This is a genomic window from Moritella dasanensis ArB 0140, from assembly GCF_000276805.1.
In the GTDB taxonomy this organism is placed as follows: domain Bacteria; phylum Pseudomonadota; class Gammaproteobacteria; order Enterobacterales; family Moritellaceae; genus Moritella; species Moritella dasanensis.
Window position 1 is genome coordinate 1 of sequence record NZ_AKXQ01000026.1, and the last position, 57671, is coordinate 57671.

Consider the following 57671-nt stretch of genomic DNA (forward strand, 5'->3'; position numbering starts at 1 on the left):
GACTGCTCCATCCCGCGACAATTCTATAATCAAAAGTAATTAACTAAACGACTTACGTTGTTTCCGTTAACCCCTCTCAATGGCGGCTATAATACTTTTTTCAGAAAACTCTGCAAGTAAAATCTGCTCAGAATCACAATTCAGTGATAAAACCCTGAATTACGTTCAGTTTAACACCAACTAGATGGCAAAAAGTACAAGCTAAACGATAATTAAAACTTATCAACTCCGACACATTATTTTAGTGCTGCCAGTTCTTGCTTCGCAAGCTTAGCGACCGTGTCATTTGGATAATCTTTTATCACTAATTTGAAGTAACGTTTCGCTTCACTATTCGAACCTGCTAGTTTTGCAAGTTGACCCAGCTTCTGTAATGAATCTGCGCGTTTATTTGATTCTGGATACTGAGCAACAATCTTCTCGAATTCAACTTTGGCTTCTTCATTCTTGTTATCTTTACGTAATAGCAGGCCTAACCAATAATGCGCATTCGCTGCTAGCTCAGACTCTGGATACGTTGAGATAAAACTTTGTAGTGCAGGAATCGCTTCATCATATTTACGCTCATTTTTGATTAACTTTATAGCGTAATTATAAGAATCTTTACCGGTTAAATTTACTGGCTGGTTTGCGGTATTTAGAATGCTTTTATCTGTGACCACTGGCGAGACTGGTTTCGCGACCAGCGTAGTACGTATACGCTCAATATCATTAAGGATATCGCGTTGACGTTGGGTTACTTTAGTTTGTTCTAGATTACTTTCTTCAATCGATCCCTGCAAATTCATTAATTCAATCGATAATTGATCAAGTCTTTGCTGAGTTTCTAATTGCGCTCTTGTTCGAGCTTGGAGGATATTCTCTATGCGTGTAAGGCGTTGCTCAATCGAACGCGTTGGCTTGTTTGTTATCACCTGTTTGGCACTTGCTGTTGCATCAAGTACCGTCGCGGGTGCAGCCTGGCCTAAGCCACTATAAAGAACGGCCATAATCATGGCCGTTTTAGTATTAATTCTAATCAAGGTGACTAATCCTTAGTAAACTAGCACTGCACGTCGATTTTGAGAGAATGCAGCAGCAGTATGAGAAGTATTTACGGGTTTCTCTTCACCATAACTAACTGTTGAGATTTGGCTTGAAGAAACACCTAGGTTGTTTAGGTATTTAACCACAGCATCAGCACGACGATCGCCTAGTGCAATGTTATAACCTGGTGTACCACGTTCATCAGCATGACCTTCAATTAATACTTTAACTGCAGGGTTATCAATTAAGAAATTAGCGTGATCTTGTAATAGTTCGCCGTATTCAGCTGTAACAGCTTGTTGATCAAAACCAAAGTAAACAACGTGACGTTTACGTAATTCGTCAATCACTTGTTTTTTAACTTCTTCAGTTGTTAGATTTTCAACAGCATCAATACTTACATCAGTGTCGCTACCAACAACAACATTTGAACCAGATTCAGCATCTGCGTTAGCTGCATCATTAGTTGCTTGTTGTGTTGCACTTTCTACTGCATCGTTTGTCGTTGTATCAGTTGTTGAGCTACATGCAGCCAATGTCAGCATTGGTAACGCGATCACTAAACTTTTTAAGATTTTATTTAGTTGCATTTCATTTTCCTATCAATAATTAATTCTTTTTAGATGTCAAGAAAGGTGACCAAGCTGGTGCTTTTACTTCTCCATCACTTGCTGGTAATACGGCCTTAAAACGTCCATCCATTGAGACTAGCGATAGTACCTGTTTTCCTTTAACAACCGTGCTGTAGATCACCATACTGCCGTTTGGTGCAATGCTTGGTGACTTATCAAGACGGCCGTTAGTCAGTTTTTGCACATATCCATCTGACAAATCCTGCTTCGTTACACTATACTTACCTTTTTGCAAACTGACCATAACTAAATTCTGGCCATCAGGACTAATTGAAGGGTTTAAGTTTGCGTTACCTTCAAAGGTAAGTCGTTTAATTTTCTTACTTTCTAAATTAATTTGATAAATTTGCGGACGACCACCACGTTCAGACGTAAAGACGATCGACTTGCCATCAGGTGCCCACGTTGCTTCTGTATCGATACCGCGATTTTTAGTCAACCTATCTAGCTTTTTAGTCTTCAAATCGTAAACATAAACGTCGGCTTGGCCTGATTTAGACAATATCATCGACAGCTTTGTGCCATCAGGTGAAAATACCGGTAAAATATTACTGCCTTTATACGGTTCTATCAGCTCGCGTTTTTGTGTTACCAGATCATAAATCCAGATCTCATGCTTTTTATCTTCCATACTCATGTAAGCCAACTTTTTACCTGTTGGATCCCATGACGGTGACATCACCGGCTCTGTCGAACGGAATAATACGTGCTGATTCATACCATCATAATCAGAGATTAATAATTTAAATGGATATTTGTCGTCATAATTAATAGCAACATAAGCAATACGCGTTAGAAATGCACCGCGAGTACCCGTCAGTTCTTCAAAAATATAGTCACTCAAACGATGTGAGATATGACGCGGACGGCGCGTTGAGAAGTTACCTTTCAAATTCAGCTTAATGTGATCGTTATTTTTAACGAGTTGTTCATCAATTTTTTGCGGTGTTTGGTTTTTAAAACCAGACAATACATTAACTAGCTGAAAATGGATCTGCAAGCGACCATCAGCTAAAGGTTTGACTGTTCCGATCACAATTGCTTCAACGCCGGTTTCTTTCCATGCCGCATAATCAACCGCATTTTCTGTTGCTGGTGTTTGTGGCATTAAACTCCGTTCTAATGGTGAGAAACGACCACTGTTACGTAAATCATCAGCAATAATACTGGCAAAATCGGTCATACCCTTTGGTTTTGGCTGTGTGCCTAACCATTTGAACGGTACCACAGCAACAGGTCTAGCACTGTTTGTCCCTTCGGTAATGACAATTTCTAACGCCGCATGCGCGATTTGTATCTGCATGAAGCACAAAATGAAGAAAGATAAAAATCGTTTAGTTATATGCATATTAAATCTCTGGTCTAAAAATTAAATTAATATTTTTAAGCTTGTTAGCCACTTCAGGATCAGCTGATATAGGTAAAGACCCAGCCTTATTCACGGCGTTCACACCCGCGCGACAAACAATTCTATCGCCTTTACCACTGGTTACACTTAATACCAAGCCTGAATCGGCCAAACGAATATTAAGTGCACATGACTTACCTTTCATGGCATCACTGGTTAACATATTGCGTTGAATCGAACTTTGAATTCGTATCGTATATTTATCAACTTCACTGAGTACTTCTTGCTGACGTACTGCGTCAAGCTGTTGGATCTCACTATCAAGCTCGGATGCAAATTCCGCTTCAATCTGTTCTTGCATCAAGCGTTCTTGCTTGTCGCGTTCAATTTTAGCTAAACGCTGGCGCTCTTTTTCGGCCGCTTTACGTTTTTGATCAGCAACACGCTGTTTTTCAGCTTCTTGGCGTTTACGTTCTTGCTCGGCTTTCTGTTTTGCGTCTTCTGCTTTTTTACGTTTATTTTCGGCAGCAACAGCGGCTTGACGTTTTTGTTCTTTTTCCTGTGCTGCGAGACGTTTACTCTCAGCGGCGACAGCCGCAGCTTCAGATTTCTTACGTTGCTCTTCCGCTTTTTTGGTTTTCGCTTCGGCATTTTTACGTTCTTCGACTTTCTTCAAGCGTTGCTGCTCCGCTTTAACCGCGGCCGCTTCAGCATTTTTACGTTCAACTTCTTTCTCAGCGCGTTTAGATTCCGCTCGTTTTGCTGCTTGTTCTGCTTTTTTCTGTTTATCGTTGGCTTTTACGATGGCCGCTTCTTTCTGCTGACGCTCTTTATTAAGCTTGTTGATACGATCTTCAGCCGCCTGTATACGTTGCTGCTCTTTTCTGCGTTTGTCTTGTTCTGTCCGTTTGATGCGTTCAGCATGCTGCTTTACAGCCTGCTCATTCACAACGACAGCTTGAATCGCCTGCACTTTTGGTTTTGGCAGCGGTTTCAATGGTGTGGATGTTGCACTCAAACCAAGTAATACAAGTAGTACAACATGTAATCCGACCGAAACAATAACAGCAACGGAGTACTTAGACTGATTATCCTTCATCTTTATTTATACCCTACTCTTGCTCTATTCTACTGCTCAACGGGGTCTGTCATTAGACCCACAGAAGGTGCGCCAGCCTGCTGTAGAACGACCATTAAACGGATCACCTGCTCATAAGCTACTGAACCATCACCTTTTACTACAACAGGTGTATCAGGCTGTAATTTCAAGTGAGCAGCAACCAACACGGCTAAATCATCTGGCGACATCGGTGATTTGTCACCATCGCCAACATCGAGATAATACAAACCATCTTTATCAACAGAAGCAACTATTGGTGGTTTACTGTCTTCTGATAATGCTTCGGATTGTGCTTGTGGCAGATCAACAAGTACACCTTGAGTGACTAACGGTGCCGTCACCATAAAGATGATCAGTAATACCAACATCACATCGATATAAGGCACTACATTAATCTCTGCAACAGGTCGTCTGCGCTTGCGTTGATAAGGCTGCATCGCTTAGTCCTGTGTTTGTTTCGCCAAGCTTTGGCGATGTAAAATACTTGAGAACTCTTCCATAAAATTGGCGTAATTATTCTCAACTCTCATAACTTGATTAGAAAATCGGTTATAAGCAACAACAGCTGGAATAGCAGCAAAAAGGCCCATCGCAGTTGCAATAAGTGCTTCTGCAATACCAGGTGCCACCATCGCTAATGTAGCTTGCTGTACAGCGCCCAAGGCAATGAATGAGCTCATGATGCCCCATACTGTACCAAACAGACCGATATAAGGACTGATTGAACCAATTGTTGCTAGGCTATTCAAATTAACTTCAAGGTCATCAACTTCACGTGATAAAGCCACGCGCATCGCACGATAGCTGCCATCCATAACCGCATCGGTATTTTCTTGATTGGTATTATGAATACGCACATATTCTTTAAAACCAGCATGGAAAATTAGCTCCATACCTTTAATATTATTCTTTCGCGCATCGCTTTCTTTATATAATTTTGATAAATCGATACCAGACCAAAATCTATCTTCGAATCGTTTTGATGCTTCGTTTGCTTGCGTCAATGCTTTAGAACGATGGAAGATCATCGCCCATGATGCAACTGACATTGAAAGCAGTATTAACATTACTGTTTTTACCAGTAAACTTGCTTCCCAAAAAAGACCAAAAAATGAAATATCAGCAGCTTCCACTGGTTAGTTTCCTTATAATTTCTGTAGGCATCGCACAAGGTTTCTTATGAGACAATTGAATGCATGCCACTTTAACTGTTAATTCTGACAATAACTTACCATTTTCATGATAAATACTCTGAGAGAAGACCATTGATGCGCGTTTTAGTTCCTTGATATATGACTTTATAATTAATAAATCATCAAGGAACGCGGGATAGCGGTAATCTATGTCTATTTTTCGCACCACAAATGCAAGGTCTTGTTGTATTAACAGCGCTTGTGAAAAGCATTTATCACGTAACATTTCCGTTCTTGCGCGCTCGGCATAGTTCAAATAATTACTGTGATAAACCACGCCACCAGCATCGGTATCCTCAAAGTAAACCCGAGCCTTAAACTCGCTAAGAGCCATTTCGCTTTTTACTATTTCGTTCTGCATTATTTAAAGCCTGCATCTCTATCGTCATAACTCGAACTTATAACGCGCCAATTGAAACATTTCGCGTTATAAGATGATTAATATACCTGACAAAAATTAGATATGAAATTGATTTAATATGAAGATTATGTTTCTGCTACTATCTTTCTGCCATTATTTTTCCGGATAGTCGAAACCTAAATGCAGATAAGCACGCTGTGTCGCTATCCGACCACGAGGCGTTCGCTGTAAGAACCCTTGCTGAATAAGGTAAGGTTCGAGTACGTCTTCAATGGTTTCACGCTCTTCACCTATCGCGGCGGCAACATTATCTAATCCAACAGGACCACCAGAAAAAGTATCTACAATGGCAATCAGTAACTTGCGATCCATGTAATCAAATCCACATGTATCAACGTCCAACATACTTAACGCGGCTGACGAGATCTCGGCGTCAATGTCACCATCATGTTTGACTTCAGCATAATCCCGCACACGACGCAATAAACGGTTGGCAATACGGGGTGTACCACGTGAACGTCTTGCTATTTCTAACGCGCCAGCACTGTCCATATTCAACTCTAAACACTTTGCCGAACGTAATACGATATCTTGTAAATCTTCAACTTTATAAAATTCAAGACGCTGGACAATACCAAAACGGTCACGTAAGGGTGATGTTAATGACCCTGCTCGTGTCGTCGCGCCGATAAGCGTGAACGGCGGTAAATCAAGCTTGATAGAACGGGCTGAAGGTCCTTCACCAATCATAAGATCTAATTGATAATCTTCCATTGCCGGATATAGAATTTCTTCAATTGACGGGTTTAAGCGATGAATTTCATCAATAAACAATACGTCATGCGGCTCTAAGTTTGTCAGTAACGCAGCAAGATCGCCTGCTTTTTCGAGCACCGGTCCAGAGGTGGTTTTAATACTCACCCCCATTTCGTTAGCGACAATATTTGCTAACGTGGTTTTACCTAATCCGGGTGGTCCAAAAATTAATAAATGATCCAGAGCATCATTACGACGCTTACTGGCTTCAATAAAAATTTCCATTTGACCACGTACGTGATCCTGACCTTGGTAATCTGACAACATTTTCGGTCGAATGGCACGGTCTACCACTTCTTCTTCACGGACGGTACCGCTAGAAATTAATCGATCAGCTTCAATCACTAAAGTAACTTCCTAAATTAATTCTGTAAGGTGGCACGTAATGACAGACGAATGATATCTTCACAACTCATACTTGGCTGTGCAACTTTTTTGATCATCTTCTCGACTTGTGCAGGTTTATACCCTAAACCAACCAAGGCCGCTTCCGCTTCTTCAATCGCATTTGATGCCGTATTACCATAACCTTGTAATTGGGCTTTATCTGCTTCAGGGGTAAACAAATCTTGCGTCACCCAGTTTTTAAGGCGATCGCGCATTTCAACTAATAAACGCTCGGCGGTCTTTTTACCCACGCCTGGTAATTTAATTAAGCTGTTAATATCATCATGTTCAACACAGTGTGCAAATTGGTTAGCGGTCATACCCGACAAGATAGCCAACGCCAGTTTAGGACCCACACCGTTCACTTTAATCAATTCACGGAACATTAAACGTTCCATCTTGTTATTGAAGCCGTAAAGTAATTGGGCATCTTCTCGAACGACAAAATGCGTGTAAACGATCACTTCGTTATCAACATCACCAAGCTCATAAAAACAGCTCATTGGCAGTTGAACTTCATAACCAACACCATTTACTTCAAGTAAAATTTCGGGTGGTTGTTTTTCTAATAAAGTGCCACGTAAACGTCCAATCACAATTATTTTCCAACATGTTTAAATACGAATATAATGTTCAGTAGCATAATAAAATACTGGTTAAATATCCAGACTATTTTATTTTCACGTTAATATACCTGAACAATGAAGACTGCATAGTACGGATAAAGGTACGGATAAGAGTACGGTTAAGCGTGCTGTTAATTGAAGCGTCCACGCGCTGTGCCTTTAACTTTACCCGCCATATTAATCAAGGTGCGTAAACTCTGGGCATGACATAAGGCCACGGCGAGTCCATCGGCAGCATCCGCTTGCGGCGTGCCAGGCAGTTTAAGTAAATTCACCACCATTTGTTGGACTTGTTCTTTATCTGCGCCACCGTTACCGACCACAGCTTGCTTGATCTGACGTGCGGTATATTCACCGACGTCCAGGTCGTTCGATACTGCTGCAACAATAGCAGCACCACGAGCTTGACCCAATTTCAATGCTGACGCCGCATTTTTCCCCATGAATACATCTTCAATGGCAAATTTATCCGGCTGGAATTGAATAATGATTTCGCTCACACCGGCATGAATTTGTTTTAAGCGTTCCGGTAAGTTATCACCTGATGTACGGATGCAGCCACTGCCCAAATATTGGAACTTTCCGTGTATGTGTTGGATCACGCCATAGCCGGTAATACGCGAACCGGGATCGATGCCAAGAATAATGCTCATAGTTAATTATCTTCAAATGTCATGTTTATAATTACAGTATACCTGCTCCACAGCTTGAAACCTAAAGGCAGTGACACATCAATCTTGGCAACAAAATAATGGGTATAAATCAAACAGTAAAAATGGCCGAGCATTACCTACATATTTCGTCATCTTGTAAAGAAGTGTATTTCAAATCATTTCGCCATATTGATACATTGTGAATCAGGGCGAGCTTGTTATAATGCGGTTTTTACGATGAACCTAGTGGGGCTAAAATGAAAAGAGTCGTGTTATATACGCAGAAGAAGTGTCCAAATTGCGATTCGGCAAAGCGCTACTTAGATGAAAAAAAAATTCCTTATCGTTTATGCAGCGTAAATGATCCACGTGGCAGTAAAGAATTAGCCGCTATTGGTGGCCGTGGTGTACCAACGCTTAAGATTGGAGACCAAATTTTACGTGGTTTCTCAATTAAAACATTCGAAAATATGTATCGCGATTAATACCGCGCACAGACCTGACTGTTACTACGTTCGTGGTTTTTACACTTACCGTTAATGGCAGTATTTAATCACAACTTATGAATATGGATATAGATCATGAAGAATCGTATTGCTCAGCTCGGACTTATCATCAGTTTATTGTTTTCGACTTTGGTAAACAGCGCTGAAATAGACAGTATCGAGCTTAAAGTCACCATGAAACAGATGAGATTGGCGTATACTCAAGCAATGAAAACAACATCAGTCGATGAGTTTGCTGCCCATATTGATGAAATGAGCAAACGACTTGCTGTCGCGCAAAGCTATAACTTTTCACCCGATCGTGCAGAGATGTCAAATCAAGGTTTGGATAAAGTCGAATCTATCCTGAACAGCATTCAACAAACCGATATTACAGAAGAGAACTTGACTGTTGCCAAAAGCAAATTGGAAGATGTTGATAGCTTAAGAAAAGAATATCACAAGAAAAGTAAGCCAAGTATTTGGTCGCTTATTTTCGGTTAACACCCCATTGTGTTGGTCATATTATCTAAATTAAATGTAGGAACTGATTAAATGTCAAAGACACTCGATAGCAACCAAATCGCGACAATTCAAGCTTATGATGCAGAAAAACGCCTTAGCTATTTATTAAAAGAAGTCACTACCGAACGTCAGATCTGGATCCTAACGGATGAGCATGGCTGCGTAATGCTTAACAATGAAGACGAAGATTGTGTACCTGTATGGCCTAACGCTGAATTTGCACAATCTTGGGCAACTGGCGAATGGGAACATTGTAAAACAGAATCGATCTCGTTAGCGAAATGGCAAAGCCGTTGGACATCAGGCCTAATGGATGATGATTTAGCATTAGTTATTTTTCCTAACCTTCAAGACGAAGGTCTTATCATGTTCCCTGACGAATTTGATATGGCGCTGCAGAAACAAACGAAGAAAAACCGCTAATAGCTAAATAATCATAGTTAACACATAGGCCTGCCTGTATTAGATGATACAGCAGGCTTTTTTATTTCTGACATTTACCATCCCTAACATCTGCTTCGAACGTCTGCATCGCAAGCCCCTCCTCATTCATCAATAACCCCGTATTACCAACAAGCAATGCGACTTACAAAGCAGTGCGGTCTACAAAGTAGTACTAATATCACTAAGTTAGGAAATGTTATTTTATTTACCCGTATTCTCATGTATGGTTTCCCTTTCCTGTGTAATTGGCCTAACGATATGATTTCAAACAAGCTAAAATTATTTATTCTCTACATATGTTTCTCGTTATTAAGCGGTTGCTCAGTTGTTCGCTGGAAAATAGACAGTGATGAAGACAGCCTTAAAGCAGTGGGTTTTACACAAGCTGAAATTAGCCTAGAAGAAGGCGGCAGCCTGAGCTACTGGCGTGGAGGTAAAGGCCAGCCGCTATTATTGATTCATGGATTCGGTGGTAATGCCGTCACCACTTGGAAAGATGAAATGCAGGCTTTAAGCGCAGACTACGATGTCATAGCCCCTGATCTGGCCTGGTTTGGTGATTCTTTCAGTGCTGGCGAAGCTAACTTAACCACAGAGACAGAGGCTATATGGCAGCTCGTAAACCAACTTAAACTTGATAATATCAACATAGCCAGTATTTCTTATGGCGGTTTTATCACGTTAAATATGATGAACAACAGCCCAGATCAAACTCGCCAGATTAATAAAGCGATTATTATCGCCAGCCCAGGGCCCTACTTTAACGATGAGGATCTTGACGCGTTAACGACCCGCTTTGCAGTCGACAACCCAGAAGACTTCTTTATACCAAAAAACAGCAAGGAGTTACGCCGTTTATTTGATGGCATTTTCGTCGCCCCTAAAATGATGCCAGACTTTGTAGCTGATCAAATTTATCAAACTTACTTTGCTGCTTGGCATAAACAAAGAGTAGAAATGATCCAGTCACTACCAGCAGATCGCGATGTGTTACTCGATGCGCCACAGTCATCGATACCAACGCTATTAATCTGGGGAGAGAAAGATCAGATATTTCCTCTTGAACACGGTATTTATCTCAGTAAAAAAATCCAAGCACCGCTTGTTGTTATACCCGACACTGGCCACGGGGTTACCAACGAACAACCGGAAGTGGTTGTACATTTAATCAAAAACTTTATCGACAACGAAAAAAAATAGTACTGCTTAAAGATAGTACTGTTTATAGCGGTATAACTGTTATTATGCCGCTATGGAACATTGAGAGCATTGAATTAGTTATGAGTAAAAAACATTACGTAGTATGGAAAGGCGTGAAGACTGGGATATTTGATAACTGGTCTGAAACGAAAGCGCAAATTGATGGCCGCAGTGATGCCCAATATATGGGCTTTGCATCAAAAGACGAAGCAGACCAAGCATTCGCTTCAACTTATACTCGTGCATTAATGAAACGCTCATTTGCAAAAGATGACGCGACAGGCTCAGGTGTTAAACCAAAAGCAACACGTCCCGTTGGCGCATCAAAGTCAATTTTATCTGCTGCACCACAAATTGCTGATCTCAATATTTACTGTGATGGTGCTTGCTCTCCAAACCCGGGTAAATCAGGAACCGGAGTGGCTGTTTATGACAAAGATAAACTAGCGCAATTATGGTATGGCTTATACGAAGAGAATGGCACCAACAACACAGCAGAGTTAAATGGTCTATTAGTCTCTTTTCGCATTGCCGCATCGCACATAGAGCAAGGCAAAACCGTGCAAGTGCTTTCTGACTCAAAATATTCAATTGATTGCATCACGAAGTGGGCAAAAGGCTGGAAAAATAAAGGTTGGAAACGCGGTAAAAATGAAGAAATTAAAAACCTTGCCATTATCCAGCAATGTTTCGGTTTATACGAAGAGTTAAAATCGAATCTGATCATTTCTCATGTCAAAGGACATGCGAACATTGAAGGTAATGAATTGTCCGATCGCATGGCAGTATTAGCACGCATGCAACAAGAACCGAAACTGGTGCAATATACTCACAGTATTAATATTGCAGACATCCTAGCGATGCCATCGGGTTAATGAGCCCCCTGAGTAAGCCAGTATTGACAGTATTGACAGTATTGACAGTATTGACAGTATCACAATAAACAAAACAAGCTGGCTTGGGTATTATTCACAGTGAATAAACCGTATGACAGCTTGCTTTTGTCTTTATAAATACCACACCAACAATACACGTAATAATTAAATAATTGGTGAGCAGCCTTTCAGCATCAGGGCAACATTCGAACTTGCTTTAGCTTGTGCATAATATGCATCAGTCGTAGTAAGACCTGTTTCAGTCATGGCACCCACATCCGCAGAAATAAGTGGTGCGATAACCGTTAATGCCGATGCTGATTGTCGATCTGCTTCATACGCCGAAAATGCTTTACTGATCTCTGGGCATGTAAAAGCATCCGCACCTTGTTGCGCCATATCATAAGCTTGAGAAGACGTTTCACAGCCAGCAAGCGAGCCAGCAAATAATACTACTGCTATTATTTTATACATTCATATTTCCTTATTTTATATCTACGCACTGCCAATACACAGCGCTTCAATCAACCCTGTTTCATCCAGTATAGCCTATAAAATCAAGATAATGCGCGACAAAGCACACAGCGTCTAGCTACACCATATTTACATTTATCATATCCACGTTAAGATAAACAGCAAACACCTCTCAATGCATGGATAGATATGTCAAAATATTGTTTTAAAAGGTTAATTCCGTTTCTTCTTGGTAATGTCCTCATACCGGTTTCAGCAGCAACAGTATCTGAAATATCGGTCTCTGACTGTAGATCGATGGTCACAGCTGGTGTCATGTCAGCAGCAGCGCCAGTGCAATGTACTCGCTTAAAACAAGTGCAATTTGACTATATCGATTTTCAAGGCCAGCAACACAACAATGGATCAATTGTCGTCATGGACGCGGTAGCACCGTATATTGCCACTATTTTTGACCAGTTATATGCGTTGAAATTCCCAATTAATAAAGCCCAGCCGATACGTAATTACCAAGGTGATGACGACTTATCGATGGCAGACAATAATACCTCGGCATTCAATTATCGCCCCATTGCAGGTAAGCGTTCACTATCGATTCATGCTTATGGTTTAGCGATTGATATCAACCCTAAACAGAATCCGTTCGTTGAATTTGGCGAGCAAGGCAGTGCGAAGTTTAAGCCTGTTGATGGGGCTAAATATACTAACAGAATGCAATTTAGATATGGCAAAGACGAGCGTCAGGGGTTTGCTGAAGATGTAATAACGACGTTTGCTGATAACGGCTTTTTATACTGGGGTGGCTTTTGGAATACCCCGATTGATTACCAACACTTTCAAGTCAGCCGCAATATGGCTAATTTAATGTCGGCAATGCCTGCTGATAACGCAACTCAGTTCTTCGACAATTATGTGCAGTGGTATCAATCATGCAAAGCCAGTTATCCGACAGCTTATGCAAAGCATAACGTCAGTGATTATGTCCACTATTTAGAACACCAACTTAACAGTAAATCATTAAGTAAAACATTTAACCAATCACCGAATAAAGTAATAGCGGCGATACAACAACCGCTAAAAATTTCAACTCTGTGTGTAAAAAGCTAGATTAAATAAAGTAGAGCTAAGACCGTTATTATTCGTCACCCAATGATTTATAAGGCCAGTAATAATGGCCGGCACGGATAATAACCGTCGAAATAGCCAGTACTAACGCGGCAATTGACAGCCATACCACATCCAGACTCTGTAATTCTTTCATACCAAGCGTGACATAACGAGCAATCGCCATCATCGCGATATAAATAGGATAGCGAACTGGGATCTTACCATTTACGACAAATTGCTGGATCATCGCCAGTACTTCAAGATAGATAAACATTAACAAGATATCAGTTAGCTTTACCGTACGTAATTCATAGACATGGTAAAAATCATTTGCCATGGCAAATATGGTCGCCAGTGTAATAGCAACCAATAGGACAGCTTCAATATAACTGAATAGCTTTAAGAAAATATGACTAAATTTCTTTGGTAAATGAGATGGCATAATCGCTCCGAAAGATAAATGTAATGCTTATTTTAAATAATAAGTTCTTCTGACAATATACAATAGTTTGTAAATAATTGTATATTTCAATGTTGGCTACGTAGCTTAGTTAACGCTTATCTTTTCGCCATATAAATAGATGATAAATTTAACAACGGCCATTTATAATACAATAAATATAACAACCTAAACACTAAGTAAAATATCTGATATTATATTGCCAATAAATAACATTTAATATCAATGCATTAATAGTTTTATTTCTAATTTAGCCTGATAGGTCAAAAGATAATCATCATCAACATATGTCATGTTTCACATCTGTTAAATTACCATTACTATATTTTTTATTAATCACTTCATTCTATAATATTAAAAATATATGACGAGTTGTCGCCAAGGGAGTTATAGGTGCGGAAAGTTCAAAAAATAACAATAGGGATTATTATTGTTACCTTAGTTATATTAGTGTGGTATCACTTCCGTGCTAATACTAAAACCTGTACTGTTACACCTGATAACTTTCGTTTTTTGAATATTGATGATAGCAGTAAAGGCGGTTTAAGTAGCTCAGCTATCAATTTTAAAGATGGTAAAGCTTACCTCACTTGCGAAGTAGTTAAAGACTCTGATTATCCATGGCCCTACTGTGAAGTAGAGATCAACCTTTCAGATAGCCTTTTTCAAGGTATCGATTTCTCGGTATATAATAAAATCAGTCTTGATATCGATTATACCACCACACATGCGAATAAACGGCTACGTGTCTATATCCGTAACAGTCACCCTGCCTATACCCGTGGAGATGAACGAACTTCATTAAAATTTAATGGTATTGAGTATACGCCTGGCTTTGGAGAGGGAGCAAAAGCTATTTTGCTTGATACTTTCCAGGTATTGACTTGGTGGATCGCGGATAACAATATTGACCTCGAACATGCCTCTGCTGATTTCTCAAACGTGCCTATTATTGAAATTGCCACAGCATCTGGAGTCACTGAAGGAAGCTTTGAAATCATCATTAATAGCATTGAATTTCAAGGAGTATGGATTGAAGAGTCCACCTTACTCAAGGGGCTTTTGTATACCTGGTTATTTTTAATAATTGGTTTTATATTATATGAACAAAGTAAGTTGTACCGAAGACTGAAAAAAAGCCATCAAAGAGCAGGACGACTGTTTAAATTAAACCAGAACTTAACCGAAACCAACGTTAAATTTTCCGAATTAGCCAATAGAGATCCTCTCACCGGTGCGCTAAATCGCAATGCGGTACAGGGTTGGTTAAAAGACATGGCGCAACAAGTGCGTTGGGGTAAACAAGATTTTTCAGCACTGTTCATTGATATTGATTATTTCAAACATGTGAATGATGAGTATGGTCATCAGGTCGGAGACGATATTTTACGTGAATTTGTGTTAGTGATATCCACCCACATTCGCAGTAATGATCATTTAGTTCGCTGGGGCGGTGAAGAGTTTATCGTATTCTTTCCTGACACTAACAGCCAACAAGCAAGTAACAAAGCTGAATCACTTCGACACATTATCGAGTCGCATCAATGGTGCCATCACAAATCGCTAACGTGCAGTATTGGCGTTGCTCAAATGGGCCAAGAGCGGATAACAGAAATGATTGCACGCGCAGATGAAGCGCTTTACAAAGCGAAAGGCAGCGGCCGCAACAAAGTTGTTTGTAGTCTGCCTCCTTTGAAATAAAGTGCAATAAAGCGCAATAAAGCGCAATAAAGCGCAATAAAGCGCAATAAAAAAACCACTTTATGGATGATAAAAAGGACTTCGTTATTTGATAAAACACACCTACGTTAGTTTTTTGAATGATGAAGCCTATTTAGCTTAAATTATTTAATTTCAAAAATTTAATGTTATATGTTTAATATTAATAGTTTAGGCGCAGACTTCAGAATAGCTTTTGAGCTCCGATGTTCCCTTTAGTATCCAGCCTTCAATGTTTGTCGCTTTGATCATTAAATAATCCAAAGACGGCGCAAACCAAAGAGTAAGATTACTATCTTTTGTCTCGACGACTTTAATCACTTCTATCTCACCAAAATAGCGGGTAGAGAGTATTTCCTTACCTACAACCTGATATTCAAATAACTCCATTTCATCTGTTGCTTGTCGCAAAGTATAGAAATGCGTTTGACCTTGTCTTACATTCGCTTGAAGTTGCATAGTGATAGCATCCATATCTTGTAATGGATATTTATTACTGTGATATTGTGTTATTTCACCATTAAGCATGACGTTGCTATCTAACCCATTATCACTAATACTTACCCGCATTTCCCTATTTTTAAATCCTGTCATTACTTGATAAAAATCAGAGGTTAAATAACGTTTTTGTTGTGATTCATAGCGAGAATTTGAAGTTTGATAGAAGGTGGTACCAATGCCAAGAATACTCATATTACTGCGCGTTAGAAAGGACAACTCGGCACCTTGTTGTGTGATCTGGCGCTGCAACTCTCCGGTGTTAAAACCGTTGATGTAGAGGTCGTAAATAATTTGTTGTTCACAAACAGCGGTATCCTCAGCTCGAACAAAAAAACTGATTAGCCCACAACTGAAAATGAACAAGGCTACTTTTAACATACTGGTCTAAAACACTTCATTAATGTTTAAATAAAATTCAGCGCCATCATCACCAAAGCCAATATCCGCGCGTAAATTAACTCTATCTTTAATATTAAATCGAAAACCAGTACCGCAGCTAACGAGCGTATCATCAAATAATCCAGAGATGTCATTAGCAACAGAACCCGCGCCAGTCCAAAAGACCATACCAACACGCCAATAAAGCGGGATCCGATATTCGACTTGGCTAAATACCATATTGTTATCTACGTATTGACCTTCGATATAACCCCTTAGTTTTTCATCTCCGCCAAGATTAGCCAGTTGTACGAAAGGTGTATCATCACTATTGAACTCGCCTTTCACTTGCCAAGCGAGTGTGCCAGTTATACTTTGGAATTGGTGGTATTGGCTATAATATACTTGATATTGTTCATACGTTTCAGATCGAGAATTACTGTACATCTGGTTAAATTGAAATCCTAGATTTATACCTTTAAACGCATTATCAACGTTATCTCTGGAATCGTAATCAATTTTAATCGAGCCGCCCATACTGTTGTCTTTTACCAATTTGTCAGTATTGTTAGTCGTATTTGTATCTATGTCGCTAGGGCTAATATAGGCACCTTTGACACCAAATCCGAGGTAAATATTACTCGCTACTTTACGCAACCATATCGCATCCGCAGAAAACTCTTCTGAGTTATAGTTTGTGACATCCTGAGACTGACCAGATAAACCGTAAAAATAGCTCGCATCATTGGCAATATTGGCATGAATGAATAATCTGTTTTTATCTGATTCAAAGAAGTTTTTATTTTTTAGACTCACGCCATAAGAATTATTTTCTGAATAATAACTATTGAGAGAAATAGATGAAGGTTGGCTTAGCTTAATGTCAGATAAATTATATAACCCCACATACAAGGCACCGATACCAAGGCCTTTTTCGGGAGTATAATAAGCTGTAGGGATAATGCTTGAATTTAACCCTTGTTCTTTTTCATATGTTTGGCTAGCGCCTAATGAACTTAAAATATTATCCAGTGACTGAGTCATGATATTTTCAGGCCAATCAAATAGCGGTTGGTTAGCTAAATTAGGTTCTGTCGCGACGGCTGAGAAACTGGTTAGCGCAGTCATGAATAATATACGTTTATAATTTAACAAAGAGATAGCCGCCAAAAGTAATAGTGCCATGTGGCGTTTATTCGCTACATGCAGATTGATATGGCCTTATGTTATCACTGTCTATTAAAGTGATAAAGCCTCATCAAAGTGAGGCTTTATCTTTATAACAATTATAATGCTTTGATTTATAATTAGTTACCTACAAACGATAACGTATAATACAGATAATCGAACGTGTTACGCTGTTACTGATTTTTCTTCTGATTGTTTAAGCACTGCATAACTTACACCCGTCACTAACGTACCTGCCGCAATCGCCACTAGATACATAAATACCGGAGTGATGGCATTGGGAATAAGCAGTACAAACAAACCACCATGTGGCGCCATTAGTTCTGCACCAAACAACATAGATAACGCACCTGTTAATGCGCCACCAGCGATACAGCTAGGGATAACACGCATTGGATCGCGGGCTGCAAACGGAATTGCACCTTCAGAAATAAAGCATAAACCTAACACAAATGATGCTTTACCCGCTTCTTGTTCACTGCCGTTAAACTTACGTTTCGCAAGGAACGTCGCTAAACCCATACCTAATGCAGGGACCATACCGGCAGCCATAACAGCAGCCATTGGCGCATACGTTTGTGATGCTAATAAACCAACCCCAAAAGTATAAGCTGTTTTGTTCACTGGACCACCAAGATCGAAACACATCATACTACCAAGGATAATACCCAATAATACCGCGTTAGCCGATCCCATGTTATTCAAGAACTCCGTTAATGCGTTCATTGCTGCAGAAACCGGACCACCCACCACATAGATCATCACCAAACCCGTGATCAACGAAGCCAAAAGCGGAATAATTAAGATTGGTTTTAGCGCTTCCATTGACTGTGGCAGCTGTACTTTTTCGGCAATTAACTTAGCCGTGTAACCCGCAAGGAAACCAGCAACGATACCACCCAAGAAACCTGCACCGGTCGAGCTGGCTAACATACCACCAATCAAACCAGGCGCTAAACCTGGACGGTCAGCAATCGAGAACGCAATAAAACCCGCAAGTACTGGGATCATTAACGCAAATGCTGAACCACCACCAATCGTCATTAATGCAGCGGCTAATGTGCCCTCTTCTTTAAACGCTTCAATACCAAATACAAAAGACAATGCAATGGCTAAACCACCCGCAACAACTAATGGCAGCATGTGTGACACACCAGTCATCAAATGCTTATAAGCACCCGTTTTTTCTGAACTGGCATCACCGCTTGCTGCGGTTTTACCGTGACGATAAACCTGCGCATCGTTAAAGGCATTGTCCATTGTTTGTTTTGTTTTCTTCAGCGCTAAACCAGTACTGGTCTTATACACTTTCTTACCATCAAAACGGGCTAAATCGATATCAATATCAGCGGCAATAATCACCACATCAGCAGCTGCAATTTCAGCACTGCTCAGTTGGTTTTTGGCGCCAACAGAACCACGAGTTTCAACCTTAATAGTATGCCCTAAGCGTTGACCTTCTTGCTCTAACGCTTCAGCCGCCATAAAGGTATGGGCAACGCCCGTTGGACAAGCCGTGATAGCAACAATCGTTTTTCGACGAGATTCAGCATTACTATTTGCAACAGCTGATGCATTACTGTTAGTTTCATTGCTATCTGTTTCATGACTAATAACAAGCTCAGTCGCGTTTTCAATCGCTTGTTCTAAATAAGCTTTGGCTTCCGTAAATACTGCATCGACTGCTGAGCGATAGACTTTTTTACCGATAAAACGGCTGTCATTCACATTGGCATTAGCGGCAATAACAATACATTCCGCTGCGGCGATCTGCTGCTCAGTTAATGACGTCATTGGCGCTACAGATGAATGACATTCAATATCTGCTTGCCACTTTAACTCTGTCACTGCTTTTTCTAATAAACCCGCAGCAATAAGGCTGCTTGCGATGCCACTTGGACATGCCGTTACAATTGCAATTTTCATGATGAATATCCTTTATTCGCAAATAGTGATGCGTTCACTCAGGGTGATCACTTCATTTATATCGTTAACGCCAACACCCACTTGTGTCACAGCTAATGCTGATAACGCCGTGGCAAAACTTAATGTTTGGTTTTTATCCCAGTTGTTTAACTGTCCCCAGCACATACCGGCCACTAAGGTATCACCCGCGCCAACAGTACTCACTACGTCCATAGTGGGTGGTTTAGCCTGTAACCAGCCTTCGTGGTTTAGCCACATAACACCGTCAGGACCCAGCGATACCACAACATTAGTGATACCGGTACCAAATAGCTGCTCGGCAATTTCAACTACAGTTTTGTCCGCCATCGAGGCACCGTCAGCATCTTTCGCATCTTCGGCCCAGTGCGCCAACTCTTCATCATTCGGTTTAATGAGCCAAGGCTGAACCACAATACCGGCACTCAGCGCGGCATTACTGCTATCAAAAAATACTTTTTTACCCGCTTGCTGTAACTGGGCGATCCAATTAGCACATTGCTCGGGTGTCACACCAATCGGTAAACTGCCCGCGATCACAAATACATCGTGATCAAGCGATAAGTTAGCCAACATTGTTTCAAACTCAACAATTGCAGCGGCGCTGACGCTCACACCAGGGAAGTTAATATCACTAACTTGGCTGCTTGATTCGACTAACTTAACGTTAATGCGTGTAGCGCCTTGCACACGAATGAATTTATCGGTGATGTTACTACGTTCAAATAACTGGCAAAATGGCGCGGCGTTCTCAATACCTAAGAAACCGGTAGCAGTCACCTCAGCGCCAAGTTCCGCCAATACTTTCGCGACATTAACACCTTTACCTGCAGGTTCTAATGCGCAATGCTGTACTTGGTTTACTGTGCCTTTCGTCAACATCCGTAAATGCCCAGTTAAATCTAATGCTGGGTTTAACGTCACCGTGACAACTTTTAATTTGGTTAATTGTATGGTCATTATTTACCTTCACCTAATCCAGCTTTAATACCTTCACCTATGGCTTTCAGTGCTAATTCCGCATCACTACCATTTGCTGTAAATGTTAATACCTCATCACAACGCACGCCCAACGACATTAGTTTCATCAAGCTTTTCGCATTAGTTGATTTACCCGCCGCATTGGTCACTTGAATATCAGCCTGATACTGCTTGGCAATATTAACCAAAATCGCACTTGGTCTAGCATGTAAACCGTGACTATTATGAATGGTAAATGTTGCCGTCACGCCACTTGGTTTAACTTCTGTTAATAAACGGATGATAGTCTCGGCATCCGCATTAAATAACTGATTCACTTGTTGGTTATAAATTAAATCGACCACACATTGCATATTATCTAGATGTAGATTGTTAGCACTTGCTAACATGATAATACCTTCAACAGCTGAGCTATTTTGCTGTAAGGTCTTTGCAGGAGTCACAAATGATATCGCAGTAGCGGTGACTGATTTGGTTGTTTTCGCTAACCATAATCCTTGACCAAGATGGTAGGCTGGTGTGGTAATGGCATCCGCAACACCAGTATTATCAATACAATGATGATGTTTAAGTAACCCAGCTGCGACAGCGATCAGTTGTGATAAATCTTGCGCAGGAAAAGCCAATTGTATTAAGTCTGTGGTTAATAACGTGGCAGATTGCTGCTTACCTTCAAGGCTACTTCCCTCAAGAGCGCTACCTTCAGCACTTTTACCTTCGAGCACAGCAATAATCGCTTCCGCGCTATCGCAATCTTGTAATTGTTGCTCGATACCATCGGCGCTTAACACATGCGTAAGCTGTTTTAGAATTGCCAAATGTTCATCAGACTTCGCCGCAATAGCAATGGCGAGGTAAACTACTTGTCCCTCGCCCCAATCAACACCTTGTGGGTAATGGTGTAACTGCACACCGGTTTTATTGACTAAGTCACGTGTATCAACGGTACCGTGTGGAATCGCAATACCATTACCTAAATACGTAGAGTGCTGCGCTTCACGCGCCAACATGCCGTCGACATAACTTGCCTCAACGTATGTTTTATTTGCCAAGCTTTGCGCAAGGGCTTTAATGGCGTGCTGTTTGTTCGACGCCGATTGCTTTAATTGAATGTCATTAGTAGACAGTGACAACATAACTTACTCCATACTTCGGTAACTACATAAGCGACTTAGACTACATAGGTAAATAGGTAATACCGTAGCTAATAACGTATTTAACTCTTTGCGGATGAAAGCTGAATCGTTTCAGCAAAAAGCTAATTAAAAAGGCTGCAGTAATGACAAAATGATTATAAATGGCATTGCTGAAACCTTTCAGCTAGTATAGTGAAGTGTTTTTAAGCTGATTACAATTTTCAATAACAGATCATTTAAGAAACTTTGAGCAAGCGCACAGATTAGGAATGAAATAGCCATGACATTAGATGAAATAGCCAAACTATCCGGAGTATCACGTACGACAGCCAGTTATGTGATCAACGGTAAAGCCAGTAAGTACCGCATTAGCGAAAAGACCCAGCAGAAAGTAATGGCTGTAGTCAATGAGCATAATTATCGCCCTGATCATGCTGCGCAATCGTTACGCGGCGGCAGTAATCGCTCGCTTGGTTTAATCATTCCTGATTTAGAGAATAGCAGTTATGCCAAATTAGCCAAGTTACTCGAACGTGATGCCCGTAAAGCCGGTTACCAGTTAATCATTTCGTGCTCTGATGATGATCCCGATACCGAAATGAAAGTGGCAGAAACATTACTCAGCCGCCGTATCGACGCGTTGTTAGTCGCCAGCGCCTTACCTGCGGAACACAGCTATTACCGAAAAGTACAAGCTAATGGTGTGCCCGTTATTGGACTGGATCGGGCAATGGATGATGAAGTTTTCGCCTGCGTGATAAGTGAAGATCTAGAGGGAGCTTACGAGCTAACTCAGGCATTATTAGCCGACGATATTCAGTCCATTGGTTTAGTTGGCGCCGTACCTGAACTGGGCATATCCAAAGAACGTGAACAAGGTTTCTTGTCCGCCATCAGCCAACATGGTCATGGCGTTGAACCGTTAACCGCTTATGGTGATCATTTTAGTCAACAGCAAGGCCAAGCCCAAGTTCAGCAATGGATTGATAACGATACCTTTCCTGACGCTATCTTAGCAACCTCTTATACCTTATTTGAAGGTGTTCTGGATTGCTTGATACTCAACCCAAGTTTAATGGCAACGACCAAACTGGCTACCTTTGGTGATAACCGTTTATTGGATTTCTTACCCAGTAAGATCCAATCATTACCGCAGCAATTTGAATTAATTGCCGAACACGCGTTAAAGATGGCGCTTAATGCGGTAAATGGGCATAACCAACCAGGCGTTGAAGTGGTCTCTCGCAAGATTATCCGCCGCTAATCTCGTTGTATTGGTAGATCAAAACAACTGCTTTTATAAAAAACGAAGATCCTACCGATACGGTGCAAATAACGGTAATAGCCAGTCAATGAAACTCTGTACTTTCAACGGCAGTGGACTGGCTGTCGGCGTCAATAAATAATAACTATACGGACTAACAAAACCGGCTGAAAATGGAATGACTAAACTGCCATCGGCTAATTGTTGACTGACAAAAAATCGTGGAATAAGTGCCACACCCATACTACTCACCGCCGCTTGACTCAGCATATAGAAATGCTCCATACCAAACTTGTTATCTGTGGTGATAGTAATGCCGATATCATCAGCCCAAAAACGCCATAACCCAGGTCGAGAGGTATGCTCTAACAAGGTCATCTTGTTTATATCTTGCAGAGAGGTCATTTTCTTCGCCAGTTGTGGTGAACACACCAGACAAAGATCTTCATCCATCAGTTTAAGCACATTACAACCTTGCGGCTTTTTAGTCGCACTGCGTATCGCAATATCATATTGATGCTGGCTAAAATCAATCGCAAAATCACCAATAGACAGATCGACAAACAAATTAGGATTACTGAGCTTAAAGCTTTCTAGACTGGGGATTAACCAGTTAATGGTTAAACTCGGTAACACATTAATGGCGATACGTTGCGCCAATTGTGGTTGAGAGATAAGCTCTTGCGTGGCACTGTTAATCGTTTGCAGTGCGCTCTGTACCTTAGCTAAATAAGGCTTTGCCTCTTCAGTAAGCACTAACTTGCGGTGTTGACGAATAAATAAATTAACCCCTAGATATTGCTCTAATATCTTCACCTGTTTACTCACCGCACCATGGGTAACAAACAATTCTTTCGCTGCTAGCGTAAAACTCACATTTCTCGCTGCTGATTCAAAAGCACGCATGGCATTTAATGGAGGTAAATTAGGATACATAGTCATACTCATTTAAAATAGTGGGGATACAATGCGTGAGTTTTACTCACACTATAAAGAAGATAACTCCTTTGCACTGTACCTGCAAATAAGATTATATTGGCGACTCAAATTACGCAGGAGCACAGCATCATGGTTTTGGATATGTCGTTACAGTTATCAACAGAAATTGTTGGAATGTTATTTTTAGTCGCCGTCGTCGCCGGTTTTATTGACGCTATCGCTGGCGGTGGCGGTTTACTGACTATTCCAGCATTATTATGGGTTGGCTTGCCTCCTGCAACCGCACTTGCCACCAACAAACTGCAAGCCTGTGGCGGTAGCTTCTTTGCCAGCTTTTATTTTATTCGTAAAGGCATGGTTGATGTAAAAAAAATGAAATTCGCGATTGGTTGTACTTTTGTGGGTTCAGCCTTAGGCAGTATTGCCATTCAATCCATTGACCCAAGTATTTTGGAAGTGATCTTACCTTTTCTCATTCTTGCTATCGGTGGTTACTTTTTATTATCCAAACAAATTTCCGATGAAGACAAACATCAACTACTAACCCCTACCCTGTTTGCTATTACGGCGGCATTCGGTATTGGTTTATATGATGGTTTCTTTGGTCCTGGCACCGGCAGTTTCTTTGCGCTGGCGTTTGTATCATTGGCCGGTTTTGGTTTAGCAAAAGCAACAGCACACGCGAAAGTGTTAAATTTCACCACCAATATCGCGTCACTGTTATTCTTTGCATTAGGCGGGAAAGTATTGTGGGCGCTCGGCGGTATTATGTTGGTAGGCCAAGCGTTAGGGGCAACACTTGGCTCACGTTTGGTATTATCAAAAGGCGTTAAAATCATTAAACCATTAATGATCACCATGTCTATCGCCATGAGCTTAAAACTTCTTTTTGCTTAATACCGAAAGTACTATTTTCTTAACACCCAAAGTACGATGCGGTTAACAGCAAAAATGATGCAACACTGATTAGCCTATTTAAGTTGTCACTTGCCACTGATGCTGTTCAGCAGCAGCTTGCAAGTGTGTATCAAAGCTTGCTAATAAGGATGCAGAACAACTTGATAACTCGACATATGACTTGCCCTGTTCGGGAAACGTATGTACTGCAGCATGGCTTTCAGCTAACAACCACAGTGCGGTATAGCCCTGTGGTTGAAAATAATGTTCAACAAAATTTAATACGGTAAAACCGGCACGATTCAGGTCTACTGAAATGACCGCTTTAAGTACTTCGCTATCACAGCTACTTAACCACCAGCGTTGATTATATATTTTTGCTTCCATCGTTATTTTCACTTACTCAAATTACACTAAAACAACATAGTCACAGGGTATTCATTATGATCCTCTGCAACTAATTTTTATACAGTTCTGACTCCGTTTCCCACGCCGCACGGTTATAATCGTACAATATTCCAGAGCCTAATCGGTTAATCTCAATCGACTCCATTTTGTCATAAAAATTGCCCGGAAAAACAAACGACGCTAACAGGAATTGCTTATTTAGCCACTTAGATGGTACAGGCAAGGTATCGACATCACTAATACGCTGACTTGCCGATTTACCGCGCGTTGTCGCTATCGTCCAACCCCATTGACCAAATGATGGGATATTACGTTGGTACTGTTCTACATGTAAAAATCCCGCTTCTTTGACTGTTTTACCGATACTCAAAAAGGCATTTCGAGCATGATAAGGGGATGTAGATTGTATTGCTAATGCACCGTCTGGTGCTAATAATTGACGCACCTGATTATAAAAATAATCGCTATAAAGTTTATTCAGATCGGGATGATTAGGATCCGGAAGATCAATAATAATTGAGTCAAATCTGGCACCTTCATCCAGCAGTTTTTCCACTTGCAAAAATGCATCCGTCGCAAACAAGGTTAAGCGTGGATCTTGTAACGACGCCTCATTTAACCGTAACATACGCTGTTTAATTGCTTCTGGCGCAGCATAATCAACAGTATTGGCACCAAACAGCGCTAATAATTCAGCATCTAAATCTACCAACGTCACCGCTTCAACAGGCCAACGCAAGACATTACGCAGCGCCAAGCCATCACCACCGCCAATAATCAGCACCTTATCATGGCGATTAGACGCCATCATTGCTGGATACACTAATAAATCATGGTACAGCTGCTCATCCACACTCGAGAACTGCAAATGGCCATTAATAAACAAGTCAGTCACTGGCTCTGCGTGGTTTTTCAAATAACGTTCCGTCACCACCACATGCTGATACTTAGTCGATTGTGAATAAATCACTTTATCTTTATACAACACGCTGCTTAACTCGGCTAACCAACCAGTACCCAAGGTCAGAATAATGCCAAATAAAGCAACTAATAATAAGTGACAGACAAACAACAATTTAGCCCAACGGATCTTGTCTTGATAACGCCATAAAAACGCCAAACCAGCGATGATATTAAATAATGCCGTCCATGCCGCCGCTTCCATAATCGGTAAAGACAACATGATCAATACCCAAATAGCCGCGCCAATACCTGCGCCAATATAATCGGCACCGTAAATTGTACCAGCGTTGTTCTCTAAAAATCGGCCGTAAACTTGTTGACGCACTCGGGCAATCAACGGTATCTCCATACCAATAAAAATACCGAGAATTAAACCAAACACATAAGGCATGAATTTCGCTATTTTTTCTAGTTGTTGTGGCAGGTAACCATCCAGCACTACATTACTGGGTAAGTTAAACGTCGCCGATAATAACTGTGGCAAGCTATAACTCAAGGCGATCATCGCTGAAATAACTAAAATACAACTCATGCCGATTAAGGCAATTAGGGCTTCTAACCAAGCAAAGGCAGTAAAGGCATCTTTAAACCAACGCGCCATAAATGCGCCAATCCCCATTGCCACGATCATAGTACCTATCATCGCATAAATCGCGCTTTCAACTGACCCTAATACCCTGCCCGCATAATGCGAAAGCAAGTATTCATATATCAAACCACAGCCAGCAAGGATGATCATGACTGAAATTAACAGCGCATCATGAAACCATAACGAACGTTTACGGTTCTGGGCTTGTTTTGCTTTATTATCACTATTTACCACTGAGTGTTCCACACGAAGCCTTACTGTATTGGATAGAATGTATTGAAGATAGAATATACTGAAATTAAAAAGCTCAAACCCAATAAATCATCAGCGTCATTATCACTGCTAATCTATATCGAGTCTGAGCTATCAGTATTATTGATGATAGTTATATTACGCTGCTTACATAACGCGTTAACTACCGAGTAACGTCGCCATGGTTAAACCAATTGAAAACGATACCGTTGCCGAGATAACCGCAACACCGATGTTCTTTTGACGAATGACTTCATCAGCAATATCGATACCAGATAAGATCACTTTAATGGTAATCAACTGTAAAACAGCAAAAATAGCCACACTAACAATCGCTGAGAATGCCCAATATGTCAGGCTAAGACCGATATTATCGGCAGCATAGGGTGCAAGACCGGTTGCCGCAGTGATAGCCAAACCAGAACCGATTAAGAAACCCGCATAACGAATACCTACCGCCAAGTTATCATCTAAGATCAACTGCTGTAGACAATCGCCTGTACGCTTAAATAAACTCACTCGATACTTACTCACCAGTAACATAATAATATTAGCAACAACAAACGCGGCTATCACTACAGGTAAACCATGCCAACCTTCTGTTAACACCCATATCAACGCAGAACGCACCACAATAGCAACCGTAACGATATGGCCAAACTCAACAAATGCGGCGGTCACGTTGCCCTTTACGATCTCGTCGTGCAGGCTGACTTTTTGCAATGTCACTTTATCTTGGAAGAAATGACCGATTTTAATTAACGCAATCGCTAACAAGCCATAACCTAGCATTTGTGTGGCTTCTTCAAATAATGAATCCGCAAAATCACCACTGGTGACACCCGTTAATACAATTGCAAGGCCAGCTAACCCGGCTGCAAAGCTTATACCAAAGGCAAAATTATCACGTTTGGCAATCTCATCATTGGCATGTAAATTTGATACCCAACCTTTGATCATTTTTAAACTCACAAATAACGCAATAATGACAATAAAGTCAATAATCAGTGCTTGTGTCGTCCACATCGTCAATCCATCAAACTCGTACATACTCAATCTCCATAACTTGTTCTATCTGTTTGCTCAAAGCTATTCGAACCATTTTCAATGGCTTTCTATTAACTCACATCGGTCTATTTACCGCGACGTACACCACGTGATGTACGGCCGCCACTATTACGAAATGACCCGGAGCTGTTTGTTGCCTTAGTACCTGTCGCTTTATTACTGCTAGTAAACGATTTATTCGATTTAGAATAGCTACTCACCGTTTTAGTCGGCGTATAACTCGAACGGCTTAGACCAGCAGAGCCGGAACGTGTTTTCGCATAAGGCGAGCTAAATGACTGCCCTTTACGCTGAAATGATTTACGGGTTTTAGTTTCAACCGCCGCTTGCTTTACACTTTGCTTAGGGCTGGTATAACGTGAACGACCATAGTCATTGTAGTAACTATAACGACGATTTTGGCTCCAATTTGAATAGCCAACACGACCAGTCAAATCACCCAACATACGGTACATGCCGTACCACTGCCAGAAACTCGTGCCATTACTGCCACTTTGCCAGCCGCCGTAATTCGGATTACCAACCATCTGGCTACCGGCACCGTAATCAGCACCAGCGCCAGCACTTTGTTCAGCGTATTGACTAATGGCGCCAACACGCGCTAATTGGCCATCAGACATATCCGCTAACACGTTAATAGGATCGGTTAATGCATCATTAAACAAACTCGCTTTACTGGCATCTTGAATACGTGCAAGTTCATCCAGCAAGCCACCAGCATTATCTAATGTTACCGTCTCTGCTTTAACATCATTTAATCGCATTGCGAGATTTTGATATAAAGGTCCCTTGCGCGTTGCATCTTCTGCAATCAAGTTGGCGATACGGGTCAGTTCTGGTTTTTGTTGTTTTAAAACTTGCGCATACTCAGTCAACAATCTTGCATTGCGCACCGAGCCCGTTTCAATGCTAGACCCCAATCTGTTAAGACCGCTTTCTGCACTGGCAACTTGTTGGTTAATTGTCGTTTGCGTTTGTTCTAGTTTTGATTCACAGCCAGCTAATAGCTGTAAAATAAATAACAGACTTATTAACTTCCATGGTTTAATCATTGACATAAATGGACACCTATCTTACCTGTCGACTCTACTATAATTACGCCATTATTTGGCTTGTTAATTCCTTGCTACTGTACGTTCTAAGCATCAGAAAATCAATTACTTAAAACGTGCTAAATCACCTATTTTGTAAGCGATTATAATCTAATAAACCCGCGCGAATAGGCTGTAGCTGCTGATTCAACGCTTGGATCGTATCACTGTGTGGCCAAAATAGAGGATCAGAGCGTCTAACACCATAATAATCTAACCAAGCAGTATAGTCTTCGCCTGTTTTCATTGCCGCCAAACGCGCCACAAATTTGGGTAGTTGTGCGGCATCTACCGTTAAATACACACTAGGGTAATCACCAATAATACCACTGACAACCGTTAACGAATCCTCTGCCGGTAATAAATTAGATTCTTCATCAAGCAAACTGGACATATTACTGTGGGCGACATTTTTCAATAAAGTATAAACGCGCTTATCATCACCATCATTGACCAGTAATACGGCGATTTCCGGCAATTGATTAACCGGAGTACCAACCAACGCCATTAATACCTGCATTAACGCCACTTCTTGCAGTGGGGTACTTGGTTGCTGTAAAGCAAATTGGTTGGGTAAAACATCGGCTAAATGCGTCTTCAATAACGAAAATAGCTCTGCTTTATGATCTTTTGTTTGATAATCAATATTTGAATCTTTAGCGATAAAGTGTTCACTGCCTTCTAAATATTGTTGTAAGTTAATGCCTTCGTCACGATACCAATAATCATGTTCTTGCTGGCGGCTCTCTTTTGGTAACAGATTTAAAAAGTTAAACTCCGCTTCCATACGTAAAAAGTCCATATATAGTCGCGTATTTAATTGATGCCCGACATTGCCATACACATCAAAGCCAGCCACTAATAAATAGTGAATACGTTCCAGCAGCGGATAATCAATTAACCATGCTGTTTTAGGTTGCTGACCGACCAGTCCTTTAACCACAGTCGCGCTATCGAAATGACGGAATATAGTCAGCGCGGCATTGTCATTACCACGCGAGTTTTGGTTGTTTTCTGTCAGGCTGCTACCGTTCCACACCAGATGTAAGTCAAGTAATGTATCTTGATCGAATAATTGATTAACTTTACGTTTTTTAGCCTCGAAATAGGCTTTTTGAGCTTGTGAATATTGGTACCAAGTAACCACAACCGCGGCATTACTTTCTGATTCTGCCGGTAAGCGTAAGTGGTTTTTTTGCTCAGAAAGAAAATTATCACTATTAAGTCCAGCCTGCGCTTCTCGCGTGACAAAGAATACCCAAAAATGATCATCAATCACATTCACCGCAATTTGACCACGACAAACAGGGCCTTTGATAAAGCCCATAATGGTATTTTGCGCTTCTTGCAGCATAAATTTATAACGAGACTGTGATGGTATCGCCTCAAAGGTGATAAACGGATTAGAAGCGACTGTAGGCTTGTAACTCGGTAAGCTTTTAACGTCATATTGAGGTTGCTCAAAAATCTCTTTAAATGTACTCATGCGGGCCGGATTTAACGCATAAGGTAAATGCGTTTTCGCTAAAATAGTTTCACGTTCACGCTGTAGACGGTAATACACCCGTGTTGTTTTTGGATCGTCATACGGTCGACGCGTGGCAATAATCTCGATAGGCATGCCCGGAGGGGTTGCCGAACGAACTAATTTAAAATAACTTGGCTCTAACTCACTAAAATATAAATGGGATAAGAATAAATGCTCATAAATATAACGACTGACAAGCTGACTTTTCAGTGATTGTTGATTTAGCCATTTTTCCCAATACCTCACTTGTGTAAGGTGAGCATCAGAAAGTGCCGGTAAGGATGACATTTTAGCACCACTCGATAACCAAGATGCCAGCAAGTTAAACTCACCATTGCTTAATGCAGGTAGCCCATATGGCATGCCGCCTTCAGGATGCTGTAGTGCGTAATCATCAAACTCCCCTATCGTGCTGCATTGCTGCTGCCGATTAAGTGAAAAGTCATAACGTTCAGGTAATACTTTTGCTGATACCGATTTCCCATGCGATTTATCAAGTAGCGCATCACGTTGTTTTAATGCTAATGAACGATACAGTACGCTGGCCATCAAGTTGGCTTCCTCGACTTGTTTACGTTCATTTAATACCGCAGAGAAACCTTGTTCACGCCACGCTTGCGTTGTCGTAGCATCTTCATATAGTCGCGTTGGGGGAACAGCCAATAAACGTGAGCCACTATGAACTAACGACTTACTCAATCCCCGCTCAATGCCTTCAGGAGACGTTAACTTTAGCTGGCATGGGGCGTCATAACAGCCATGACAGACCACACAACGTTGGTTAAGTAAGGGTTGCACTTTATTAAGATAAGTGGATGCTTGCGAACTTAATGGCTCCGCAGTGCGATCCTGTATTTTTTCAGCACCATACATTACATCGTAATTAGCCACGACCACTGCAGCACAACCAGATAGAAGAATAAATAAGACAAAAACAACAGAGCGAGACATTAGTATCCTTTCATAACCGCCAGCATTTAATAAGAAAATACGAAGTACTAAGATTACTTATAAAATATGAGATTGAGCATAATATACCGAGCCAAGTTACAAATACAAGTTGGCTACTGCCAGTGGCGGTTATCTAATCAAGCACATAAAAATAAAGCTAATTTAAGTATATGCTTAAATTAGCTTCATGTTATTTTACTAAACGCTTTGTTCAAAAAGCTAGAATTAACTAGCCCATGCTATAAGTGTAAGGTGCTTGAATACCCAGTGGGATACCGAGCGCCCAATAACCCAGTAAGAATATTGTCCAAGCGATTAACATCGCAATCGAGTAAGGCATCATTAATGCTGCCAATGTACCAATACCTGAACTCTTCATATAACGTTGTGTGTAAACAACTACTAGCGGGAAGAACACCATTAATGGTGAGATGATGTTAGACACAGAGTCACCTACACGGTAAGCCGCTTGGGTTAATTCAGGCGATATACCAACAGCCATTAACATAGGCACAAGTACTGGACCGATTAATGCCCATTTGGCTGATGCACTGCCCACTAATAAATTAACAAATGCTGTCAGTAAAATCATGCCAACAATCGTTATTTGACCTGGCATGTCCATTGATTTAAGTAAATCAGCACCAGACAGCGCTAATAATGTACCCAAGTTTGACTGACCGAATGCTGCTAAGAACTGCGCACAGAAGAACGCCATGACAATATAGCCGCCCATGGTACCCATAGTTGCCGCCATTGCTTTAATAACGTCGTCACCTGATTTAAACGAACCAGACACACGGCCGTAAACAATACCGGGAATAATAAACAACACAAAAATAAGCGGTACAATTGATTGCATAATTGGCGCGCTGAATGATGTTAATTCACCTTCAGGTGAGCGCAGCGGTGACGTTTCAGGATAAAGCGCAACAACTAATGCCACAATACCCGCAACCATAGTCCAACCAGCATAGCTAAACGCTTTTGATTCTGCAGCAGATAACACAGCTAAATTAGGTGCTTGCTCTGCGTCTTCATCAACTGGCGTTGCAGCAAGACGAGGCTCAATGATTTTCTCTGTCACATACCAACCAACACACACAACCAAGATTGAAGATAAACCCGTAAAGAAAATATTGGCCAGTGGGTTAACAATATAAGCAGGATCTAATACCTGAGCTGCAGATTGGGTGAAACCAGCGAGCAGAGGATCAATACCAGATGGGATAAAGTTAGCCGAGAAACCACCAGATACACCGGCGAATGCTGCCGCGATACCCGCTAACGGGTGACGACCCGCCGCATGGAATATCACACCACCCATCGGGATCACTAACACATAACCAGCATCAGCCGCGGTATGTGAAATGATAGCGACTAAAATCAACATTGGTGTTAATAGCTTCGCTGGTGTGAAGTTAAGCATTTTCTTCAAACCAGTATTAATAAAACCAGATGCTTCTGCCACACCAAGTCCTAACATAGATACAAGTACAATACCTAACGGCGCAAAACTGGTAAATGTGGTGACCATATTAGCGAGAAAAGAGGCCAGTGACTGACCAGTGAGTAAATTATTCACTACAATTGCTTGACCGGTAATCGGATGGATCATGCCAAAGTCAAACTGTGAAAATAACGCCGATAATAGCCAAACAATGACTAATCCCCAGAAGAACAGAATTGCAGGATCTGGAATTTTATTCCCAGCTCGTTCAATTAGATTCAAAAATTTATCCATTGCCCCAGAGGGTTTATCAGCTGCTTTTACCACTGCTTGCTTACTCATTATTACTCCACCGTTATTCGCTAAGTTCGATTCAAAAGCAAAAATAATAGCTAAATAATGGCAATATACAAGAGTATAGTGAAGGCAATTACGTCACTTAAAAGTACACATGTATAACTGAAGAGGTATGTCAGAGCTATAAGCCACACTCGCACAGCTAAACCTATCAATACGTTATATAACTTCACTAAAATTTAAATATCGATATTTATACCTAATATCTAGGCAGTTTAAAGCTATGTAAATTATTTACGTCGTAATTCAACCTGTACGACTAACCATCATTACTTAGTTATATTTAATACATCAAAATAATAAACACTGTATTTAACTAAGCATTACGTCAGGTGAAATGACACGTTAATCTCAACTTGGTAGTGACAATTATTGAGTATAACGACGCAAAAAACTATCTACTGATTTTTTCGGTGTTTTAACTAACTTCTGTAACAACGGAAAAGGAATGCTAGCTAAGCGATAACGTGATTTAATTTCATCTAACATCACTAACCAAAGTTTAGTCGTCATTTCCGAATCAAATAACGCTCGGTGAAAACCACCATCTGACGGGATATTGGTATATTTAATGAGTTCACCCAATTTATGGCTCGGGGCATCTTGAAAAATACGTCTTGCCACCAGCAGTGAACAACTAAACTCACCATCATAACCGCGACCAATACGAGTCAATTCAGCATCTAAAAAACGTTTATCAAATGAGGCATTATGGGCTACTAAGTTGTAACCTTGAATAAAATCAGCAAAACGGTGCATGACTTCCTCACAAGGGGCTGCGTCTTCAAGCATGAGATTGGTAATACCCGTATAATCGGCAATGAAACTGCTGACACGACGGCCAGGATGCATCAACTCTTGAAAACGGTCAGTGATCTTACCATTTTCAATTTTTACCGCACCGATCTCAATCGCGCGATCGCCCATATCAGGAGATAATCCAGTGGTCTCGAAATCCAATATAATAAGGGTGTCAGCGTTTACTATCATTCCTATTTTCTCTCTCGTTGTAACTTAAAATCTGGTCGTGAAGTATAAAACAGTATGCTCAGACAAGCGATCTATGTCTACACTAGGGGTAATAGCTGTTTTATAAGAGGGAACTGTATGCCGATAAAACCTCTAAGTTGTAACCAATTGTATAGGACTTCAACACTCACCGAGCTTGCCGTTGATTGTAAGTCAACCAAACACCTACAACCTCTCGATCAAATTATCGGCCAAGACCGTGCCCAGCAAGCGGTCGAATTCGCCATGTCGATAAAAGAAAAAGGCTATAACATCTATGCCCTTGGCCACAACGGTCTCGGCAAACGCACCATGATACTACGCTATCTCAACCGTCATGAGCCAAGCAGTAATAACCAAGCCGTTTTTGACTGGTGTTATACCGTTAATTTTGATGAAGCCCGTCATCCCAAACTATTAAAACTGCCTGCGGGTACTGCGCATCAATTTAAAAAAGAGGTCGAAACCCTTACCCTGCGCTTAGTCAAAGCGCTATCGATGGCCTTTGATAACGAAATCTATTTCGCTCGCTCTGAGAAGCTGAAAAACCAATTAGAAAATAAACAAGAAGCAATATTACAAGACCTCACAAAGTCCGCCGAGCAACATAGCATTAGCTTAACATTAACGGTGCAAGGTGATTACCAGCTCGTTGCCATGAACGACAAAAATGAAGCCTACTCTGAAGCCGATTTTGACGCGTTAACGGACAGTCAAAAAAAGCGTTTTGAAACTAAAATTACAGAATTAGAAATAAAGTTACGTGACATTATTCGTCAATTAACCATTTGGGAAGAAGAGTTCACCGATAAGATCCAAAAACTGGATGAACAAATCGCACAGGACGTATTAGTCCATTGCACCACACCATTAAAAGAAAAGTACAATCATTTACCCGAGGTGAAAACACATCTCATCGCGATGAATAAAGACATATTAGACAACCTTGATATCTTTGTTGAAGACAGTGAAGATGATATTACCCTGGCTTATGCCGCGTTAGACAAAAAAATGCCGCGCCGCTATCAAATTAACGTGCTTGTGTGCCAAGAAGCAAATGCCTTCCCTATCGTGGTGGAGGAAAGTCCCAATTACCATACTATTTTTGGTTATATCGAGAATGCCACGTTCAAAGGTACTGTATTTACCGATGCCTCTTTGATCCGTGCAGGTAGCTTACACCGTGCTAATGGTGGTGTGTTAATGATTGACGCGGTCAAAGTACTTGAGCGACCGTATGTTTGGGATGGCTTGAAACGCGCCTTACGCGCTAATAAATTAAGCCTTAGTTCACTGGAAAGAGAAGTCAGTTTATCGGGTACTATTTCACTTGATCCTGAACCAATTCCACTTTCGGTTAAGATCATCTTGTTTGGTGATTATCAGACTTATCAGCTACTACAGCAATATGATCCTGAATTCAGAGAATTATTTCGTGTTACCGCAGATTTCGAAGATGTAATGCCCAGAACCGACATAGCAGAAGCAAACTATGCTAAGTTCATATCCAGCATTGTCCACGACAACAATATGCTGCATTGCGACCGTAAAGCCATGAGCAGGATCATCGAGTACAGCTCACGCCAAGCGGAAGATCAAGATATGCTCTCTTTGCATTCTGTGGATATTGCCAACCTATTACGTGAAACTAATTACTGCGCCCGCCTCGCCAATGCCACTCTTATTCGCCATCATCATGTTGAACAAGCACTGGCCAATAAACAGCAGCGAGCCGGTCGATTACAAGACTATTTATTACATAGCTTCATGAATGGTTCCACGCTCATTGATATTAAGGGACACGTGGTCGGACAAATTAATGCACTTTCAGTTATTGCCACATCAGATAGTCAATTTGGTATTCCGGGTCGCATTACCGCGACAGCTTCTTTTGGCGAAGGTGAAATTTTCGATATTGAACGACAGGTCAAACTCGGGGGTAATATCCATTCTAAAGGGGTGATGATTCTATCCGCTTATCTTGCGTCAGTATTTGGCCAAACTGCAATCATCCCACTCACTACACGCTTAACGTTCGAGCAATCTTACGGTCAAGTCGATGGTGACAGTGCTTCACTCGCCGAATGCAGCGCCATCATCTCGGCATTTTCACAGGTCCCCTTACGCCAAGACATTGCCATCACCGGATCCATGGATCAGTTTGGTCATGCTCAGCCTATCGGTGGCGTGAATGAAAAAATAGAAGGTTTTTTTGATGTTTGCTCATCGATTACAACATTATCAACACAAGGGGTTATTATTCCACGTTCTAATGTGCATAATCTCATGTTAAGGAGTGATGTAATTGCAGCTGTTGAGCAAGGTTTATTCCATATCTGGGCGATTGACCATGTCACCGAAGCCATAAACTTACTGACGAATATAATCGCGGGGTCGATGAACAATAAAGGCGAATACGCACACAATTCGGTTTTTGGCATTACCCAAACCCGATTAATCAACCTACGAAAAGATAATAATAGCGCGAACTCAAATACATAACTGCTACAACCTGAATGAATGAGTGACAAGAATCACATTGATCACTCTACCTATTTTCCACTAAGTTAAATAAATATGAATAATGATAAATAAACCACTCATTTAGGATTAGTTTTTGGTTAAATATGTTGACATAGATTAATGAAATTTTATACTGCAGCTTGTTTAATTAATGGTAAGTGGTCGCTCTGATGATCAGTCTAAAATGGAATGAAGACATGTGTGTTGGTATCGAGGAAATTGATACCGACCATAAACAGATCCTCGCGATTATTGCCACTATTATCGATGCGATTGATAACAACGCCAACACCGAAGCGATTGAGAAACACTTTGCAGCGCTTACCGTTTGTGCGACGTCTCATTTTAAACGTGAAGAAGCATTAATGGAGACAATGGCGTTCGACGATTTTATTGAACATCAAAAAGGCCACCAAGAATTTTTACAACAGCTCCCCGAATTAAAGCATCAACTTTTATATTCAAATAACATTGATGCAGCAGAGCACGTTAGTCAGTTTTTATATGATTGGGTCATTGAGCATATTTTCATTTCAGACATGGATTATGTGCATGCTTTTCACAATGAAACAAAACATAAAATTTCATTGAAAGCCATATTCCAGCGTACATCTGAATGGCTAAGTCATCGCATCAATATTTCGACTCGCGTGCTAATTACCTCGGTATTACCGATCATTGGTATGTTATTACTCAGCTTCATCGCGATTAAAGACAATTACCAACAATACAAAAATATGCAGCTGTTAGAGAATCTCACGCAAATAGTCCAGCAAGTAAACTCACTCACACATAACTTACAAATTGAACGAGGGTTACAGTCAAGCTACATCAGTTCAAACTATAAACGTTTCTCTGAGGCTCTCACCGCGCAACAACACAAAAGTAACAATGAAATATATACATTCACAACGCTACTCAATTCACGCAAAGCGTTATTAACAGAACCGATGTTAATAGAGTTTATTAACTCAACTAAAATTGATATTGCCGAGTTGATCATATTTCGAAGTGGTTTAAACAATACCGACATGACCAGTGAACAAATGTTAGCAGGTTATAATGAGATTATTGCCAAACTGTTGGCCCGTGTGAATCGTTTATCGCATATCAAAATGGATGCCGAGTTTGCCAATAATATTACCGCGATAAATGCCATCGTAGGATTAAAAGAGATTCTTAGTCAACAGCGAGAAATTGGTACACTGCTGATCGATGATGATCTATCCAAATATGAATTAAGACACAGTGAACGTTACAAACAACTATATATGCAACTCGGTATGCAGCTTAACGCTATTTTCATCTTTAATTACTCTTCCACACCAGAGCAACAACAGGCTTGTGGTCAGTTATGTAACATAGCAGAACACAAAGCATTTATTGATAACACCATTGAAGACTTCATGATCCAGCCCGAGGTAAATCAAAACAGTCAATTTTGGTTCATTCAACTAACAAATCGCACTGATGATATCAAAATAGTAACGGATAAAATAATCAATGATCTCGACGTTAAAACACAATTAAAACTCAAAACGTTAGAGCAACGATTTTACCTCGTGATCATTATCATCAGCAGTATTGTCATCTTTAACACTTTCGTTTTCACCATCCTCTATCACAGTGTTATCACCCCTATTCGCCGTATTACTTATGCGTTAAAACAAGTGACATTAGGCCGCTATAACCAGCAAATGAATGAATGCACATCGAGTGATGAAATTGGCGCTATGTACGGAGCTTACGAAACATTACGCAGAAAGTTATTACAGGCTGACATGTCAAAAGATATTATCAAACGTCAGCAACAATCACTGTTAGATCGCCGAAAAGAACGAGATAAGTACCGTGAACTCGCATCAAGAGATACGTTAACCGGAGCGCTGAATAGACGTAAATTTAACTTAATCCTAAAACAAGAAATTGGTTTTGCCAAACAAGATAAGCAAAAATTGTCATTATTATTACTCGACATTGATCACTTCAAGAATATCAATGACGCTTATGGTCATGGCGGTGGCGATCAAGTATTACGAGATTTCTATGATGCCTGCTTTAGTAGTGTTAAATCATCCGATATCGTCGCCCGTATTGGTGGTGAAGAGTTTGCCATCTTAATGCCAGAAACAAACAGCACACAAGCACACATCATTGCCGAGCGAGTTCGCCATAATATCAGCAAATTACAAGTGCCTTATGGTGCCGATAATATTCGTCTAACCGTCAGTATTGGTCTTGCACAATGGCATGAGCACGATTCATTTAATACCGAAGAATTTATCTCACATACAGACAAGGCGCTTTACCAGGCAAAAGGTGAAGGTCGAAACTGTGTTGTCGCAGCATCCTCGTCATTCAAATAAACCTATTGTAGTGACGTAAAGATATTATTTAAGCCTTTATCACTCATTACGTCTAAAAAAAACATAAATTTAACGTACAAAAAAGCGGATTTACTCAAAAGAGTAAATCCGCTTTTTATTATCTATTTTCAAAGCATTACATAGTCATTAATTCACCCCGAATTAATGACTATGTAAGAGTAACGCAGATTACTCAGCGTCAGTCGCTTGTTCTTTTACTTTCTTCACTACAGCAATGCTTAGCTCTTCAAGTGATGCAGGGTTTGCTTCACTTGGTGCTGATGTTAATAAACACGCAGCTGTTGTAGTTTTAGGGAATGCGATAACGTCACGGATGTTATCAGTACCTGTTAGCAACATAGCTAGACGGTCTAGACCAAATGCTAAACCAGCATGTGGCGGCGTACCGTATTTAAGTGCTTCAAGTAAGAAACCGAACTTGTCTTGTTGCTCTTGCGCTTCGATACCTAAGATTTCGAATACCGCTTTTTGCATTTCACCTTTGTGAATACGCACAGAACCACCACCAACTTCATAGCCGTTAATAACCATGTCGTAAGCATCAGAAATAGCGTCTGCAGGGTTAGCAAGTAACTCTGCTGCGTTAAGATCCATTGGCGCAGTGAATGGGTGATGAACCGCGTGCAAGTTACCTTCGCCATCTTCTTCAAACATTGGGAAGTCAACAACCCAAAGTGGTTTCCATTCGCTTGAAGTCAATTCTAAATCAGTACCGACTTTAAGACGAAGTGCGCCAAGTGCTTCAGTTACAATTTTGTTTGTATCTGCGCCGAAGAAAATGATATCGCCGTCTTGCGCGTTAGTACGCTCAAGTAATGCAGTGATAACGTCAGCAGATAAGAACTTAGCGACTGGAGACTGTACGCCTTCAGCGCCAGCTGCAACGTCTTTCACTTTCATCCATGCCATGCCCTTAGCGCCATAGATGCCAACAAATTTAGTGTATTCATCAATTTGCTTACGAGAAAGTTTAGCGCCGCCAGTAACACATAATACCGCTACACGACCTTTCGGGTTGTTAGCAGGTTCTGCGAATACTTTAAATTCAACATCTTTTAGGATATCAGCAACGTCAACAAGTTCTAACGGGTTACGTAGATCAGGTTTATCAGAACCAAAACGACGCATTGCTTCAGCATAAGTCATGCTCGGGAACGCTGGTAATTCAACGTCCAAGATTTCTTTCCACATGCTGGTGATTAAACGTTCAGTCACTTCACGCACTTGTGGTGCAGTCATGAATGAAGTTTCAATATCTATTTGCGTGAATTCAGGCTGACGGTCAGCACGTAAATCTTCATCACGGAAACATTTAACGATTTGGTAATAACGATCAAAACCAGACATCATCAACAGTTGCTTAAATAACTGTGGTGATTGTGGCAGTGCAAAGAATTGACCTTTGTGTGTACGGCTTGGTACAAGGTAATCACGTGCGCCTTCTGGCGTTGCTTTCGTTAGTACTGGCGTTTCAATATCAAGGAAACCGTGGTCATCCATGAAACGACGTACGAAGTTACTTGCTTTAGCACGGATCTTTAAACGGTTGCTCATTTCTGGGCGACGTAGATCGAGGAAACGGTGCTTAAGACGTTGTTCTTCAGTATTCACTTGGTTGAAATCAAGCGGCAGTGCTTCAGCTTTATTGATAACTTCAAGCTCTAGACCTTGAACTTCAATCGCGCCAGTTGCCATGTCTTTGTTTACTTGGCGTTCATCACGTGCGCGAACTTTACCTGTAATTTTTACACAGAATTCGTTACGTAATTGGCTAGCACGTTCAAATACAGCAGCTGCATCTGGATCATAAACAACTTGTACAATGCCTTCACGGTCACGTAAATCGATAAAAATAACACCGCCTAAATCACGACGACGATTAACCCAACCACACAATTCAACCTGTTGGCCGATATGTGCTTCATTTACTTGTCCGCAATACACTGTGCGCATCTGTATAATCCTACTAATCGATGGATCGGGTTGCCACTTTGGCAACCCTCAAAAAATTACCGTTATTGTAATAGAAATTAGCACCGCAACCAATACTTATACTCAAACATCGTAAAGTAATCCCAAAACTGCTTACCGTTATAGCCAAACTCGCTAATAACCCGGTTATTCACGCCGCTTGTAATTGTCCCTTGTTGGTTAAATAACCGTTATTTTATTAACATAAAAATCATTATTAACGCTGAAAAAACCAACACGACGGCGAAACAAGCAAATTATTCCACCTATATGCGGTTTAGCTAGAGACAAAGCCAGTCATTTTAACTAAAATACGTCGCCTTATTTTGCTAATTTTATTGCAGGTTATAACAATGCAACAACGCGATCAGATTTTCTCAGCCCCGTTAGATCAAATCGGTGATTTCACCTTTGACGAACGTGTTGCAGAAGTATTTCCGGATATGATAAAACGTTCTGTACCCGGTTACTCTAATATCATTTCTGCGATTGGCATGATGACCGCGCGTTATGCGCAAGATAATACCCAACTTTATGATTTAGGTTGCTCACTGGGCGCTGCCACGATTGCCATGCGCCGTAACGTGCAAGCAAGTAATTGTAATATCGTTGCCATCGATAACTCGCAAGCAATGCTTGAGCGTTGTGAACGCCATCTATCAGCTTATAAAAGTAATACGCCAGTACAAGTATTGTGTGATGATATTTGTGCGGTGGATATCAGTAACGCATCTATAGTCGTGTTGAATTTTACCCTGCAATTTATTCCATCAGCAGAGCGCCAAGCACTCTTAACCAAAATTTATGCTGGTTTAGTTCCTGGTGGTATTCTAATCCTGTCAGAGAAATTTTGCTTTGGTGATGAAAAGGTCAATGATTTACTGATCAATTTACACGAAGATTTTAAACGTGCGAATGGTTATAGCGAGTTAGAAATCAGTCAAAAGCGTAGCGCGATTGAAGATGTTATGCGCCCAGATAGTATTGAAACACACTTGAAGCGTCTTAAAGATATTGGCTTTAGTAGCGCCAATTCTTGGTTCCAGTGTTTTAACTTTGGCTCTATGGTTGCCATTAAATAACGCGACACGATGCATAATATTATCGGACAACTGTCGCCTGAGCATAAATAGCAAATTGCACGATACACCCAATTAATTTAAGCAGTAGCATTAATTCAAAGCTGTAATATCAATTAAGAGTAATATAGGTTACCCATGATCGACTTTTCAAATTTTTATCAGATAATTGCAAAAAATAAATTACACCATTGGTTATATACCCTACCTGCACAAATGCACGAGTGGGAACGCGAACACAAACATGGTTTTTTACCGCGCTGGGAAAAGGTACTAAAAAAGCTGCCTAAAATCGAAACCAAGCACGTTAACATTACCGATAAATTTGAAGTCGGTTTACCCGGTGAATTAAGCGAAAGCGACCTGCTTAAAACAGAAAGCCTATTACAAAAATTCCACCCGTGGCGTAAAGGCCCATTCAACATACACGGTATTCATATTGATACAGAATGGCGCAGTGATTGGAAATGGGAACGTTTACGCGAGTTTATCTCGCCGTTAAAATACCGTTATGTGCTTGATGTCGGCTGCGGTAGCGGTTACCACATGTGGCGCATGCTCGGTGACGGTGCAGAATTTGTTGTGGGTATCGATCCAAGCCAATTGTTCTTAGTGCAATTTGAAGCAATTCGTCATTTTGCCAATAACGACCAACGTGTGCACTTATTACCCCTTGGTATTCAAGAATTACCTAAATTACGTGCCTTCGACACAGTTTTCTCGATGGGCGTACTGTACCATCGCAAATCGCCAATTGATCATATTGAACAACTTAAAAATCAGCTACGTGATGGTGGCGAATTAGTCCTTGAAACATTAGTCATTGACGGTGACGACCAAGCCGTATTAGTCCCTGGCGATCGTTATGCACAAATGCGTAACGTATGGTTCTTACCAAGTTGTGCAGCACTCAAACTTTGGGTTGAAAAACTCGGGTTTGAAAATGTGCGTATCGTTGATGTTTCCGATACCAGTATCGAAGAGCAGCGTGCAACGGAGTGGATGAGAAACGAATCGTTAGTTGATTTTCTGGATCCAAACGATCACAGCAAAACGGTTGAAGGCTACCCGGCACCTAAACGTGCGGTATTAATTGCCACTAAACCGTATGCAGAGCAGTTAGACGAATAACCTGATATCTAAGCGCCTGATGCGGCGCTTAGATTTAATATAGCGCATTAAGTGATGCTTATTGCCCACGGTTTAATTTAGAGTAGAGTTAGAGTTAGAAATGGATACTATCAAAAACCCTCGTCAATTAATGGCTGCAGTCATCATTAGCGCCCTACTTTCAGGCTGCGCGAATGTGGATCAATTTCTTAATCAAGGAGAGACCGCAGCGCTACTGAAATCTCAAATTGAACAACAGAGTGAACAAATAACGTTATTAGTTGAACAACAAAATACTATTTTAGCTGAATTACAAAAACAGCCAGCTTTATTTGCTCACCAAACACAAAACATTAGCCAGCTTAACAGCAAGCTCGAAGATTATGTGCAATTACGCCAACAAGTCATCGACAATAGCGAGAGCATAGCGACTTGCCAAGCCGATAAAAAAACTCAATACAGCGATAACCATCTGTCTCTTGCGCAGTCAACCGAAGGGATAACACCGCTGGAGAAAAGAGTGATAGGCTCAGAAGAACTGGTCTTGCTCGATGATCTAAAAGAACAATATAAAGCCCGTATTGATACAGGTGCAACGACCTCATCATTAAACGCGACCAACATTGTTGAATTTGAACGTGATGGCAAAAAATGGGTCCGCTTTAACTTCAATCAAAGTCTCAATGATGACCAAGTCATTGAAGCCAAAGTGGCGCGTACTATTTTGATCCGCCAAGCCAATAGCAGTGAACCAACACGCCGACCGATTATCGAACTGCCGGTGCAACTTGGTGATATCAAAACGCTGACTGAATTTACCCTCGCCGACCGTCGTCACATGTCATTTCCAGTATTACTTGGCCGGACATTCTTAAAAGACATCGTCATCGTTGATGTAGCGCGTACTTACACATCTACCGAGTCCATTACCCAGTAATACACACAGAGTGCGAGGCTATACACTAAGCTCGCACTTTCTTCGTTATAATGACCTTCCATACGTACTGCCCTATGCATCTTAATCAAGCTCCCCCTCATTCAGATAGAAACCATTAAAACACCCCGACAAATTGCTATTTGTAAGTAACTGCCGTATAAATAATTGATATATAACTATTGTATTAGACATGTTTCACACTTCTTGTGTGTAATAATACCGTTATTATGAACATCTAACTTAAAAACAACTATAATCGATGACATAACATTAATTAAATAGATGATGATTTTTAGATAACTAAGCATATTTTTAAAATATAAAATCACGCTTATTTTAAATAAATATACTGTTTATAGTCGAATGACGGAACTATTATCCCACTTTGATGAACTAACCCTCTTTTTCAGCAGTCAACAGGGCCAAATACCTAATGAAAAATACAACGACAACTCGCACATTAAAAACATCAAAAATCGCTATTGCTAGTGCTCTTAGCCTTGTATTTTTAAATGGCTGTGCCATGACACAAAACAAAGCGAATACCGATATTGTCAGCAAGCAACAGGCGCAAATAGAAACAATTTTGCAGCAACAACAACAAATATTAACGACATTACAAGCACAACCAGATAAATTCAGCGAGCAAGATAAAGCCATTACCAAGCTGACGGAGCAACTTGACGGTCTGGACGCGACTACATCCGTGAAAAAAACCACCGCAATCGTAATACCAACAACAAAAGCAAAAATCGACATCGCTGGTAAAGTTATTCTTGGCCAAGAAGAGTGGATTTGGTTTGACCAATTACAAACTAACTTCAAATCGCGTGTCGATACCGGCGCAACAACTTCATCATTAAATGCAACTGACATCGTTAAATTTGAACGTGATGGTCGTGATTGGGTTAAATTCAATTTATCGCATAAAGATGATAATGAAGTGTTTCCAATTGAAGCACACGTTGTCCGTACCGTTGAAATTCGTCAAACTAATGCCGTCAAAGCGTTGCAACGCTATGTTGTCAGCTTACCCGTTGAGCTTGGCAGTATAAAGACTGAAACAGAATTTACCCTAGCCGACCGTAGTCGAATGACGTTCCCTATCTTACTCGGCCGCACTTTCTTAAAAGACATTGCCATTGTCGATGTTGCTCAAGAATATACTCAACCGAAAAAGAAACCGACTTCTAATAAAAAACAACCTACTTCAGCTAAAAAAGGGACTAACTAATCATGCCTTCTAAGATCCCATTTCGCATTTTTGTTGCGATACTTTTTCTACTCGGTGTTGGCAGTATTGCACAGCGCCATTACAGTGGAGAGATCCCTTGGTTACCGGGTGAAACTTACTCGACGTGGATGATTGAAGCGAAGGTTGAATTTACCGCTCAAGGCGATGCGGTTAACGCGTCTTTTGCGACCCCTTCAACACAAAGCAATTTCACCGTTTTAAATCAAACAGCGGCGTCGCCAGGTTATGGCTTATCGTTTGTTGATGACCGTGCGCAGTGGACAATTCGTAACGCTGACGGTAAGCAAGATCTATACTACAAAGTGAATGTACTCACTAATGATATTCCATTAGATGTGGTTAATGAACAAGATGTCAGTATTCATAAAACCACTTGGCTACCACCTTATGACATAGCGGCAGAGCAACTTGTTAGTAGTGCAATGGAAAAAAGCGCCGATGCATTCTCATATAGCCGTGAATTATTGAAATTACTTTCGGGTGATGATTTAGGTCAAAATGCCAAGTTAATGCTACAACAAAATAGTAAAACTAATTTGTTTGTGGCGTTACTTAATGAAGCGAATATACCCGCATTACTGGTTAAAGGTTTATACCTTGAAGATGGTCGTCGTCAACAACAGCTACAACCCTTTGTATTAGTGATTGGCGACGATGAAAGCCGTTTAATTGATGTGAAATTAGGTAAAAGCGCAGATGCAAAAAACCTGCTGCTTTGGGAACAAAATGGCGAACCAACATTAGATCTTATTGGTGGCTCTAATTCTCGCGTGAGTTTCTCTATCATCCAACAGACTCAGCCTGTTATGCAGGTACTGAAAGAGAAAGCTGACGATACCGATCTGTCAAACTTCAGCATCTACAGTTTGCCGCTCGAAGAACAAGCACTGTTTAAAGGTATTTTACTTATTCCATTAGGTGTCATGATCGTGGTGATGATGCGTATTCTTATTGGTTTACGTACATCAGGTACTTTCATGCCAGTATTGATCGCGATGGCATTTGTACAAACCAGTCTGGCAACGGGCTTAATCGGCTTTACCTTGATCGTCGGTATCGGCTTAGTGATCCGCTCTTACTTGTCGCGATTAAACTTGCTGCTTGTCTCACGAATATCCGTGGTTATTATTACAGTGATCGCCATTATTTGCTTATTCTCGGTACTGTCATACAAGATTGGTTTAACAGAAGGGCTTAAAATCACCTTCTTCCCAATGATTATTTTATCTTGGACCATCGAACGTATGTCAATTCTATGGGAAGAAGAAGGCGCGAAAGAAGTCTTTGTACAAGGTGGCGGTAGCTTATTCGTTGCCGTACTTGTCTATCTAACCATTAGTAATGAGCTATTACGCTATTGGGCATTCAACTTCCTTGGCTTGCAACTTATCATTATGTCAATCATCTTAATGTTAGGTACTTACACTGGCTATCGTCTGCTAGAACTGCGCCGCTTTAAAGACATGCAAGGTGACTAATGATGACATTTTCATTTTTAAAAGAGTTCGCTCAACCGCGTAAATTGAAGCAGCAAGGTATCTTGGGAATGAACCAGCGTAATAATATGTATATATCACGCTACAACCCAAGAAAACTATTTCCGTTAGTCGACAATAAATTAAAGACCAAAGAAATAGCTGAACAAGCTAACGTGAGCACGCCAGAACTGATTGGCGTGGTCGACAGTCAGCACAAGGTTAAATCTGTAGACAAAATGATTGCAGGGCTTAGCGGCTTTGTAATCAAGCCAGCCAAAGGCTCTGGTGGTAAAGGTATCTTAGTGATCACCAAAGTTGAAGGTGGCCGCTATTACAAACCCAGTGGCAGTGAATGTTCAATGGATGATATTGAACGCCATTGCTCAAATATCTTAGCCGGCCTATTTTCACTCGGTGGTGGTATCGATGTCGCCGTTGTTGAAGCGCTTATCGTCTTTGATGATAGCTTTGAAGGTTATAGCTTTGAAGGTGTGCCAGACGTACGTGTGATCGTATTTAAAGGCATTCCGATGATGGCGATGATGCGTTTATCAACGTCGATGTCAGATGGTAAAGCCAATTTACACCAAGGCGCTGTTGGCGTGGGTATTAACATCACCACTGGTGAAGCGTTAAACGCCGTACAGTATGACGAAATGGTAACTCATCACCCTGATACACAAAAAGAGTTAGCACTACTCAAAGTGCCGCACTGGGAAGAAGTTATTCGATTGGCCGCCCAATGCTATGACATATCAGGCTTGGGTTATTTAGGGGCCGATGTGGTCTTAGACCGTGATCATGGGCCGATGTTATTAGAATTGAACGCCCGTCCTGGACTGGCGATTCAGATTGCCAATGGCATGGGGTTACTACCAAGATTACAACAGATTGAAGCCGCGAATACCGACAGTATGGATTTAGACCAACGTCTTGCCTATTGTAAACAACATTTCGGTTAAATTTTGATTAAAGAGATGAATAAAACGACATAATAAAAAAGGCATATAGTTAGCGCTATATGCCTTTTTTTATTCAATAACCCATCACGTGTTTATGACGAAATAAACGTTATTGAATATCAAATTGCTGCAACAAATTAAGCCATTAAATGGCGTAAGTTCATTTCAAAAATCATTTTTTCAGCAGTACAATTAAATTGTAACGTCACCAAGTAAGCATTTTCACCCTGCGCAGTAAAATCAATCGTGACTTCTTCATCAAATTGCTCATTAACATACGCTTCAAGCTCACTGCGTTTTTCATCTGCAGCAAGTTGCGAGTCAAAGGAAATAGGGAAAGATAGCTCGGTATCGTCAGGCTGAATAATGCTACCAATTTCGGCAAATGCACCACAGCAATCTTTAATATCAGTGTTGTTATTATTCGACATAATTATTCTACCTATTAATTTAAATTTACGTTCTACCTCAGCAACCATACCACTAAAGTATAGGTTCTAAAAACAAAAAACCGCGTATACCTGAGTATAAGCGGTTTTATATTAAAATAGTCGACTTTTTTAGCGAATATGAATGCGTTAGCTAAAAGTACTAAATACTAAAAAATTAAATAGTAATTGGCGTTGGTGCAGGCGCAGTACTCATTGCTTTTAATTCTTGGTCCATAATAAAGAGACCATAACCGTTATCAACACCAACACGGCGGATTTGGCTAACGATACCATTAAATAATGCTTCTTCTTCTGTTTGCTCTTCCATTAATGTATTCAGGTGAGCAACAGATTGGAAATCTCTTAGTTCGTGCGCCAAACCAAGGATTTCAGAAATAGATTCAGTGATCATCACTTCATGATCTAACGCTTGGTTAAATACATCAAGTAGATCGGTAAACTCAGACTCAGCAGCAGGAATCGCTTCCATTAATGGTTGAATGCCACGGTCGATCATGTAGCGGAATAATAACTGCGCATGTACTTGCTCTTCAGCTGCATGCTTATAAAAGAAATCACCCGCGCCAATAAAATCAGATGCGTAGCAAAAAGATGCCATGCTGCGATAAAGATGAGAAGCAGTAAATTCTTTTGTCATTTGTTGGTTAAGCGCTGTCGCCATAACCGTAGATAATTTTGGCATAGTATAAAATCCTTTAATAAACAGTTCAGGCAATGCTACCGCAACGTGTCTTAAATTAACAATAACTTTGTCAAATTAAGCAATTTTTTCTAATATTAACCATACGACACCAATAAGTCCTACCAGAGACAATATTGAAATAAAATTACATAATACGTAAATATCTAATATTTATGACCCAGTTAACACTCTTATGAAAATATAATACGTTATTTTACTACAATTGATCTAGATCACTTTTTAATCCTCAAAATTACCTATACTCCAAATCAAAGGTATTCATTAAGAGGTAACACTTTGTAAATACTTTTTAAGATTTCAAATTAGTTTTAAGGGAAATATATGACTGTTAAAAATGTTGAAACGCTAAATGCAATGGTTGCTAAAGTAAAAGCAGCACAACAAGAATTCGCTACATTTAATCAAGAACAAGTAGATAAGATTTTCCGTGCAGCAGCACTTGCCGCTTCTACATCACGTATCCCGTTAGCGCAAATGGCTGTTGAAGAATCAGGCATGGGTGTATTAGAAGATAAAGTAACTAAAAACCATTTCGCATCAGAGTACATCTACAACAAATATAAAGATGATCTTACTTGCGGTATTGTCGCTGAAGACAATGTATTCGGTACTATTACCATCGCAGAACCAGTTGGTATTATTTGTGGTATCGTGCCAACAACGAACCCAACATCTACCGCTATTTTTAAATCATTAATTTCCCTAAAAACTCGTAATGCGATTATCTTCTCGCCACATCCACGTGCAAAAAATGCAACTAATACAGCCGCTAAAATTGTATTAGACGCAGCCGTTGCAGCAGGTGCACCAGCGAATATTATTGGTTGGATTGACGAACCGTCAGTTGAACTATCAAATGCATTAATGCATCACAATGATATCAACCTTATCCTTGCAACTGGCGGTCCAGGCATGGTTAAAGCAGCTTACTCATCAGGTAAACCTGCGATTGGTGTTGGTGCGGGTAATACACCGATTGTTATTGATGAAACAGCAGATATTAAACGTGCTGTATCTTCAATCTTAATGTCAAAAACATTCGATAACGGCGTTGTATGTGCTTCCGAGCAAGCGGTTATTGTGGTTGACGAAGTATATGACGCAGTAAAAGCCCGTTTCATCACACATGGCGGCTATATCTTATCGAAGAAAGATGCAGATAAAGTACGTGAAATCGTGCTAATCAACGGCAACATGAACCCGGCAATCGTTGGTCAATCTGCAATTAAGATTGCTGAAATGGCAGGCATTAAAGTGCCACCTTTCACTAAAGTACTTATTGGTGAAGGTCCTGAAGTACACGTTGATGATGCATTCGCTCACGAAAAACTATCTCCAACGTTAGGTATGTTCCGTGCTCGTGATTACAATCACGCCGTAGAACAAGCAATCACGATGGTTGAAATTGGTGGTATCGGTCATACATCAGGTATCTACACAGACCAAGATGCAAATGAAGACCGTATTAAAGACTTCGGCGATAGAATGAAAACCGCTCGTATCTTGATTAACCAACCAAGTTCACAAGGTGGTATCGGTGACTTATACAACTTCGGTCTAGCACCATCACTAACGCTAGGTTGTGGTTCATGGAGTGGTAACTCTATCTCTGAAAACGTAGGTCCTAAGCACCTTATGAATAAAAAGACTGTGGCAAAGCGAGCTGAAAATATGTTATGGCATAAACTTCCAGAATCAATCTATTTCCGCCGTGGTTCATTACCAATTGCAATGGATGACCTTGTTGGTAAAAAACGTGCTTGTATCGTAACCGATAAATTCCTATTCAATAACGGCTATGTTGATGATTTAGTTGCAATTTTAAAAGAAAAAGGCATTGATACTGAAGTATTTTACGATGTAGAAGCAGATCCAACACTCGCAGTCGTTAAAAAAGGTGTTGCTGTGATGAACAGCTTCCAACCTGATGTTATCATTGCATTTGGTGGTGGTTCACCAATGGATGCAGCGAAGATCATGTGGGTAATGTACGAACATCCAGAAGCGCACTTCGAAGATCTTGCAATGCGCTTTATGGATATTCGTAAACGTATCTACAAGTTCCCTAAAATGGGTATCAAAGCAAAATTAGTGGCGATTACAACAACGTCTGGTACCGGTTCTGAAGTAACACCGTTCGCCGTAGTAACAGATGAAGTAACGGGTCAAAAATACCCTATTGCTGATTACGAACTAACACCGAACATGGCTGTTATTGACGCAAACTTAGTAATGAACATGCCAAAATCATTAACGGCCTTTGGTGGTTACGATGCAGTGACTCACGCACTTGAAGCTTATGTTTCAATTCTAGCGAACGAGTACTCTGATGGCCAAGCACTACAAGCAATGAAATTATTGAAAGAATACTTACCAAGTTCTTACAAAAATGGTGCTAAAGACCCAATCGCACGTGAAAAAGTACACAACGGCGCAACAATTGCGGGTATCGCCTTTGCTAATGCTTTCTTAGGTGTTTGTCACTCAATGGCACACAAAATTGGCGCTGAATTCCATATTCCACACGGTTTAGCAAATGCATTACTTATCACTAACGTTATTCGTTATAACGCCACTGATATGCCAACGAAACAAGCAGCATTCTCACAATACGACCGTCCGAAAGCACGTGCTCGTTACGCTGAAGTTGCAGAGCACTTAGGTTTCCGTGAAGGTAAAACAGCAGACAAAGTGAATGCATTACTAAACTGGTTAGACGAGCTTAAGACTGATTTAGATATTCCTAAGTCAATCCAAGCGGCTGGTGTAAACGAAGCAGATTTCCTTGCTAAAGTAGACCAACTAGCAATCGAAGCATTCGATGATCAATGTACTGGTGCTAACCCACGTTACCCATTAATCAGTGAGCTAAAAGCATTATTACTTGCTTCTTACTACGGTCACGACTATCAAGAAAGCTATGAGTTAGAAAAAAAAGCGGCTAAAAAAGAAACCGTAAAAAAACAGTCGTAAAGTAATACACTAATAGTTATCACCAACAGCGTGATAACTATTACCTACAAAGGTGTGGTTTTTAAGGTTTTATTAAACAACCTTATACTCCACACCTTTTTATTATGTATACAGTAATAACATTATATTTATTTATGCCAACCTAAAATCTCATTATTAATAATAAAATCCGCGAAAAGATAACTAGCCCACACCTCACATATTTAACTTTGATAAGACTAAAGTTATCCCCTATAATTATTTTAACTGCATTTTCAATATGCTACTCAATAAACACGTCACGATATTTAACTCTATTTATATAAACGGATTTAGATAAGCAAAGGTAAGTAATGGTAAATGTCTCATTAGCGATTAAAGACCTACAAGTAGGTCATTACATTAATCTTCCAATCGGTTGGACATCCCACCCTTTTATCCTCAATTCATTTTTAATTAAAGATGCCAAACAGTTACGAATATTACAGCATCTCAGTTTAGAGACAGTTTCGGTCGACCTATCTCGAAGTAAAATAGCGCAGACACCAACATCAGCAGCCGCTCCTGCATCATTACAGCCAACACAAAATGTCCAAGCCTCGGCAGAGGCATTAGCACAACAAGCTGTATTCCAAAAAAGAGAAGAGCAGCACACACAATTATCACAGCAGCAAGCCTGGTGGAAACAAATTCGCCATACTCGTTCAAAGTACCAAGAGAAGATCGTAATTCTCAAAAATATTTACAGCAAACTTAGTTTGCAACCTGAAAAGGCAATGGAACTATTAGAATTACTCTCGGGTGAGTTAACTATCGCCTCAGAGCAACAACATGATTTTAGTTTCGTGTTATGCAATGAGGAGATATCAAGTGATACCCTTTATCAAAATGCGATGAATGTGGCAGTACTCAGTACACGCTTGGCACAGCAGTTAGCTTTTAGCAGACAAGATATCGCGATCATTACTCAGACAGCCTTACTCAGTCAGTTTGGTATGCTATGGGTTCCCGCTTCAATTCGTAATAAAAAGTCTGAACTAACAAAACCTGAAGTCAATTACCTCAAACAACATCCAGCCTATGCAGCGCAAAGATTACAAGGTATAGATTCACTGCCTGATATCGTTGTTCATAGTATTTTACAAGTCAATGAAAAGTTTGATGGTAGCGGTTACCCGCGCGGTTTCAAACAAGATAAAATTTCCAAGTACGCACAATTAATTGCTATCACCACCCGTTATAACGAAATGTGTAACGCCAATTTACCGCAACACCGTTATTCGCCACACCTTGCTATTGGTCTTTTGTTTAAAGTCGCCAATAAGCATTACAACAAAGCCTATCTTGAACAGTTTATTAAAATGATCGGTATATACCCGGTAGGTACCATTGTGAGTTATGATAACAATCAAGCCCTTGTACAAATGAGTATTATAGATAGTCTGCGACACCCACTCATTGTCGATTTTAATGAGCTTGAACCGATAAAAAAACAACCACTTTTACGCGATTGTGGTGATGATGACATTGCGATAACTAAAGCAATGAGCAGTGACAATATTGACCCTGCACACTCCACTAAATTTAATTTAGCCCAGCGCTGTAACTTATACTTCCCCAGCTAGCACTAGGCACAGTCAGATATCATAGATAACAGCTACTGTTAATCTATGATATTGTTACACCCTTATCTTTCATAAATGAACCACATACACTATGTCAAAACGCAATACTCAACAACGTCGTCATACCATCATTCAATTACTTGAAGAGCAAGGTAAACTCAGCGTTGATGAACTAGCCCAACGTTTTGAAACATCCGAAGTCACCATCCGTAAAGATCTCACCGCGTTAGAGCAAAACGGTTTATTATTACGTCGTTATGGTGGCGCAGTACCTATCCCAAAAGAACTATTGCCTGAAGTTGAAACTGATAAAGTATCTCAGTGCAAAATTGAAATCGCAATTGCGGCCGCATTACGCATTCGCGATCACAACCGGATAATTATCGACAGTGGGACAACGACGGCCAGTTTGATTGAACAGCTCGCGAATAAGAAAGGTTTGATCACCATGACCAACTCACTCCAAGTTGCCACTGCGCTTAATGGTTTAGAGAATGAGCCTACTCTGTTAATGACTGGCGGTACTTGGGATCCACACTCTGAATCATTCCAAGGTCAGATTGCCGAGCAAGTACTGCGTTCATACGATTTCGATCAATTATTTATCGGCGCAGACGGGATTGATTTAGAACGTGGTAGCACAACCTTTAATGAATTAATTGGACTAAGCCGGGTCATGGCCGAAGTATCAAGAGAAGTCGTAGTCATGGTTGAGTCAGATAAGATCAGCCGTAAGATGCCTAACCTAGAATTGGCTTGGGAGAATATCCACACTTTAATTACCGATGCTGATATTACCGATGTACAACGCAGTGCTATCGAAGCCCAAAATATCGAAGTCATCGTCGCACTAAGAACCTAAAACACCGATAAAATAGTTTTATTCTGCATACCCACTAATATACCTCACTTTAGATAACCATCACTTATTATAGGTGGTTATCTTTAGAGCATGACTTTAAGTATATTTATTGAAAAAGCCGCTTCCTTTATTAAAAATCAGGTTATCCCCATTTATGAGTAAATAGATAAACGATAGTATTGAATTAACCACTAATGTGGAGCACTGTATACAGCTAAAATAAAATCACCCGATTTTATTTCATTTATTTAGATTTAGCGTTACAAGGCATGAGCAAACATGAGTAATCACAGAATTTCTCTCTTCAAACATATGAAACTCAGCACGATGGGTTTATTTTTCACCTGTGGTTTTGCCCTCTCCGCGCTGGTCTTTATTGCTTCAAGTATTATCATCAACAGTAATGTCACGCTCGCATCCTCGGTATGGACTGAATACAAAGCCAACAAATCTGAAAAAATAAGAATCGACAGTGCCTTACGGTCGTCGCTTGGTTATGGCGGTGCTATTCATGAGTTTAAAAACTATTTATTACGCCCAGAACCGTGGCGAATTGAACGTGTACAGGCAAAGTTAGGTGCCGTTAATGCCGCGATCACCCAATTTAATACGCTGGGACCAAGCAATGCACAAGCGATCGCCTTAAATGATATTAAAAATATGGTGGATGCTTATAGCACCGCATTGATACAAGCAGAACTACTTTTTAGTCAAGGGTTACAGCCGAGTGATGTCGATAAACAAGTGATCATCGATGATTCGCTCGCCATGCGTGGCTTACAGATCTTAAATCAAGAATTACAACGTGAATTACACATCAATAGCGCAAATGATGACAGCCCTAATATCACCAAAGCCGACCTCGCCGTAAAGTTACGTTCAGCCCTGGGTTATGGCGGTTTTATTCATAATTTTAAAAATGCGGTATTACGTGGGGATGAAAAGTACCTTACTGAAGCGGTTAGTTGCTTAGTCAAGGCAGACGAGTTGATTACCTTGTATCGTAATAAAGGCCTGACGAGTGCCGAGTTCATCTCGCTTGAAGATATAACCAGAACATTAAATAACTACAAACAAGAAATAGACACTATTCGCCAATTGTTCAGTCAAAATGCAAGCCCACAATTCATAGATCAACAAGTAAAAATTAACGATACCTCAGCATTACGAGGCCTTGCCGTATTAGACCGAGAGATCGTAATTCAAATAGAACAAAGTGCTGATAATGTCAGTGCAACGCTAGACTTCGTCACTCAACTGATTAGCTGGTTATCTTGGTTTACCGTTATCTTTACTACTGTTTTCATTATTGCAGCCATTCTGCTGATGCGTAACCGTTTAATGAACCCGATTAAAGAGCTCATTAACGCCATGAAAACCTTGGCGGAAGGTAACTTTAACATCAAGATCGTTGCTACCGACCGAGATAACGAAATTGGTGAAATGGCGCGTGCATTAGAAATATTCAGTGCCAATGCCTTGAAACATCGAGATTCAGAAGCACAAGTACAGGCGGTCATCAATACTGCAGTACATGCGATTGTAACAACCAATGATCGTGGTGTTATTATGGCATTTAACCCAGCAGCATTGGCTATTTTTGATTATGAATTGGATGATATTCTTGGTCGAAATATCAAACTGTTAATGCCACAAGCAAGTAAAGCATTTACCGACAGTGTGCAAGGTAAAGTATACGAAGAAGACGCTCTACGTGCTAACGGCGTACACTTCCCGATTGAATTATCTGTTAACGAAATGACCGTAGGCAATAAACGCATGTACACCACGGTTATTCATGATATTACCACACGTAAAGCGGCTGAAGCAGAGATCCGTAAGCTGGCGATGACAGATCCATTAACCGGTGTCGCTAACCGAAATCAGTTTGAATTACGCATTGAAGAAGCGATTCAAGTAGCAGAAAGCGAAAATAAATCTGTTGGCCTACTGCTATTAGATTTAAACAAATTCAAGCCAGTAAATGATACCTATGGTCACCATGTCGGCGATCAATTATTAAAAGATGTTTCCGCGCGCATGGTCGAAGCAAGTCGTCAAACCGATACGGTTGCACGCTTAGGCGGTGACGAATTTGCCATCATCTTTAATCATCTTGACACGCCAGAATGTATTAAAGTACCTTTCGACCGCTTGGTCAGTGAATTATCTCGCCCTTATGTGGTGGGCGATATGGTATTAGACGTGACCGCGAGCATGGGGGTGAGTATGTATCCACAAGATGATACCAATATTGATGAGTTATTACGTAAAGCCGATCTGGCGATGTATAAAAATAAGAATATCGATTTAGTATCCTAATCACGATTAACCATCAAAATACTATTCATTATCTAAAATTAAAAATCTAAAGATACAAAGCAAAAAATCCCGCTTACTGCAAATAAGCGGGATTTTACATAAAGGACTTATTCTTTTTATTCGTTACGACTTAGAAACCGTAAGATGCACCTACAACAAGTACGTTATTGTTGTGACCAGGATTCGATTTCGCTGAAGACTCTTGGTTACGATATTCTACGTATGGTTGAACACCAGCACGTGTCCAAGTTGCACGCAATTCATGCTCCATAGAGTTGTCATTGTTAACACCATCATTTACGTAATAAACATTGTTGTATTTAACATTTACTGGCATATCTTTGAATTGGTAAGCAACGTTGTTATCTAAACGCACTTGATCGTTTGTTATATCTACGCCAGAATCGATTGAATTATTTGCTTGGATTTGCATACGAGTACGGTTAGAGATAGAAAGACCATTATCGAAGTTATAACCAACTTTTACTAATGGACGGTATTGAATTACTTCACCGTCGTGTAATAAATGGTGGTAACCAGCTGCTACCCATAGATTATCGTTAACGCTGAATGATTGTTCGATACCTAATGTAGTATATGCTGATGCACTTGAATCTGTATCGACTACACCAGTATCTTTAAATTCTGCTGTTCCGTAGTCAGTGTTACCAAGTTGAATACCATCAAACTCCACTAAAAGTGTAGTACC

The 57671-nt window shown here is 40.5% G+C and carries 50 protein-coding genes (1 of these 50 running past the window's edge); 21 read left to right on the forward strand and 29 right to left on the reverse strand.

Annotation, left to right across the window (positions count from 1 at the left end):
* Positions 1-236 precede the first annotated feature (236 nt).
* From ybgF to ruvC, 10 genes are all read right to left on the reverse strand, one after another.
* The gene (ybgF, locus tag A923_RS0117955) at positions 237-1022 is read right to left on the reverse strand and encodes a tol-pal system protein YbgF (RefSeq protein WP_017223077.1); all 786 of its coding nucleotides are present in this window, start codon (positions 1020-1022) and stop codon (positions 237-239) included.
* Between the two features lie 12 nt (positions 1023-1034).
* Complete coding sequence (gene pal / locus A923_RS0117960) at positions 1035-1616, reverse strand: peptidoglycan-associated lipoprotein Pal (protein WP_017223078.1); 582 nt, start codon at positions 1614-1616, stop codon at positions 1035-1037.
* Positions 1617-1635: 19 nt separating this feature from the next.
* Positions 1636-3006, reverse strand: coding sequence for a Tol-Pal system beta propeller repeat protein TolB (tolB, locus tag A923_RS0117965; RefSeq protein WP_026006330.1), 1371 nt, complete (start codon positions 3004-3006; stop codon positions 1636-1638).
* Between the two features lies 1 nt (position 3007).
* Positions 3008-4105: a cell envelope integrity protein TolA gene (gene tolA / locus A923_RS0117970; RefSeq protein WP_017223080.1), complete on the reverse strand. Its 1098-nt coding sequence runs from the start codon at positions 4103-4105 to the stop codon at positions 3008-3010.
* 29 nt (positions 4106-4134) lie between these two features.
* The gene (gene tolR, locus A923_RS0117975; RefSeq protein WP_017223081.1) at positions 4135-4563 is read right to left on the reverse strand and encodes a protein TolR; all 429 of its coding nucleotides are present in this window, start codon (positions 4561-4563) and stop codon (positions 4135-4137) included.
* Between the two features lie 3 nt (positions 4564-4566).
* A complete protein-coding gene (gene tolQ, locus A923_RS0117980; RefSeq protein WP_017223082.1) occupies positions 4567-5259 on the reverse strand; it encodes a protein TolQ in 693 nt (230 codons plus the stop codon).
* A complete protein-coding gene (gene ybgC / locus A923_RS0117985; protein ID WP_017223083.1) occupies positions 5246-5680 on the reverse strand; it encodes a tol-pal system-associated acyl-CoA thioesterase in 435 nt (144 codons plus the stop codon). The genes tolQ and ybgC overlap by 14 nt, the downstream gene beginning before the upstream one ends.
* Before the next feature lie 153 nt (positions 5681-5833).
* Positions 5834-6841: a Holliday junction branch migration DNA helicase RuvB gene (gene ruvB / locus A923_RS0117990; RefSeq protein ID WP_017223084.1), complete on the reverse strand. Its 1008-nt coding sequence runs from the start codon at positions 6839-6841 to the stop codon at positions 5834-5836.
* Between the two features lie 17 nt (positions 6842-6858).
* The gene (ruvA, locus tag A923_RS0117995; RefSeq protein ID WP_017223085.1) at positions 6859-7479 is read right to left on the reverse strand and encodes a Holliday junction branch migration protein RuvA; all 621 of its coding nucleotides are present in this window, start codon (positions 7477-7479) and stop codon (positions 6859-6861) included.
* A gap of 161 nt (positions 7480-7640) precedes the next feature.
* A complete protein-coding gene (gene ruvC / locus A923_RS0118000) occupies positions 7641-8162 on the reverse strand; it encodes a crossover junction endodeoxyribonuclease RuvC (protein ID WP_017223086.1) in 522 nt (173 codons plus the stop codon).
* Between the two features lie 257 nt (positions 8163-8419).
* Between ruvC and A923_RS0118005 the strand changes: the two genes are divergently transcribed.
* From A923_RS0118005 to A923_RS0118025, 5 genes are all read left to right on the forward strand, one after another.
* Entirely contained in the window at positions 8420-8647 is a 228-nt protein-coding gene (locus A923_RS0118005; RefSeq protein WP_026006332.1) for a glutaredoxin family protein, read from the forward strand.
* 96 nt (positions 8648-8743) lie between these two features.
* On the forward strand, positions 8744-9151 hold the full coding sequence (locus A923_RS0118010; protein ID WP_017223088.1) for a cytochrome b562: 408 nt from the start codon (positions 8744-8746) through the stop codon (positions 9149-9151).
* 51 nt (positions 9152-9202) lie between these two features.
* Entirely contained in the window at positions 9203-9595 is a 393-nt protein-coding gene (locus A923_RS0118015) for a DUF2750 domain-containing protein (protein WP_017223089.1), read from the forward strand.
* A gap of 156 nt (positions 9596-9751) precedes the next feature.
* Positions 9752-10816: an alpha/beta fold hydrolase gene (locus A923_RS0118020; protein ID WP_237716241.1), complete on the forward strand. Its 1065-nt coding sequence runs from the start codon at positions 9752-9754 to the stop codon at positions 10814-10816.
* Positions 10817-10896: 80 nt separating this feature from the next.
* Entirely contained in the window at positions 10897-11691 is a 795-nt protein-coding gene (locus A923_RS0118025) for a ribonuclease H family protein (protein ID WP_026006334.1), read from the forward strand.
* Positions 11692-11856: 165 nt separating this feature from the next.
* Here A923_RS0118025 and A923_RS0118030 read toward each other — a convergent pair whose 3' ends face one another.
* A complete protein-coding gene (locus A923_RS0118030; protein ID WP_017223092.1) occupies positions 11857-12165 on the reverse strand; it encodes a hypothetical protein in 309 nt (102 codons plus the stop codon).
* Between the two features lie 189 nt (positions 12166-12354).
* Between A923_RS0118030 and A923_RS0118035 the strand changes: the two genes are divergently transcribed.
* Positions 12355-13272, forward strand: coding sequence for a M15 family metallopeptidase (locus A923_RS0118035; RefSeq protein WP_033197663.1), 918 nt, complete (start codon positions 12355-12357; stop codon positions 13270-13272).
* Between the two features lie 28 nt (positions 13273-13300).
* Here the strand turns inward: A923_RS0118035 and A923_RS0118040 are convergent, their stop codons facing one another.
* On the reverse strand, positions 13301-13714 hold the full coding sequence (locus A923_RS0118040) for a phosphate-starvation-inducible protein PsiE (protein WP_017223094.1): 414 nt from the start codon (positions 13712-13714) through the stop codon (positions 13301-13303).
* 411 nt (positions 13715-14125) lie between these two features.
* Between A923_RS0118040 and A923_RS0118045 the strand changes: the two genes are divergently transcribed.
* Complete coding sequence (locus A923_RS0118045; protein WP_017223095.1) at positions 14126-15433, forward strand: GGDEF domain-containing protein; 1308 nt, start codon at positions 14126-14128, stop codon at positions 15431-15433.
* 189 nt (positions 15434-15622) lie between these two features.
* On the opposite strand, the gene A923_RS0118050 is transcribed toward A923_RS0118045, so the two are convergent.
* The 5 genes from A923_RS0118050 to fruB all read right to left on the reverse strand — a co-directional run bounded on the left by A923_RS0118050 (position 15623) and on the right by fruB (position 21579).
* Entirely contained in the window at positions 15623-16330 is a 708-nt protein-coding gene (locus A923_RS0118050; protein ID WP_017223096.1) for a DUF3108 domain-containing protein, read from the reverse strand.
* A gap of 6 nt (positions 16331-16336) precedes the next feature.
* On the reverse strand, positions 16337-17515 hold the full coding sequence (locus A923_RS0118055) for a BamA/TamA family outer membrane protein (protein ID WP_017223097.1): 1179 nt from the start codon (positions 17513-17515) through the stop codon (positions 16337-16339).
* A 168-nt stretch (positions 17516-17683) separates the two neighbouring features.
* Positions 17684-19444 carry a PTS fructose transporter subunit IIBC gene (fruA, locus tag A923_RS0118060; RefSeq protein ID WP_017223098.1) on the reverse strand — a complete coding sequence of 587 codons (1761 nt, stop codon included), beginning with the start codon at positions 19442-19444 and terminating at the stop codon, positions 17684-17686.
* Positions 19445-19456: 12 nt separating this feature from the next.
* The gene (gene pfkB / locus A923_RS0118065) at positions 19457-20422 is read right to left on the reverse strand and encodes a 1-phosphofructokinase (RefSeq protein WP_017223099.1); all 966 of its coding nucleotides are present in this window, start codon (positions 20420-20422) and stop codon (positions 19457-19459) included.
* Positions 20422-21579: a fused PTS fructose transporter subunit IIA/HPr protein gene (gene fruB, locus A923_RS0118070; protein ID WP_017223100.1), complete on the reverse strand. Its 1158-nt coding sequence runs from the start codon at positions 21577-21579 to the stop codon at positions 20422-20424. Before fruB ends, pfkB begins: the two co-directional genes overlap by 1 nt.
* A gap of 280 nt (positions 21580-21859) precedes the next feature.
* Between fruB and cra the strand changes: the two genes are divergently transcribed.
* Positions 21860-22843: a catabolite repressor/activator gene (gene cra, locus A923_RS0118075; RefSeq protein ID WP_017223101.1), complete on the forward strand. Its 984-nt coding sequence runs from the start codon at positions 21860-21862 to the stop codon at positions 22841-22843.
* A gap of 51 nt (positions 22844-22894) precedes the next feature.
* On the opposite strand, the gene A923_RS0118080 is transcribed toward cra, so the two are convergent.
* Positions 22895-23779: a LysR substrate-binding domain-containing protein gene (locus tag A923_RS0118080; protein WP_017223102.1), complete on the reverse strand. Its 885-nt coding sequence runs from the start codon at positions 23777-23779 to the stop codon at positions 22895-22897.
* Between the two features lie 144 nt (positions 23780-23923).
* Between A923_RS0118080 and A923_RS0118085 the strand changes: the two genes are divergently transcribed.
* Complete coding sequence (locus tag A923_RS0118085) at positions 23924-24679, forward strand: TSUP family transporter (RefSeq protein WP_026006337.1); 756 nt, start codon at positions 23924-23926, stop codon at positions 24677-24679.
* 78 nt (positions 24680-24757) lie between these two features.
* Here the strand turns inward: A923_RS0118085 and A923_RS0118090 are convergent, their stop codons facing one another.
* From A923_RS0118090 to A923_RS0118120, 7 genes are all read right to left on the reverse strand, one after another.
* The gene (locus tag A923_RS0118090) at positions 24758-25066 is read right to left on the reverse strand and encodes an S-adenosylmethionine decarboxylase (protein ID WP_017223104.1); all 309 of its coding nucleotides are present in this window, start codon (positions 25064-25066) and stop codon (positions 24758-24760) included.
* A 70-nt stretch (positions 25067-25136) separates the two neighbouring features.
* Positions 25137-26873: a polyamine aminopropyltransferase gene (locus A923_RS0118095; protein WP_192810707.1), complete on the reverse strand. Its 1737-nt coding sequence runs from the start codon at positions 26871-26873 to the stop codon at positions 25137-25139.
* 177 nt (positions 26874-27050) lie between these two features.
* Positions 27051-27941 carry a DUF350 domain-containing protein gene (locus tag A923_RS0118100; protein ID WP_017223106.1) on the reverse strand — a complete coding sequence of 297 codons (891 nt, stop codon included), beginning with the start codon at positions 27939-27941 and terminating at the stop codon, positions 27051-27053.
* Positions 27942-28024: 83 nt separating this feature from the next.
* Positions 28025-29017, reverse strand: coding sequence for a hypothetical protein (locus tag A923_RS0118105; RefSeq protein WP_017223107.1), 993 nt, complete (start codon positions 29015-29017; stop codon positions 28025-28027).
* A 118-nt stretch (positions 29018-29135) separates the two neighbouring features.
* The gene (locus tag A923_RS0118110) at positions 29136-31529 is read right to left on the reverse strand and encodes a fatty acid cis/trans isomerase (RefSeq protein WP_017223108.1); all 2394 of its coding nucleotides are present in this window, start codon (positions 31527-31529) and stop codon (positions 29136-29138) included.
* A gap of 229 nt (positions 31530-31758) precedes the next feature.
* Complete coding sequence (locus A923_RS0118115; RefSeq protein ID WP_017223109.1) at positions 31759-33321, reverse strand: AbgT family transporter; 1563 nt, start codon at positions 33319-33321, stop codon at positions 31759-31761.
* Between the two features lie 384 nt (positions 33322-33705).
* Positions 33706-34326, reverse strand: a complete 621-nt coding sequence (locus tag A923_RS0118120) for a 3'-5' exonuclease (RefSeq protein ID WP_017223110.1) — start codon at positions 34324-34326, stop codon at positions 33706-33708.
* A 117-nt stretch (positions 34327-34443) separates the two neighbouring features.
* Here A923_RS0118120 and A923_RS0118125 point away from each other — a divergent pair, with 117 nt between their 5' ends.
* Together A923_RS0118125 and A923_RS0118130 are read left to right on the forward strand one after the other, a co-directional pair.
* Positions 34444-36846, forward strand: a complete 2403-nt coding sequence (locus A923_RS0118125) for a Lon protease family protein (protein ID WP_017223111.1) — start codon at positions 34444-34446, stop codon at positions 36844-36846.
* Between the two features lie 191 nt (positions 36847-37037).
* Positions 37038-39233 (forward strand): bacteriohemerythrin, encoded by a 2196-nt coding sequence (locus tag A923_RS0118130; protein ID WP_026006338.1) that lies wholly within the window; start codon positions 37038-37040, stop codon positions 39231-39233.
* Between the two features lie 189 nt (positions 39234-39422).
* On the opposite strand, the gene aspS is transcribed toward A923_RS0118130, so the two are convergent.
* On the reverse strand, positions 39423-41207 hold the full coding sequence (gene aspS / locus A923_RS0118135; RefSeq protein WP_017223113.1) for an aspartate--tRNA ligase: 1785 nt from the start codon (positions 41205-41207) through the stop codon (positions 39423-39425).
* 371 nt (positions 41208-41578) lie between these two features.
* Between aspS and cmoA the strand changes: the two genes are divergently transcribed.
* From cmoA to A923_RS0118165, 6 genes are all read left to right on the forward strand, one after another.
* Positions 41579-42307: a carboxy-S-adenosyl-L-methionine synthase CmoA gene (gene cmoA / locus A923_RS0118140; protein ID WP_017223114.1), complete on the forward strand. Its 729-nt coding sequence runs from the start codon at positions 41579-41581 to the stop codon at positions 42305-42307.
* Positions 42308-42442: 135 nt separating this feature from the next.
* On the forward strand, positions 42443-43435 hold the full coding sequence (gene cmoB / locus A923_RS0118145) for a tRNA 5-methoxyuridine(34)/uridine 5-oxyacetic acid(34) synthase CmoB (protein WP_017223115.1): 993 nt from the start codon (positions 42443-42445) through the stop codon (positions 43433-43435).
* A 100-nt stretch (positions 43436-43535) separates the two neighbouring features.
* Entirely contained in the window at positions 43536-44351 is an 816-nt protein-coding gene (locus tag A923_RS0118150) for an ATP-dependent zinc protease family protein (protein WP_017223116.1), read from the forward strand.
* Positions 44352-44784: 433 nt separating this feature from the next.
* Positions 44785-45585 (forward strand): ATP-dependent zinc protease family protein, encoded by an 801-nt coding sequence (locus A923_RS0118155; protein WP_017223117.1) that lies wholly within the window; start codon positions 44785-44787, stop codon positions 45583-45585.
* 2 nt (positions 45586-45587) lie between these two features.
* Positions 45588-47084 carry an inactive transglutaminase family protein gene (locus A923_RS0118160; protein WP_017223118.1) on the forward strand — a complete coding sequence of 499 codons (1497 nt, stop codon included), beginning with the start codon at positions 45588-45590 and terminating at the stop codon, positions 47082-47084.
* The gene (locus tag A923_RS0118165) at positions 47084-48046 is read left to right on the forward strand and encodes an alpha-L-glutamate ligase-like protein (RefSeq protein WP_017223119.1); all 963 of its coding nucleotides are present in this window, start codon (positions 47084-47086) and stop codon (positions 48044-48046) included. The genes A923_RS0118160 and A923_RS0118165 overlap by 1 nt, the downstream gene beginning before the upstream one ends.
* A gap of 137 nt (positions 48047-48183) precedes the next feature.
* Here A923_RS0118165 and A923_RS0118170 read toward each other — a convergent pair whose 3' ends face one another.
* Both A923_RS0118170 and A923_RS0118175 read right to left on the reverse strand, forming a co-directional pair.
* Positions 48184-48477, reverse strand: coding sequence for a DUF406 family protein (locus A923_RS0118170; RefSeq protein WP_017223120.1), 294 nt, complete (start codon positions 48475-48477; stop codon positions 48184-48186).
* Between the two features lie 175 nt (positions 48478-48652).
* Positions 48653-49180: a ferritin gene (locus A923_RS0118175; RefSeq protein ID WP_017223121.1), complete on the reverse strand. Its 528-nt coding sequence runs from the start codon at positions 49178-49180 to the stop codon at positions 48653-48655.
* A 342-nt stretch (positions 49181-49522) separates the two neighbouring features.
* On the opposite strand from A923_RS0118175, the gene adhE reads away from it, so the two are divergent.
* The 4 genes from adhE (at position 49523) to A923_RS0118195 (ending at position 56962) form a co-directional block, all read left to right on the forward strand.
* Positions 49523-52174 carry a bifunctional acetaldehyde-CoA/alcohol dehydrogenase gene (gene adhE, locus A923_RS0118180; RefSeq protein WP_017223122.1) on the forward strand — a complete coding sequence of 884 codons (2652 nt, stop codon included), beginning with the start codon at positions 49523-49525 and terminating at the stop codon, positions 52172-52174.
* A 332-nt stretch (positions 52175-52506) separates the two neighbouring features.
* A complete protein-coding gene (locus A923_RS0118185) occupies positions 52507-53778 on the forward strand; it encodes a cyclic di-GMP phosphodiesterase (RefSeq protein WP_017223123.1) in 1272 nt (423 codons plus the stop codon).
* Between the two features lie 91 nt (positions 53779-53869).
* Positions 53870-54640 carry a DeoR/GlpR family DNA-binding transcription regulator gene (locus tag A923_RS0118190; protein WP_017223124.1) on the forward strand — a complete coding sequence of 257 codons (771 nt, stop codon included), beginning with the start codon at positions 53870-53872 and terminating at the stop codon, positions 54638-54640.
* Positions 54641-54919: 279 nt separating this feature from the next.
* Positions 54920-56962 (forward strand): sensor domain-containing diguanylate cyclase, encoded by a 2043-nt coding sequence (locus A923_RS0118195; RefSeq protein ID WP_017223125.1) that lies wholly within the window; start codon positions 54920-54922, stop codon positions 56960-56962.
* A 130-nt stretch (positions 56963-57092) separates the two neighbouring features.
* Here the strand turns inward: A923_RS0118195 and A923_RS0118200 are convergent, their stop codons facing one another.
* Positions 57093-57671, reverse strand: the 3' portion of a protein-coding gene (locus tag A923_RS0118200; protein WP_017223126.1) for an oligogalacturonate-specific porin KdgM family protein. The gene runs 162 nt beyond the window's last position; the window shows 579 of its 741 coding nt (coding positions 163-741); its start codon lies off the right edge, out of view; it ends in the stop codon at positions 57093-57095.

Coding starts and splice junctions, on each gene's coding strand:
- pal (WP_017223078.1), bottom strand. CDS start 1,616: ATGCAACTAAATAAAATCTTAAAAAGTTTAGTGATCGCGTTACCAATG.
- tolB (WP_026006330.1), bottom strand. CDS start 3,006: ATGCATATAACTAAACGATTTTTATCTTTCTTCATTTTGTGCTTCATG.
- tolA (WP_017223080.1), bottom strand. CDS start 4,105: ATGAAGGATAATCAGTCTAAGTACTCCGTTGCTGTTATTGTTTCGGTC.
- tolR (WP_017223081.1), bottom strand. CDS start 4,563: ATGCAGCCTTATCAACGCAAGCGCAGACGACCTGTTGCAGAGATTAAT.
- ybgC (WP_017223083.1), bottom strand. CDS start 5,680: ATGCAGAACGAAATAGTAAAAAGCGAAATGGCTCTTAGCGAGTTTAAG.
- ruvC (WP_017223086.1), bottom strand. CDS start 8,162: ATGAGCATTATTCTTGGCATCGATCCCGGTTCGCGTATTACCGGCTAT.
- A923_RS0118005 (WP_026006332.1), top strand. CDS start 8,420: ATGAAAAGAGTCGTGTTATATACGCAGAAGAAGTGTCCAAATTGCGAT.
- A923_RS0118010 (WP_017223088.1), top strand. CDS start 8,744: ATGAAGAATCGTATTGCTCAGCTCGGACTTATCATCAGTTTATTGTTT.
- A923_RS0118015 (WP_017223089.1), top strand. CDS start 9,203: ATGTCAAAGACACTCGATAGCAACCAAATCGCGACAATTCAAGCTTAT.
- A923_RS0118020 (WP_237716241.1), top strand. CDS start 9,752: ATGCGACTTACAAAGCAGTGCGGTCTACAAAGTAGTACTAATATCACT.
- A923_RS0118025 (WP_026006334.1), top strand. CDS start 10,897: ATGAGTAAAAAACATTACGTAGTATGGAAAGGCGTGAAGACTGGGATA.
- A923_RS0118030 (WP_017223092.1), bottom strand. CDS start 12,165: ATGTATAAAATAATAGCAGTAGTATTATTTGCTGGCTCGCTTGCTGGC.
- A923_RS0118035 (WP_033197663.1), top strand. CDS start 12,355: ATGTCAAAATATTGTTTTAAAAGGTTAATTCCGTTTCTTCTTGGTAAT.
- A923_RS0118040 (WP_017223094.1), bottom strand. CDS start 13,714: ATGCCATCTCATTTACCAAAGAAATTTAGTCATATTTTCTTAAAGCTA.
- A923_RS0118050 (WP_017223096.1), bottom strand. CDS start 16,330: ATGTTAAAAGTAGCCTTGTTCATTTTCAGTTGTGGGCTAATCAGTTTT.
- A923_RS0118055 (WP_017223097.1), bottom strand. CDS start 17,515: ATGGCACTATTACTTTTGGCGGCTATCTCTTTGTTAAATTATAAACGT.
- fruA (WP_017223098.1), bottom strand. CDS start 19,444: ATGAAAATTGCAATTGTAACGGCATGTCCAAGTGGCATCGCAAGCAGC.
- pfkB (WP_017223099.1), bottom strand. CDS start 20,422: ATGACCATACAATTAACCAAATTAAAAGTTGTCACGGTGACGTTAAAC.
- fruB (WP_017223100.1), bottom strand. CDS start 21,579: ATGTTGTCACTGTCTACTAATGACATTCAATTAAAGCAATCGGCGTCG.
- cra (WP_017223101.1), top strand. CDS start 21,860: ATGACATTAGATGAAATAGCCAAACTATCCGGAGTATCACGTACGACA.
- A923_RS0118080 (WP_017223102.1), bottom strand. CDS start 23,779: ATGTATCCTAATTTACCTCCATTAAATGCCATGCGTGCTTTTGAATCA.
- A923_RS0118085 (WP_026006337.1), top strand. CDS start 23,924: ATGTCGTTACAGTTATCAACAGAAATTGTTGGAATGTTATTTTTAGTC.
- A923_RS0118090 (WP_017223104.1), bottom strand. CDS start 25,066: ATGGAAGCAAAAATATATAATCAACGCTGGTGGTTAAGTAGCTGTGAT.
- A923_RS0118100 (WP_017223106.1), bottom strand. CDS start 27,941: ATGTACGAGTTTGATGGATTGACGATGTGGACGACACAAGCACTGATT.
- A923_RS0118105 (WP_017223107.1), bottom strand. CDS start 29,017: ATGTCAATGATTAAACCATGGAAGTTAATAAGTCTGTTATTTATTTTA.
- A923_RS0118110 (WP_017223108.1), bottom strand. CDS start 31,529: ATGTCTCGCTCTGTTGTTTTTGTCTTATTTATTCTTCTATCTGGTTGT.
- A923_RS0118115 (WP_017223109.1), bottom strand. CDS start 33,321: ATGAGTAAGCAAGCAGTGGTAAAAGCAGCTGATAAACCCTCTGGGGCA.
- A923_RS0118120 (WP_017223110.1), bottom strand. CDS start 34,326: ATGATAGTAAACGCTGACACCCTTATTATATTGGATTTCGAGACCACT.
- A923_RS0118125 (WP_017223111.1), top strand. CDS start 34,444: ATGCCGATAAAACCTCTAAGTTGTAACCAATTGTATAGGACTTCAACA.
- A923_RS0118130 (WP_026006338.1), top strand. CDS start 37,038: ATGATCAGTCTAAAATGGAATGAAGACATGTGTGTTGGTATCGAGGAA.
- aspS (WP_017223113.1), bottom strand. CDS start 41,207: ATGCGCACAGTGTATTGCGGACAAGTAAATGAAGCACATATCGGCCAA.
- cmoA (WP_017223114.1), top strand. CDS start 41,579: ATGCAACAACGCGATCAGATTTTCTCAGCCCCGTTAGATCAAATCGGT.
- cmoB (WP_017223115.1), top strand. CDS start 42,443: ATGATCGACTTTTCAAATTTTTATCAGATAATTGCAAAAAATAAATTA.
- A923_RS0118150 (WP_017223116.1), top strand. CDS start 43,536: ATGGATACTATCAAAAACCCTCGTCAATTAATGGCTGCAGTCATCATT.
- A923_RS0118155 (WP_017223117.1), top strand. CDS start 44,785: ATGAAAAATACAACGACAACTCGCACATTAAAAACATCAAAAATCGCT.
- A923_RS0118160 (WP_017223118.1), top strand. CDS start 45,588: ATGCCTTCTAAGATCCCATTTCGCATTTTTGTTGCGATACTTTTTCTA.
- A923_RS0118165 (WP_017223119.1), top strand. CDS start 47,084: ATGATGACATTTTCATTTTTAAAAGAGTTCGCTCAACCGCGTAAATTG.
- A923_RS0118170 (WP_017223120.1), bottom strand. CDS start 48,477: ATGTCGAATAATAACAACACTGATATTAAAGATTGCTGTGGTGCATTT.
- A923_RS0118175 (WP_017223121.1), bottom strand. CDS start 49,180: ATGCCAAAATTATCTACGGTTATGGCGACAGCGCTTAACCAACAAATG.
- adhE (WP_017223122.1), top strand. CDS start 49,523: ATGACTGTTAAAAATGTTGAAACGCTAAATGCAATGGTTGCTAAAGTA.
- A923_RS0118185 (WP_017223123.1), top strand. CDS start 52,507: ATGGTAAATGTCTCATTAGCGATTAAAGACCTACAAGTAGGTCATTAC.
- A923_RS0118190 (WP_017223124.1), top strand. CDS start 53,870: ATGTCAAAACGCAATACTCAACAACGTCGTCATACCATCATTCAATTA.
- A923_RS0118195 (WP_017223125.1), top strand. CDS start 54,920: ATGAGTAATCACAGAATTTCTCTCTTCAAACATATGAAACTCAGCACG.